Source organism: Serratia sp. NFX21 (genome assembly GCF_048517035.1).
GTDB lineage: Bacteria > Pseudomonadota > Gammaproteobacteria > Enterobacterales > Enterobacteriaceae > Serratia > Serratia quinivorans.
Genome location: NZ_CP183196.1, coordinates 743515 through 801185, shown reverse-complemented (window position 1 = coordinate 801185; position 57671 = coordinate 743515). Strand labels below are relative to the sequence as shown.

Annotated in this window: 41 protein-coding genes, 7 tRNA genes, 5 rRNA genes, 1 other RNA gene and 1 riboswitch (2 of these 55 only partly in view); of the genes, 13 read left to right on the top strand and 41 right to left on the bottom strand. The window is 53.9% G+C overall.

Annotation, left to right across the window (positions count from 1 at the left end):
- The 4 genes from ACNT1W_RS03725 to ACNT1W_RS03710 form a co-directional block, all read right to left on the bottom strand.
- A 23S ribosomal RNA gene (locus ACNT1W_RS03725) occupies nucleotides 1-2426 on the bottom strand (it extends 484 nt beyond the left edge of the window).
- 205 nt (nucleotides 2427-2631) lie between these two features.
- A tRNA-Ala gene (locus tag ACNT1W_RS03720) sits at nucleotides 2632-2707 on the bottom strand.
- 37 nt (nucleotides 2708-2744) lie between these two features.
- Nucleotides 2745-2821 (bottom strand) — tRNA-Ile (locus tag ACNT1W_RS03715).
- A 73-nt stretch (nucleotides 2822-2894) separates the two neighbouring features.
- Nucleotides 2895-4437: ribosomal RNA gene (locus tag ACNT1W_RS03710) — 16S ribosomal RNA — on the bottom strand.
- Together the 16S and 23S rRNA genes with 2 tRNA genes alongside form the textbook arrangement of a ribosomal RNA operon.
- A gap of 666 nt (nucleotides 4438-5103) precedes the next feature.
- Between ACNT1W_RS03710 and purH the strand changes: the two genes are divergently transcribed.
- Nucleotides 5104-6693, top strand: coding sequence for a bifunctional phosphoribosylaminoimidazolecarboxamide formyltransferase/IMP cyclohydrolase (gene purH / locus ACNT1W_RS03705; protein WP_419246423.1), 1590 nt, complete (start codon nucleotides 5104-5106; stop codon nucleotides 6691-6693).
- Nucleotides 6694-6743: 50 nt separating this feature from the next.
- Entirely contained in the window at nucleotides 6744-8027 is a 1284-nt protein-coding gene (purD, locus tag ACNT1W_RS03700) for a phosphoribosylamine--glycine ligase (protein WP_017891335.1), read from the top strand.
- Between the two features lie 45 nt (nucleotides 8028-8072).
- On the opposite strand, the gene ACNT1W_RS03695 is transcribed toward purD, so the two are convergent.
- From ACNT1W_RS03695 to nudC, 6 genes are all read right to left on the bottom strand, one after another.
- On the bottom strand, nucleotides 8073-8711 hold the full coding sequence (locus tag ACNT1W_RS03695; RefSeq protein WP_012004758.1) for a DUF1481 domain-containing protein: 639 nt from the start codon (nucleotides 8709-8711) through the stop codon (nucleotides 8073-8075).
- Nucleotides 8712-8780: 69 nt separating this feature from the next.
- On the bottom strand, nucleotides 8781-9053 hold the full coding sequence (gene hupA, locus ACNT1W_RS03690; protein ID WP_012004757.1) for a nucleoid-associated protein HU-alpha: 273 nt from the start codon (nucleotides 9051-9053) through the stop codon (nucleotides 8781-8783).
- Between the two features lie 188 nt (nucleotides 9054-9241).
- Entirely contained in the window at nucleotides 9242-9832 is a 591-nt protein-coding gene (locus ACNT1W_RS03685) for a YjaG family protein (RefSeq protein ID WP_012004756.1), read from the bottom strand.
- 48 nt (nucleotides 9833-9880) lie between these two features.
- Nucleotides 9881-10567 carry a deoxyribonuclease V gene (gene nfi, locus ACNT1W_RS03680; RefSeq protein ID WP_115183412.1) on the bottom strand — a complete coding sequence of 229 codons (687 nt, stop codon included), beginning with the start codon at nucleotides 10565-10567 and terminating at the stop codon, nucleotides 9881-9883.
- Between the two features lie 9 nt (nucleotides 10568-10576).
- Nucleotides 10577-11641 carry a uroporphyrinogen decarboxylase gene (hemE, locus tag ACNT1W_RS03675; RefSeq protein ID WP_261100580.1) on the bottom strand — a complete coding sequence of 355 codons (1065 nt, stop codon included), beginning with the start codon at nucleotides 11639-11641 and terminating at the stop codon, nucleotides 10577-10579.
- Between the two features lie 40 nt (nucleotides 11642-11681).
- Nucleotides 11682-12449: an NAD(+) diphosphatase gene (gene nudC, locus ACNT1W_RS03670; RefSeq protein ID WP_012004753.1), complete on the bottom strand. Its 768-nt coding sequence runs from the start codon at nucleotides 12447-12449 to the stop codon at nucleotides 11682-11684.
- 99 nt (nucleotides 12450-12548) lie between these two features.
- Here nudC and ACNT1W_RS03665 point away from each other — a divergent pair, with 99 nt between their 5' ends.
- From ACNT1W_RS03665 to thiH, 7 genes are all read left to right on the top strand, one after another.
- Nucleotides 12549-13052 carry an Rsd/AlgQ family anti-sigma factor gene (locus ACNT1W_RS03665; RefSeq protein ID WP_012004752.1) on the top strand — a complete coding sequence of 168 codons (504 nt, stop codon included), beginning with the start codon at nucleotides 12549-12551 and terminating at the stop codon, nucleotides 13050-13052.
- Between the two features lie 39 nt (nucleotides 13053-13091).
- A riboswitch (TPP riboswitch) is annotated at nucleotides 13092-13216 on the top strand.
- Between the two features lie 115 nt (nucleotides 13217-13331).
- Nucleotides 13332-15275, top strand: coding sequence for a phosphomethylpyrimidine synthase ThiC (thiC, locus tag ACNT1W_RS03660; RefSeq protein ID WP_259191906.1), 1944 nt, complete (start codon nucleotides 13332-13334; stop codon nucleotides 15273-15275).
- Nucleotides 15268-15906 carry a thiamine phosphate synthase gene (gene thiE / locus ACNT1W_RS03655; RefSeq protein ID WP_012004750.1) on the top strand — a complete coding sequence of 213 codons (639 nt, stop codon included), beginning with the start codon at nucleotides 15268-15270 and terminating at the stop codon, nucleotides 15904-15906. The genes thiC and thiE overlap by 8 nt, the downstream gene beginning before the upstream one ends.
- Nucleotides 15907-15910: 4 nt before the next feature.
- On the top strand, nucleotides 15911-16660 hold the full coding sequence (locus ACNT1W_RS03650; protein ID WP_411228372.1) for a HesA/MoeB/ThiF family protein: 750 nt from the start codon (nucleotides 15911-15913) through the stop codon (nucleotides 16658-16660).
- The gene (gene thiS, locus ACNT1W_RS03645; protein ID WP_419246422.1) at nucleotides 16657-16857 is read left to right on the top strand and encodes a sulfur carrier protein ThiS; all 201 of its coding nucleotides are present in this window, start codon (nucleotides 16657-16659) and stop codon (nucleotides 16855-16857) included. The genes ACNT1W_RS03650 and thiS overlap by 4 nt, the downstream gene beginning before the upstream one ends.
- Nucleotide 16858: 1 nt before the next feature.
- Nucleotides 16859-17638 (top strand): thiazole synthase, encoded by a 780-nt coding sequence (locus ACNT1W_RS03640; RefSeq protein ID WP_012004747.1) that lies wholly within the window; start codon nucleotides 16859-16861, stop codon nucleotides 17636-17638.
- Nucleotides 17638-18771, top strand: a complete 1134-nt coding sequence (gene thiH, locus ACNT1W_RS03635) for a 2-iminoacetate synthase ThiH (RefSeq protein WP_017891328.1) — start codon at nucleotides 17638-17640, stop codon at nucleotides 18769-18771. The genes ACNT1W_RS03640 and thiH overlap by 1 nt, the downstream gene beginning before the upstream one ends.
- 332 nt (nucleotides 18772-19103) lie before the next feature.
- On the opposite strand, the gene rpoC is transcribed toward thiH, so the two are convergent.
- The 14 genes from rpoC to ACNT1W_RS03565 all read right to left on the bottom strand — a co-directional run bounded on the left by rpoC (nucleotide 19104) and on the right by ACNT1W_RS03565 (nucleotide 33396).
- The gene (rpoC, locus tag ACNT1W_RS03630) at nucleotides 19104-23330 is read right to left on the bottom strand and encodes a DNA-directed RNA polymerase subunit beta' (protein WP_012004745.1); all 4227 of its coding nucleotides are present in this window, start codon (nucleotides 23328-23330) and stop codon (nucleotides 19104-19106) included.
- A gap of 118 nt (nucleotides 23331-23448) precedes the next feature.
- Entirely contained in the window at nucleotides 23449-27477 is a 4029-nt protein-coding gene (gene rpoB, locus ACNT1W_RS03625; protein ID WP_012004744.1) for a DNA-directed RNA polymerase subunit beta, read from the bottom strand.
- Between the two features lie 333 nt (nucleotides 27478-27810).
- Nucleotides 27811-28176, bottom strand: a complete 366-nt coding sequence (gene rplL / locus ACNT1W_RS03620; RefSeq protein ID WP_012004743.1) for a 50S ribosomal protein L7/L12 — start codon at nucleotides 28174-28176, stop codon at nucleotides 27811-27813.
- Nucleotides 28177-28238: 62 nt separating this feature from the next.
- Nucleotides 28239-28736 (bottom strand): 50S ribosomal protein L10, encoded by a 498-nt coding sequence (rplJ, locus tag ACNT1W_RS03615; RefSeq protein ID WP_004953935.1) that lies wholly within the window; start codon nucleotides 28734-28736, stop codon nucleotides 28239-28241.
- Nucleotides 28737-29078: 342 nt separating this feature from the next.
- The gene (gene rplA / locus ACNT1W_RS03610; RefSeq protein WP_012004742.1) at nucleotides 29079-29783 is read right to left on the bottom strand and encodes a 50S ribosomal protein L1; all 705 of its coding nucleotides are present in this window, start codon (nucleotides 29781-29783) and stop codon (nucleotides 29079-29081) included.
- Between the two features lie 3 nt (nucleotides 29784-29786).
- Nucleotides 29787-30215 (bottom strand): 50S ribosomal protein L11, encoded by a 429-nt coding sequence (gene rplK, locus ACNT1W_RS03605; RefSeq protein WP_006323135.1) that lies wholly within the window; start codon nucleotides 30213-30215, stop codon nucleotides 29787-29789.
- Nucleotides 30216-30373: 158 nt separating this feature from the next.
- Nucleotides 30374-30919 carry a transcription termination/antitermination protein NusG gene (gene nusG / locus ACNT1W_RS03600; protein ID WP_012004741.1) on the bottom strand — a complete coding sequence of 182 codons (546 nt, stop codon included), beginning with the start codon at nucleotides 30917-30919 and terminating at the stop codon, nucleotides 30374-30376.
- Between the two features lies 1 nt (nucleotide 30920).
- On the bottom strand, nucleotides 30921-31304 hold the full coding sequence (secE, locus tag ACNT1W_RS03595; protein WP_012004740.1) for a preprotein translocase subunit SecE: 384 nt from the start codon (nucleotides 31302-31304) through the stop codon (nucleotides 30921-30923).
- A gap of 257 nt (nucleotides 31305-31561) precedes the next feature.
- A complete protein-coding gene (gene tuf / locus ACNT1W_RS03590; RefSeq protein ID WP_017891327.1) occupies nucleotides 31562-32746 on the bottom strand; it encodes an elongation factor Tu in 1185 nt (394 codons plus the stop codon).
- A gap of 109 nt (nucleotides 32747-32855) precedes the next feature.
- Nucleotides 32856-32931: transfer RNA gene (locus ACNT1W_RS03585), tRNA-Thr, on the bottom strand.
- Nucleotides 32932-32937: 6 nt separating this feature from the next.
- Nucleotides 32938-33012: transfer RNA gene (locus tag ACNT1W_RS03580), tRNA-Gly, on the bottom strand.
- A gap of 37 nt (nucleotides 33013-33049) precedes the next feature.
- A non-coding RNA gene (locus ACNT1W_RS03575) (RtT sRNA) lies at nucleotides 33050-33165 on the bottom strand.
- A gap of 46 nt (nucleotides 33166-33211) precedes the next feature.
- Nucleotides 33212-33296 (bottom strand) — tRNA-Tyr (locus ACNT1W_RS03570).
- Nucleotides 33297-33320: 24 nt separating this feature from the next.
- Nucleotides 33321-33396, bottom strand: a tRNA-Thr gene (locus tag ACNT1W_RS03565).
- A 438-nt stretch (nucleotides 33397-33834) separates the two neighbouring features.
- Between ACNT1W_RS03565 and coaA the strand changes: the two genes are divergently transcribed.
- Complete coding sequence (gene coaA, locus ACNT1W_RS03560; protein WP_012004738.1) at nucleotides 33835-34785, top strand: type I pantothenate kinase; 951 nt, start codon at nucleotides 33835-33837, stop codon at nucleotides 34783-34785.
- A 46-nt stretch (nucleotides 34786-34831) separates the two neighbouring features.
- On the opposite strand, the gene birA is transcribed toward coaA, so the two are convergent.
- The 11 genes from birA to ACNT1W_RS03505 all read right to left on the bottom strand — a co-directional run bounded on the left by birA (nucleotide 34832) and on the right by ACNT1W_RS03505 (nucleotide 48143).
- Nucleotides 34832-35794 carry a bifunctional biotin--[acetyl-CoA-carboxylase] ligase/biotin operon repressor BirA gene (birA, locus tag ACNT1W_RS03555; RefSeq protein WP_012004737.1) on the bottom strand — a complete coding sequence of 321 codons (963 nt, stop codon included), beginning with the start codon at nucleotides 35792-35794 and terminating at the stop codon, nucleotides 34832-34834.
- The gene (gene murB / locus ACNT1W_RS03550) at nucleotides 35791-36828 is read right to left on the bottom strand and encodes a UDP-N-acetylmuramate dehydrogenase (protein WP_329911770.1); all 1038 of its coding nucleotides are present in this window, start codon (nucleotides 36826-36828) and stop codon (nucleotides 35791-35793) included. Before murB ends, birA begins: the two co-directional genes overlap by 4 nt.
- 453 nt (nucleotides 36829-37281) lie before the next feature.
- A 5S ribosomal RNA gene (gene rrf / locus ACNT1W_RS03545) occupies nucleotides 37282-37397 on the bottom strand.
- 97 nt (nucleotides 37398-37494) lie between these two features.
- Nucleotides 37495-40404 (bottom strand): 23S ribosomal RNA (locus tag ACNT1W_RS03540).
- A gap of 235 nt (nucleotides 40405-40639) precedes the next feature.
- Nucleotides 40640-40715, bottom strand: a tRNA-Glu gene (locus tag ACNT1W_RS03535).
- Nucleotides 40716-40858: 143 nt separating this feature from the next.
- Nucleotides 40859-42401 (bottom strand): 16S ribosomal RNA (locus ACNT1W_RS03530).
- Between the two features lie 440 nt (nucleotides 42402-42841).
- Nucleotides 42842-43375 carry a menaquinone-dependent protoporphyrinogen IX dehydrogenase gene (gene hemG / locus ACNT1W_RS03525; RefSeq protein WP_012004735.1) on the bottom strand — a complete coding sequence of 178 codons (534 nt, stop codon included), beginning with the start codon at nucleotides 43373-43375 and terminating at the stop codon, nucleotides 42842-42844.
- Nucleotides 43376-43397: 22 nt separating this feature from the next.
- Nucleotides 43398-44849, bottom strand: coding sequence for a Trk system potassium transporter TrkH (trkH, locus tag ACNT1W_RS03520; RefSeq protein WP_012004734.1), 1452 nt, complete (start codon nucleotides 44847-44849; stop codon nucleotides 43398-43400).
- A gap of 34 nt (nucleotides 44850-44883) precedes the next feature.
- Nucleotides 44884-45498, bottom strand: a complete 615-nt coding sequence (locus tag ACNT1W_RS03515) for an IMPACT family protein (protein WP_012004733.1) — start codon at nucleotides 45496-45498, stop codon at nucleotides 44884-44886.
- A complete protein-coding gene (gene pepQ / locus ACNT1W_RS03510) occupies nucleotides 45498-46829 on the bottom strand; it encodes a Xaa-Pro dipeptidase (RefSeq protein ID WP_017891323.1) in 1332 nt (443 codons plus the stop codon). Before pepQ ends, ACNT1W_RS03515 begins: the two co-directional genes overlap by 1 nt.
- Nucleotides 46830-46946: 117 nt before the next feature.
- On the bottom strand, nucleotides 46947-48143 hold the full coding sequence (locus ACNT1W_RS03505; protein WP_126501215.1) for an MFS transporter: 1197 nt from the start codon (nucleotides 48141-48143) through the stop codon (nucleotides 46947-46949).
- A 233-nt stretch (nucleotides 48144-48376) separates the two neighbouring features.
- On the opposite strand from ACNT1W_RS03505, the gene fadB reads away from it, so the two are divergent.
- Complete coding sequence (gene fadB / locus ACNT1W_RS03500) at nucleotides 48377-50566, top strand: fatty acid oxidation complex subunit alpha FadB (RefSeq protein WP_012004730.1); 2190 nt, start codon at nucleotides 48377-48379, stop codon at nucleotides 50564-50566.
- Between the two features lie 10 nt (nucleotides 50567-50576).
- On the top strand, nucleotides 50577-51740 hold the full coding sequence (gene fadA, locus ACNT1W_RS03495) for an acetyl-CoA C-acyltransferase FadA (RefSeq protein ID WP_012004729.1): 1164 nt from the start codon (nucleotides 50577-50579) through the stop codon (nucleotides 51738-51740).
- A gap of 170 nt (nucleotides 51741-51910) precedes the next feature.
- Here the strand turns inward: fadA and fre are convergent, their stop codons facing one another.
- From fre to pepE, 3 genes are all read right to left on the bottom strand, one after another.
- Nucleotides 51911-52612 (bottom strand): NAD(P)H-flavin reductase, encoded by a 702-nt coding sequence (fre, locus tag ACNT1W_RS03490; RefSeq protein WP_419246421.1) that lies wholly within the window; start codon nucleotides 52610-52612, stop codon nucleotides 51911-51913.
- 50 nt (nucleotides 52613-52662) lie between these two features.
- The gene (ubiD, locus tag ACNT1W_RS03485; protein WP_115184902.1) at nucleotides 52663-54159 is read right to left on the bottom strand and encodes a 4-hydroxy-3-polyprenylbenzoate decarboxylase; all 1497 of its coding nucleotides are present in this window, start codon (nucleotides 54157-54159) and stop codon (nucleotides 52663-52665) included.
- 88 nt (nucleotides 54160-54247) lie between these two features.
- Nucleotides 54248-54973: a dipeptidase PepE gene (pepE, locus tag ACNT1W_RS03480; protein ID WP_012004726.1), complete on the bottom strand. Its 726-nt coding sequence runs from the start codon at nucleotides 54971-54973 to the stop codon at nucleotides 54248-54250.
- 244 nt (nucleotides 54974-55217) lie between these two features.
- On the opposite strand from pepE, the gene rfaH reads away from it, so the two are divergent.
- Nucleotides 55218-55706 carry a transcription/translation regulatory transformer protein RfaH gene (gene rfaH / locus ACNT1W_RS03475; RefSeq protein ID WP_012004725.1) on the top strand — a complete coding sequence of 163 codons (489 nt, stop codon included), beginning with the start codon at nucleotides 55218-55220 and terminating at the stop codon, nucleotides 55704-55706.
- Between the two features lie 46 nt (nucleotides 55707-55752).
- Here the strand turns inward: rfaH and hemB are convergent, their stop codons facing one another.
- The 3 genes in view from hemB to tatC are tightly spaced (at most 52 nt apart) and all read right to left on the bottom strand, a layout consistent with a single transcriptional unit that may run on beyond the window.
- Nucleotides 55753-56775 (bottom strand): porphobilinogen synthase, encoded by a 1023-nt coding sequence (gene hemB, locus ACNT1W_RS03470; protein ID WP_012004724.1) that lies wholly within the window; start codon nucleotides 56773-56775, stop codon nucleotides 55753-55755.
- Between the two features lie 14 nt (nucleotides 56776-56789).
- Nucleotides 56790-57572 carry a 3'-5' ssDNA/RNA exonuclease TatD gene (gene tatD, locus ACNT1W_RS03465; protein WP_126501210.1) on the bottom strand — a complete coding sequence of 261 codons (783 nt, stop codon included), beginning with the start codon at nucleotides 57570-57572 and terminating at the stop codon, nucleotides 56790-56792.
- 52 nt (nucleotides 57573-57624) lie between these two features.
- Nucleotides 57625-57671, bottom strand: partial view of a Sec-independent protein translocase subunit TatC gene (tatC, locus tag ACNT1W_RS03460; RefSeq protein WP_012004722.1) — the final stretch only. It continues 724 nt past the right edge of the window; the window shows 47 of its 771 coding nt (coding positions 725-771); its start codon lies off the right edge, out of view — the gene reads right to left on this strand; its stop codon occupies nucleotides 57625-57627.

Here is a 57671-nt window from a genome sequence, read left to right as displayed (position 1 = left end):
GATGGCCCTTCCATTCAGAACCACCGGATCACTAAGACCTACTTTCGTACCTGCTCGAGCCGTCACTCTCGCAGTCAAGCTAGCTTATGCCTTTGCACTAACCTCACGATGTCCGACCGTGATTAGCTAACCTTCGTGCTCCTCCGTTACTCTTTGGGAGGAGACCGCCCCAGTCAAACTACCCACCAGACACTGTCCTCACCCCGGATTACGGGGCCGAGTTAGAACATCAAACATTAAAGGGTGGTATTTCAAGGTTGGCTCCACGCAGACTGGCGTCCACGCTTCAAAGCCTCCCACCTATCCTACACATCAAGGCTCAATGTTCAGTGTCAAGCTATAGTAAAGGTTCACGGGGTCTTTCCGTCTTGCCGCGGGTACACTGCATCTTCACAGCGAGTTCAATTTCACTGAGTCTCGGGTGGAGACAGCCTGGCCATCATTACGCCATTCGTGCAGGTCGGAACTTACCCGACAAGGAATTTCGCTACCTTAGGACCGTTATAGTTACGGCCGCCGTTTACTGGGGCTTCGATCAAGAGCTTCGCCTTGCGGCTGACCCCATCAATTAACCTTCCAGCACCGGGCAGGCGTCACACCGTATACGTCCACTTTCGTGTTTGCACAGTGCTGTGTTTTTATTAAACAGTTGCAGCCAGCTGGTATCTGCGACTGGCTTCGGCTCCGAGAGCAAGTCTCTTCACCTACGCGCCAGCGTGCCTTCTCCCGAAGTTACGGCACCATTTTGCCTAGTTCCTTCACCCGAGTTCTCTCAAGCGCCTTGGTATTCTCTACCTGACCACCTGTGTCGGTTTGGGGTACGATTCTGTGTTACCTGATGCTTAGAGGCTTTTCCTGGAAGCTTGGCATCAACTACTTCTGCACCGTAGTGCATCGTCATCACGCCTCAGGGTTAGATAAGTCACCGGATTTACCAGGTCACTCCCCCTACACGCTTAAACCGGGACAACCGTCGCCCGGCTAGCCTAGCCTTCTCCGTCCCCCCTTCGCAGTAACACCGAGTACAGGAATATTAACCTGTTTCCCATCGACTACGCCTTTCGGCCTCGCCTTAGGGGTCGACTCACCCTGCCCCGATTAACGTTGGACAGGAACCCTTGGTCTTCCGGCGAGCGGGTTTTTCACCCGCTTTATCGTTACTTATGTCAGCATTCGCACTTCTGATACCTCCAGCAACCCTCACAGGCCACCTTCAACGGCTTACAGAACGCTCCCCTACCCAACAACGCCTAAGCGTCGCTGCCGCAGCTTCGGTGCATGGTTTAGCCCCGTTACATCTTCCGCGCAGGCCGACTCGACCAGTGAGCTATTACGCTTTCTTTAAATGATGGCTGCTTCTAAGCCAACATCCTGGCTGTCTATGCCTTCCCACATCGTTTCCCACTTAACCATGACTTTGGGACCTTAGCTGGCGGTCTGGGTTGTTTCCCTCTTCACGACGGACGTTAGCACCCGCCGTGTGTCTCCCGTGATAACATTCTTCGGTATTCGGAGTTTGCATCGGTTTGGTAAGCCGGGATGGCCCCCTAGCCGAAACAGTGCTCTACCCCCGAAGATGAGTTCACGAGGCGCTACCTAAATAGCTTTCGGGGAGAACCAGCTATCTCCCGGTTTGATTGGCCTTTCACCCCCAGCCACAAGTCATCCGCTAATTTTTCAACATTAGTCGGTTCGGTCCTCCAGTTAGTGTTACCCAACCTTCAACCTGCCCATGGCTAGATCACCGGGTTTCGGGTCTATACCTTGCAACTATTCGCCCAGTTAAGACTCGGTTTCCCTACGGCTCCCCTATACGGTTAACCTTGCTACAAAATATAAGTCGCTGACCCATTATACAAAAGGTACGCAGTCACCCAACAAAGTAGGCTCCCACTGCTTGTACGTACACGGTTTCAGGTTCTATTTCACTCCCCTCGCCGGGGTTCTTTTCGCCTTTCCCTCACGGTACTGGTTCACTATCGGTCAGTCAGGAGTATTTAGCCTTGGAGGATGGTCCCCCCATATTCAGACAGGATGTCACGTGTCCCGCCCTACTCATCGAACTCACAATTAATGCATTTTAGTGTACGGGACTATCACCCTTTACTGTGCGACTTTCCAGACGCTTCCACTAACACAAGAACTGATTCAGGTTCTGGGCTCCTCCCCGTTCGCTCGCCGCTACTGGGGGAATCTCGGTTGATTTCTTTTCCTCGGGGTACTTAGATGTTTCAGTTCCCCCGGTTCGCCTCATACGACTATGTATTCATCGTATGATAGTGCAACGAATTGCACTGGGTTTCCCCATTCGGGTATCGCCGGTTATAACGGTTTATATCACCTTACCGACGCTTATCGCAGATTAACACGCCCTTCATCGCCTCTGACTGCCTAGGCATCCACCGTGTACGCTTAGTCACTTAACCTCACAACCCAAAAGTGTTTCCACTTTCATGCTGCTACATTTGAGAGACTCTATGACAGGGTACTCCTTACTCCAATACTTCTACGGAGGAGTAAGTTTCAGCTGTCATGTTTCAATTTTCAGCTTGTTCCAGATTGTTAAAGAGCAAAATACTTCGCAGCATACTGTTGCCAGTACACTCTGAAGTATTGAAATACAGGACTATATGGTGGAGCTAAGCGGGATCGAACCGCTGACCTCCTGCGTGCAAGGCAGGCGCTCTCCCAGCTGAGCTATAGCCCCATACAGTCACGTGCAGTACCTTTTCCACTTCGAGAAGTGGTAGGCCTGAGTGGACTTGAACCACCGACCTCACCCTTATCAGGGGTGCGCTCTAACCACCTGAGCTACAAGCCTATAAAGGTATTTCTGCTCGTTACTTTCTATCAGACAATCTGTGTGAGCACTTCACGCAATCAATATCATTAGGTAAGGAGGTGATCCAACCGCAGGTTCCCCTACGGTTACCTTGTTACGACTTCACCCCAGTCATGAATCACAAAGTGGTAAGCGCCCTCCCGAAGGTTAAGCTACCTACTTCTTTTGCAACCCACTCCCATGGTGTGACGGGCGGTGTGTACAAGGCCCGGGAACGTATTCACCGTAGCATTCTGATCTACGATTACTAGCGATTCCGACTTCACGGAGTCGAGTTGCAGACTCCGATCCGGACTACGACGTACTTTATGAGGTCCGCTGGCTCTCGCGAGTTCGCTTCTCTTTGTATACGCCATTGTAGCACGTGTGTAGCCCTACTCGTAAGGGCCATGATGACTTGACGTCATCCCCACCTTCCTCCGGTTTATCACCGGCAGTCTCCTTTGAGTTCCCACCATTACGTGCTGGCAACAAAGGATAAGGGTTGCGCTCGTTGCGGGACTTAACCCAACATTTCACAACACGAGCTGACGACAGCCATGCAGCACCTGTCTCAGAGTTCCCGAAGGCACTAAGCTATCTCTAGCGAATTCTCTGGATGTCAAGAGTAGGTAAGGTTCTTCGCGTTGCATCGAATTAAACCACATGCTCCACCGCTTGTGCGGGCCCCCGTCAATTCATTTGAGTTTTAACCTTGCGGCCGTACTCCCCAGGCGGTCGACTTAACGCGTTAGCTCCGGAAGCCACGCCTCAAGGGCACAACCTCCAAGTCGACATCGTTTACAGCGTGGACTACCAGGGTATCTAATCCTGTTTGCTCCCCACGCTTTCGCACCTGAGCGTCAGTCTTTGTCCAGGGGGCCGCCTTCGCCACCGGTATTCCTCCAGATCTCTACGCATTTCACCGCTACACCTGGAATTCTACCCCCCTCTACAAGACTCTAGCTTGCCAGTTTCAAATGCAGTTCCCACGTTAAGCGCGGGGATTTCACATCTGACTTAACAAACCGCCTGCGTGCGCTTTACGCCCAGTAATTCCGATTAACGCTTGCACCCTCCGTATTACCGCGGCTGCTGGCACGGAGTTAGCCGGTGCTTCTTCTGCGAGTAACGTCAATGCAATGTGCTATTAACACACTACCCTTCCTCCTCGCTGAAAGTGCTTTACAACCCGAAGGCCTTCTTCACACACGCGGCATGGCTGCATCAGGCTTGCGCCCATTGTGCAATATTCCCCACTGCTGCCTCCCGTAGGAGTCTGGACCGTGTCTCAGTTCCAGTGTGGCTGGTCATCCTCTCAGACCAGCTAGGGATCGTCGCCTAGGTGAGCCATTACCCCACCTACTAGCTAATCCCATCTGGGCACATCTGATGGCGTGAGGCCCGAAGGTCCCCCACTTTGGTCCGAAGACGTTATGCGGTATTAGCTACCGTTTCCAGTAGTTATCCCCCTCCATCAGGCAGTTTCCCAGACATTACTCACCCGTCCGCCGCTCGTCACCCAGAGAGCAAGCTCTCCTGTGCTACCGCTCGACTTGCATGTGTTAGGCCTGCCGCCAGCGTTCAATCTGAGCCATGATCAAACTCTTCAATTAAAAGCTTGATTTGCTTCAACTCGTGAAGCGATGCTCGAAAATAACTTTCGTAATAGTCGTTCAGTTGGACAAGCCAACGAAACAACTTATTGCTTGGTCACTCTTCAAGACTTGATATTTTTTCGAACCCGAAGGTTCTGGATATCGTCTTGTGGAGTGCCCACACAGATTGTCTGATAAATTGTTAAAGAGCAGTGAGTTAGCCGCCGTAGCTTGCTATCTCGAGGTGGCGTATATTACGCTTTCCTCTTTCAGAGTCAACCCCTAAATTTCAGGATTTTTTCTCTTCGAACCCCGGAGACTCTGTGAAGTTGTTCACATGTTCCGTGTCGATGGAGGCGCATTATAGGGAGTTCTCAGGAGGCCGCAATAGGTATTTTCGACAAAAACGATCGTTTGCTGCATTCCACAGCAAAACCCCGCTTTATACCCTGTTGTTAACAAACTTATCCACAGAAGTGATTTGCCCGGAAATTTTACGAGCGCCACGCAAACGTTTTCGCTACAATTCCCCGCGACGAAACGCTCCCCTTTTTACGGGGGCGTTACCTGAATCTGTGCCTGATTACCCCTTTATAGAGAGAAAAACCTTTCCTTATAAAGAGTAGAAGGTGGAAATTCACGTAACGCTCTTTTATTGCGACTCCAAAGCCAAGGGATAAAACCATGCAACAACCTCGTCCAATCCGCCGGGCCCTGCTCAGCGTCTCTGACAAAGCCGGTATCGTTGAATTCGCCGAAGCGCTGTCCCAGCGTGGCGTTGAACTGCTCTCCACCGGTGGCACCGCCCGCCTGCTGGCAGATGCCGGCCTGCCTGTTACCGAAGTTTCCGACTACACCGGCTTCCCGGAAATGATGGACGGACGAGTAAAGACCCTGCACCCCAAAGTACACGGCGGTATTCTCGGCCGCCGCGGCCAGGACGACGCCATCATGGGTCAGCATGACATCAAGCCGATCGACATGGTGGTGGTAAACCTCTATCCGTTCGCCCAGACCGTGGCGCGCCCGAACTGCTCACTGGAAGACGCGGTCGAGAACATCGACATCGGCGGCCCAACCATGGTGCGCTCCGCGGCCAAGAACCACAAAGACGTCGCCATCGTGGTAAAGAGCAGCGACTACGCCGCTATTATTACCGAGATGGATAACAACGACGGTTCACTGCAATACACCACCCGTTTCGATCTGGCCATCAAAGCCTTCGAGCACACCGCCGCTTACGACAGCATGATCGCCAACTACTTCGGCGCGCTGGTTCCGGCCTACCACGGCGATACCGAACAACCTGCCGGTCGTTTCCCTCGCACCCTGAACCTCAACTATATAAAGAAGCAGGATATGCGCTACGGTGAGAACAGCCACCAGCAAGCGGCCTTCTATATAGAAGAGAACGTTCAGGAAGCCTCTGTCGCCACCGCGGAACAACTGCAAGGCAAAGCGCTGTCCTACAACAACATCGCCGACACCGACGCCGCACTGGAATGTGTGAAGGAGTTCGCCGAGCCGGCCTGCGTGATCGTCAAGCACGCCAACCCATGCGGTGTGGCGATCGGCGATGATATTCTGGCTGCCTATGAGCACGCCTATCAAACCGACCCGACCTCTGCTTTCGGCGGCATCATCGCCTTTAACCGCGAACTGGACGCCGCTACCGCACAGGCCATTATCAGCCGTCAGTTTGTGGAAGTGATTATCGCGCCGAGCATCAGTCAGGAAGCTCGCTCCCTGTTGGCAGCCAAACAGAACGTGCGCGTACTGGCCTGCGGCCAATGGCAGCAACGTATTGCCGCTCTCGACTTCAAACGTGTCAACGGTGGCCTGCTGGTGCAAGACCGCGATCTGGGTATGGTGAGCGAAGGCGACCTGCGCGTGGTATCTGAACGTCAGCCGACCGCGCAGGAACTGCGTGATGCGCTGTTCTGTTGGAAGGTCGCCAAGTTCGTGAAGTCCAACGCTATCGTCTATGCACGTGACAACATGACCATCGGCATAGGCGCCGGCCAGATGAGCCGCGTTTACTCTGCCAAGATCGCCGGGATCAAAGCCGCGGACGAAGGCCTGGAAGTCAAAGGCTCCGCCATGGCGTCTGACGCTTTCTTCCCGTTCCGTGATGGCATCGATGCCGCCGCAGCGGTGGGCATCAGCTGCGTGATCCAGCCAGGCGGTTCGATCCGCGATGATGAAGTGATTGCCGCCGCCAATGAGCACGGTATCGCGATGATCTTCACCGACATGCGCCACTTCCGCCATTAATCCTTCTTTTGCCGCGTGCGCTACGGCGCACGCTCTGCGTGGAGCACCTGATGAATATTTTAATTATCGGCAACGGCGGGCGTGAACACGCGCTGGCCTGGAAAGCCGCTCAGTCACCGTTGGCAGATAAAGTCTATGTTGCGCCGGGCAATGCCGGTACCGCATTAGAAAGCAATCTCGAGAACGTCGCGATCTCCGCTACCGATATTCCGGCGCTGGTTGCCTTTGCCCAGAGTCATGACATTGGTCTCACCATCGTCGGGCCGGAAGCGCCGCTGGTGATTGGCGTGGTTGATGCCTTCCAGGCCGCCGGCCTGAAAATCTTTGGGCCATCTCAGGCAGCAGCCCAGCTAGAAGGCTCTAAAGCCTTTACCAAAGACTTCCTGGCGCGTCATAACATCCCAAGCGCCGAGTACCAAAACTTTACCGAGGTTGAACCGGCGCTGGCTTATCTGCGCAGCAAAGGCGCACCTATCGTCATCAAGGCCGACGGCCTGGCCGCAGGCAAGGGCGTAATCGTCGCCATGACGCTGCAGGAAGCCGAAGACGCGGTGCAGGACATGTTGGCCGGTAACGCTTTTGGCGATGCAGGTCACCGTATCGTGATAGAAGAGTTCCTTGAAGGTGAAGAAGCCAGCTTTATCGTGATGGTCGACGGCGAGAACGTGGTGCCGATGGCCACCAGCCAGGATCACAAACGCGTCGGCGACGGTGATACCGGCCCGAACACCGGTGGCATGGGTGCCTACTCCCCGGCACCGGTAGTCACCGATGAAATCCACCAGCGCGCCATGGATCAGGTCATCTGGCCAACCGTGCGTGGCATGGCTGCGGAAGGTAATACCTACGTCGGTTTCCTTTACGCCGGGTTGATGATCTCCGCCGACGGCCAGCCAAAGGTGATTGAGTTCAACTGCCGCTTTGGCGATCCGGAGACCCAACCGATCATGCTGCGCCTGCGTTCTGATCTGGTCGAGCTGTGTCTGGCAGGTGCGGAAGGCAAGCTGGGCGAGAAAACGTCCGAGTGGGATGAACGTCCTGCGCTAGGCGTAGTGTTGGCCGCCGGTGGTTATCCGGGTGATTACAACAACGGTGAAGTCATCCAAGGTCTGCCACAGCAGGAAAGTGCCGACGGTAAAGTGTTCCACGCCGGTACCCGCATGCAGGGCAATGACGTGGTCACCAGCGGTGGACGCGTGCTGTGCGTAACCGCACTGGGTGAGTCGGTGGCTCAAGCGCAACAACGCGCCTATCAATTAGCGGAAGGTATTCAGTGGCCGGGGAGTTTCAGCCGCAAAGACATTGGCTACCGTGCGATTGCGCGCGGCAAATGATCTGAACACCGCAACGCTCTTGGGCTCCGCAATGCGGGGCCTTTTTTATAGCTGGTCTTCTTTCGGTTCCCAGCGGCAAAAATCGTCGTTCGCTACCAGCAGCAGTTCACGCCCTTCCGGCGCATCCAACCAGGCTATATTCACCGGCTGGCTGCTATTACGGGCACGTCGCGCGATCCAGGCTTCGGCACTGCTATCCAGATCCGGTTTCAACGTTTGACCATCACAGGTTTGTACTACTCCCTGCTGCCAACGCCCCTGCAGCAGCTTCACCTTACCAGCGCGCAGCGCATTGCTTAGTTCCAGCACGCGTCGTGCCTGATATTGATACAGCGCGATTTCATCGGCGGTCAGTTGTTCACGCCGCGTGGCCAGTTGGCGCTGCATAAAGCTTACTCCGCCGTCATCGGCAAAGCGCAATTGAATGGAGTCTTGATCGCCATCGGCGTCAGTGCGTTTGATTTGGCGCAGCTTGCCGTCTTGATATTCGTACAGCGTGGTAACGGTGCCCGGACCACGATAGGGACTGTAGACGCTCATCAACACCAGCGGGCGGTGCCGCTCGTCATCTTTACGCCACAGGCGCATAACGCCCTGGTCGGCCACATAACCGCTGGCACTAAAGGAAGGAAGATCTGAATGACTGCTGCAGGCGCTCAGGCCAGCGGCAATGCCGATGACCATAAGCGCCTGTCGGATAAACAAAAGGGGCACAATTGCCCCTCTGTTTAATCTTTTCACCAACACGCAGTATTACTTAACTGCGTCTTTCAGTGCTTTACCAGAAACGAACGCAGGCACGTTAGCAGCTGCGATTTTGATTTCTTTACCAGTCTGCGGGTTGCGACCAGTGCGCTCGTTGCGGTGGTTTACCTTGAAAGTACCGAAACCAACCAATTGTACTGCATCACCTTCTTTCAGAGACTCAGTAATAGCAGCCAGGGTGGATTCCAGAGCCAGTTTAGCTTGTGCTTTGGAAAGGTCAGCCTTGTCCGCGATTACATCAATCAGTTGAGTCTTGTTCATAAGTTATCCTTACAGTGTGTTTATCGTTTGCAAAGCATCGAGTGCGACGGATATGCCGATGTACAGCACTCCCTGCATACACGCACCGATAGCCACTTTTTTTCCGCCCCCCAAATGTAGACCAGACAGGGTGCGGATGTGAAGCCTTAAGGCACGACAAATGAGGCGTTAAATCACGTTTTCTTGCCTTATTGCGTTAATTTTATCCCGATATTACTAACCGCGGCCTCGCGGAGGTCAGAACGCAACCCTTTGATCAGTTCTAAATCGCGCTCTTCGCAGTCAGCCAACAGGCGGAAAATTTCCCATTGGATGTCCCATTCTTCCTCTACCGCAGGCAGAACCTTGAGCTCATCGTCGGTCATTTCTTTACCGGCCTGAGTCATTTCCAACATCGCCACGGTGCGAATAGACGTTTCGCTGATGGCGATGGCGTGCTCTAGCGTCTCCCCGCTGAGTCGCGAATGGATCAGTTCCCCTAATGCGATACAGGCGTCAATCGCCGGGTAAACGCCGTAAAGATCGTAATCTTCTGCCGCGGGTATCGCCTCTTCCAACTTCTCCAGCTGGCTGTCAAAGTTGACCTTGGCGTCCTTGACCACCAGAGTTTCCCACACCAAATCCAGAATGCGGCGGTAAATTGCCGGTTCGCCGAACTCGGTTTGCAGGCAGAACATCTGGTAATTCGGATACATACGCTCGCACAAACTGGCCATAAAGGTCAAATGTTGCCAGCTTTCAAGCTTTTCCAGACGTAAATGAATCGGGTTACGTAGCATTATTCACTCTCTTACGCGTTATCTGCGCCGCAGTGTACCCGAAATCGGTCATTGCGACACCTCTGGATGCTGCTGCAGCCAGCGCTGGAAGGCCGGGCGGCGCGAGGCGATGGCATCGGCCCAGCGTGTAGGCTCCGGCAAACGGTAGCCCGCCATGCAACGTTGCACCCACGCCAGTGCACTGTCGGCACCAACGCGGTGGCCGGTGGAGATAAACAACGGATTACAGCGCGCCTTACTGCGCCATACCCAACCCAGTTGCTCGCCTTTGTCCTCCAGCGGTGCCAGCGCACCTGTAGCCTCGTCCAGCGGGGCGAACTTACCACACAGGCGCTTTTTGGCTACGCCAATGGTCGGCACGTTGACCAGCAGGCCAAAATGGCTGGCTACGCCCAGACGGCGCGGATGCGAAATGCCATGGCCGTCAACCAGCACCAGGTCCGGCTTTTGATGCAGTTGCTCCCAGGCCGCGAGCAACGCTGGGTATTCACGGAACGATAAGAAACCGGGGATATAGGGCATGGTGGTGGCCACTCGTGCCACCTGGTATTCCACCAGCTCCAGCGACGGATAGCGCAGGATGGCGATAGCGGCGCGAGTCACCGCGCCCTCCTGCTCAAAGCCCACGTCGGCACCGGCGATAAAGGCCGGTGGAACGACCAGGAAATCATCCTGGCGAATGACTTCGGAGGCGCGCAGCCGTTGTTCTGCACGCAGGGCTTGAGTATCTATCACATCCAATCCTTAACGATGGTATTTCCCCGACTGCGCGTGGACGGCTTCAACAAAGGCACCGGCGTTCTCCGGCGGCACGTCCTGATGAATACCGTGGCCCAGGTTGAACACATGCCCTTCGCCGTGGCCGAAACCGGCCAGAATGGTTTCCACTTCCTGGCCGATGCGCTCCGGTGACGCATACAGCATCGAAGGGTCCATGTTGCCCTGCAATGCCACTTTGTCGCCCACGCGGCGGCGTGCATCGGCAATATCGGTCGTCCAGTCAAGACCCAGTGCGTCACAACCGGTTGCCGCCATCGCCTCCAGCCACTGGCCGCCACCTTTGGTGAACAGCGTGACCGGCACACGGCGGCCGTCGTTTTCACGCAGCAGGCCGTCAACAATCTTGTGCATGTAATGCAGTGAGAACTCGCGGTAGTCACGACCGGTCAGCACGCCGCCCCAGGTATCGAACACCATCACCGACTGCGCGCCGGCTTTAATCTGGGCGTTAAGATACAGAATGACGCTGTCTGCCAGCTTATCCAACAGCAGGTGCAACGTCGCCGGCTCGGCGTACATCATTTTTTTCAGTTTGGTGAAGGCCTTGCTGCTACCGCCTTCCACCATATAGGTCGCCAGCGTCCACGGACTGCCTGAGAAACCGATCAGCGGCACTTCGCCCTTCAGCTCGCGACGGATGGTACGCACTGCGTTCATCACATAACCCAGCTCCACTTCCGGGTCGAACGCCGGTAGCTTGTCGACATCGGCACGACTGGTGATAGGCGAGGAGAAACGCGGACCTTCACCGGTTTCGAAATACAGGCCCAGCCCCATGGCATCGGGAATGGTGAGGATATCGGAGAACAGGATCGCCGCGTCCAGTGGGAAACGGCGCAGCGGCTGCAGCGTGACTTCACAAGCCAGCTCCGCGTTCTTGCATAGCGACATGAAATCCCCGGCCTGGGCGCGGGTGGCCTTGTACTCCGGCAAATAACGACCGGCCTGACGCATCATCCATACAGGGGTCACATCCACCGGCTGACGCAGCAGTGCGCGCAGGTAGCGATCGTTCTTCAACTCATTCATTTATGGGGCTCCCTTATTCATCTGCCGGTATTGTAGCGATTTATTGCTCACGGCATAAGGCTACGGTGTCCTCTATCAGGCGACGCGCTACCGTGCCGGGCGGCGGTAATAGCGGCAACCGATCGTAGCGGTACCAACCGGCGTTAAGCAGCTCTTTCGGATCGTGGCGGATCTCGCCGCGGTGGTAATCGGCCATAAAGGCCATCATCAACGAGTGCGGGAACGGCCAGGGTTGTGAGGTGACATAACGCAGGTTTTTGATTTCAATATTACTTTCTTCCATCACCTCGCGTGCGGCCGCCTGCTCCAGCGTTTCGCCAACCTCGACAAAGCCGGCCAGTACGGTATGAATACCGCCGCGATGGCGCACATGTTGTGCCAGCAGGATCTCATCGTCACGCCGAATGGCAACGATCACGCAGGGGGCGATCTGCGGGTAGTAGCGCTCCCGGCAGTGACCGCACAGGCAGGCACTTTCGGTGCGGCTGAGATGCATTTCATGGCCGCAGTAACCGCAGTAGCGATGGGAACGGTAAAACTCGGCCAGTTGTACGCCCCGTCCGGCAAGCTGGAACAGCCCGCGATCCAGTTCTAACAGTTGGCGTACCGATCCCATCTCCTGCGGCATTGCGTGGCGCACCAGCCAGACCGGCAATCCTTCCCATTCGCCAATAACACGAGCCATTCTTCCCAGCAGGGAAAATGACGCGGCCAAACCGCACGGCAATTCACCGTTCGGTAACCAAAGTTTGCTTTCATGGCTGACGATCCACCAGCCATTTTCATTACCCGTTAATGCAAGTTCCATATCGTTGTTGCACAACCTCAGCTTCACTGGCACTCTACAAATCGGCCTTGTTACATTTTAATAACTTACTGTTACGTTTTATTACTTACGGAGTCAAACATGCTCAACCGTTTGGAAAGCCTGACTCAGCGCGTTGGTGGTAGTAATGAATTAGTAGATCAATGGCTTCAGGCACGCAAGCAGTTGCTGGTCGCCTATTGTGCCCTGGTGGGCATTAAACCTAACAAAGAAAAGCATACGCCGCTGAATGAAAAAGCGCTGGAGAACTTTTGCCATAATCTGGTGGATTATCTCTCCGCCGGCCATTTTCATATCTATGACAGAATAATCAAGCAAGTGGAAGGCGCATCCAGTCCGAAAATGTCTCTGGCGGTCAACATCTATCCCAAGCTGTGGGCCAATACCGAGCAGATCATGGCTTTCCACGATCGCTATACCGAAGTGGATATCGATCAGGACCTGTGTCTGGAATTACATCAGGCGTTATCCGATATCGGTGAAACGCTGGCGGCTCGTTTTACCCTTGAAGACAGGCTGATCCAACTGGCGGCTGAAACCTGGCAGCAGGCTGAGCCGGACAAAACGCTGGATCCAGCCGGCTAAAATTTTGTAGTCTTTTTTATTATCCCTCCTATACTGGAGGGCATCTTGTCGGAGTGCCTAGCGCCTGATTTGTTCATCAAATTGGCCAGGCTGAGACCGTTAATTCGGGATCCGCGGAACCTGATCGGGTTAATACCCGCGAAGGGAACAAGAGTAATCTATCGCCACAGGCAGGTGACCCCGATTTGGGATAATCCTGCTTTGCCGGCCAGCATCATTACTCCCTCCGAGCTCCAGACAAGCAACTTTCCCAACCCAACACACTGGTAGGAACTTGCTATGTCTAACGTTAACAAACCCCGCGCTCGTAAAGAGCAACGCGAAGAAGCCCAGCAGTTTATCAACACCCTGCAAGGCGTTTCCTTCCCCAACTCACGCCGGATCTATCTGCAGGGCTCACGTAGTGACCTGCAGGTGCCAATGCGTGAAATTCAGCTCAGCCCGACGCTGATCGGTGGCGATAAGGACAACCCGAAGTACGAGCCAAACGAAGCGATTCCGGTGTACGACACTGCCGGCCCTTACGGTGATCCCCAATCAGAACTCAACGTGCATAGCGGCCTGGCGAAGCTACGCGCCGGTTGGATCGCTGAACGCGGTGATACCGAAGCGCTCAAGGGCGTCAGTTCAGGTTTCACCCAGCAGCGCCTGGCCGATGAAGGCCTGGATCACCTGCGCTTTGAACATCTGCCGTTGCCGCGCAAGGCACAACCGGGCAAACGCGTGACCCAGTTGCACTACGCGCGTGCCGGCACCGTCACCCCGGAAATGGAATTTATCGCCATTCGCGAAAACATGGGGCGCGAGCGCATCCGTGGCGAGGTATTACGCCACCAGCATCCTGGCCAAAGTTGGGGGGCCAACCTGCCGGAGAATATCACGCCGGAATTCGTTCGCCAGGAAGTCGCCGCAGGGCGCGCCATCATCCCCGCCAATATCAACCACCCGGAATCCGAACCGATGATCATCGGCCGTAACTTCCTGGTGAAGGTTAACGCCAACATCGGCAACTCGGCGGTGACCTCCTCGATCGAGGAAGAGGTCGAGAAACTGGTGTGGTCCACCCGCTGGGGCGCGGATACCGTGATGGATCTGTCTACCGGCCGCTATATCCACGAAACCCGCGAATGGATCCTGCGTAACAGCCCGGTGCCAATTGGCACGGTGCCTATCTATCAGGCGCTGGAAAAGGTGAACGGCGTGGCGGAAAACCTCACCTGGGAAATGTTCCGCGATACGCTGCTGGAGCAGGCGGAGCAAGGGGTTGACTACTTCACCATTCACGCCGGCGTGCTGCTGCGCTACGTGCCGATGACCGCCAAACGCCTGACCGGCATCGTTTCCCGCGGCGGTTCGATCATGGCCAAATGGTGCCTGTCACATCATCAGGAAAACTTCCTGTACCAGCACTTCCGCGAAATCTGTGAGATTTGCGCCGCCTATGACGTTTCTCTTTCCCTCGGCGACGGCCTGCGGCCGGGCTCAATTCAGGACGCCAACGACGAGGCACAGTTCGCCGAACTGCACACTTTGGGTGAGTTGACCAAAATTGCCTGGGAATATGATGTGCAGGTGATGATCGAAGGCCCTGGCCACGTGCCGATGCAGATGATCCGCCGCAACATGACCGAGGAGCTGGAGCACTGCCACGAAGCACCATTCTATACTCTTGGCCCACTGACCACCGATATCGCTCCGGGTTATGACCACTTTACCTCCGGCATCGGGGCCGCGATGATCGGCTGGTTCGGCTGCGCCATGCTGTGTTACGTCACGCCAAAGGAGCATCTCGGGCTGCCGAACAAAGAGGACGTCAAGCAGGGGCTGATCACCTACAAAATTGCCGCTCACGCCGCCGACCTGGCAAAAGGCCACCCCGGTGCGCAAATCCGCGATAACGCCATGTCCAAGGCGCGCTTCGAATTCCGCTGGGAAGATCAGTTCAATCTGGCGCTTGATCCAGCCACTGCTCGCGCTTATCACGACGAAACCCTGCCGCAGGAGTCCGGCAAAATCGCCCACTTCTGCTCTATGTGCGGGCCAAAATTCTGCTCGATGAAAATTTCGCAGGAAGTTCGCGACTATGCCGCCGCGCAAGAAGCGGCCAAACCGATAGCAGTGCAGCTAACCGGCATGGAAAAGATGTCGGCCGAGTTCCGCTCACGCGGCAGCGAGCTGTACCACAGCGCCGGTAACCTGCAAGAGGAATTGAGCAATGACTGATATCACCACGCCCTTCCCCGCCACGCCTCACAAGTTGGGGTTATACCCGGTAGTCGACAGCGTTGAATGGATTGCCCGTTTGCTGGACGCAGGCGTCACTACCCTTCAACTGCGGATTAAGGATCTGCCGGATGAACAGGTCGAGGACGACATTGCCGCCGCTATTGCCCTCGGCAAGCGCTACGACGCCCGATTGTTTATCAACGACTACTGGCAACTGGCGATTAAGCACGGTGCCTATGGCGTACATCTCGGCCAGGAGGATTTGGACACTACCGATCTGGCCGCCATTCACCGCGCCGGGCTACGTTTGGGGGTTTCCACTCATGACGATAGTGAACTGGCCCGCGCCATTGCGGTAAAACCTTCCTATATCGCACTGGGGCATATTTTTCCGACGCAAACCAAAGACATGCCTTCTGCCCCACAGGGTCTGGTGGAGCTGAAACGCCATATCGCCGGGCTGAGTGACTACCCAACGGTGGCGATCGGCGGGATCAGTATCGATCGCGTGGCGGCAGTGCTGGATTGTGGCGTCGGTAGCGTCGCCGTGGTCAGCGCCATTACCCAGGCCCCGGACTGGCGCGCAGCGACTGCACAACTGCTGCAACTGATCGAAGGCAAGGAGTGATGCCATGCTGAACGATCAAGAATTCCTGCGCTACAGCCGCCAGTTGCTGCTGGAAGACATCGGCCCCGCAGGCCAAGAGAAACTAAAACAGTCGACGGTACTGATCGTCGGGTTGGGGGGGTTAGGCTCCCCCGCCTCGCTTTATCTGGCCGCCGCCGGTGTCGGCACCCTGCTGCTGGCCGATGACGATAGGCTGCACGTCACCAATTTGCAGCGTCAGATCCTCTATCGCAGCAGCGACGTTTCCCAAAGCAAAGCCGCCCTGGCAAAGCACCAGCTACAGGCGCTGAACCCGATGGTCGAATCCATTGCGCTGGAACAGCGTCTGCAGGGGGAAGTGTTACAGCGCGCCGTACAACGCGCCGATTTAATTTTGGACTGTAGCGATAACATGGAAACCCGCCATGCGGTGAACGCCGCCTGCATCCAGGCCGGTAAACCGCTGATCAGCGGCAGTGCGGTGGGTTTCAGCGGTCAGCTGCTGGTGATAGAACCTCCCTATGCCCACGGCTGCTATGCCTGCCTGTATCCGGAACAAACTGAACCCCAACGCAACTGCCGTACCGCTGGCGTACTCGGCCCGGTGGTCGGCGTCATTGGCACCCTGCAAGCGCTGGAAGCGATAAAAATGCTGGCGGGCCTGCCTTCCGCCATCAGCGGCAAACTGCGGCTGTTCGACGGTAAACAACAAAGCTGGAGCACCTTGCAACTCAGTCAGGCCAGCACCTGTCCGGCGTGCGGAGGGACAGCATGAAAATTCGGCTTAATGACCAGCCGCTGGAACTGGCACAACCGCTGAGCGTCAGCGCCCTGCTCGAGCAACTGGAACGCCACCAGCCGGGCACGGCACTGGCTATCAACCAAATCATCATCCCGCGCACTGACTGGGCTAATCACCTGGTGCAAGACGGCGATGACATTCTGCTGTTTCAAGCGATCGCCGGAGGCTGACATGCTACAAATCGCCGATACCACTTTTACCTCACGCCTGTTTACCGGCACCGGTAAATTCGCCACCCCAACGCTGATGCTGGAGGCATTACAGGCCTCCGGCTCGCAGCTGGTCACCATGGCAATGAAGCGTGTTGACCTGCGCGGCGGTAATGACGCCATTCTGGCGCCGCTGCAACAACTGGGCGTACGCCTGTTGCCGAATACTTCCGGCGCCAAGACCGCGGCAGAAGCGGTGTTCGCCGCCCGGTTGGCCCGTGAGGCGCTTGGCACCCACTGGGTGAAACTGGAAATCCATCCCGATGTGAAATACCTGCTGCCGGACCCGATCGAAACCCTAAAGGCGGCAGAAATATTGGTGAAAGAAGGTTTTGTGGTGCTGCCTTACTGCGGTGCCGATCCGGTGTTGTGTAAACGCCTGGAGGAAGCGGGCTGTGCCGCGGTCATGCCGCTGGGCGCGCCTATTGGTTCCAACCGTGGGCTGCGCACCCGCGACTTCCTGGAGATCATTATCGAGCAGGCCAGGGTGCCGGTGGTGGTCGACGCCGGCATCGGTGCGCCAAGCCATGCGCTGGAAGCCATGGAACTGGGTGCCGATGCCGTGTTGGTGAATACTGCAATCGCCGTGGCGCGCGACCCGGTGCAGATGGCTCGGGCTTTTCGCCTGGCACTTGAGGCCGGCGAACTGGCACGTCAGGCGGGATTGGGCAGCAGTCAGCGTAATGCGGTTGCCTCCAGCCCGTTGACCGCTTTTCTCAGCCAGACAGGGGAGACATTGTGATGGCTGATGATTTCAGTAGCCGCTGGCAACAGTTGGATTGGGACGATATCTCGCTGCGTATTAACAGTAAAACGGCGCGTGATGTCGAGCATGCGCTGAATGCGGAAAAACTGTCGCGCGAAGACTTTATGGCACTGATTTCCCCTGCCGCCGCGTCCTACCTGGAGCCACTGGCGCAACGTGCGCAGCAGATGACGCGTCAACGTTTTGGCAACGTGGTTAGCTTCTACGTGCCGCTGTACCTGTCCAATCTGTGCGCCAACGACTGCACCTACTGCGGCTTTTCGATGAGCAACCGCATCAAGCGTAAAACCCTGGATGCCGCCGAGATCGAACGCGAGTGTCTGGCGATTAAGGCGTTGGGCTTTGAGCATTTGCTGTTGGTCACCGGGGAACACCAGACCAAGGTCGGCATGGACTATTTCCGCCAACACGTTCCCGCGATCCGCCGCCATTTCAGCTCGCTGATGATGGAAGTACAACCGCTGGAGCAGCAAGAGTACGCCGAATTAAAGGCTCTGGGGTTGGATGGCGTGCTGGTGTATCAGGAAACCTATCATCCCGCGACCTACCTGCAGCATCATCTGCGCGGTCAGAAACAGGACTTTCACTGGCGGTTGGCCACACCGGATCGCCTGGGCCGCGCCGGGATCGACAAGATCGGCCTCGGGGCCCTGATCGGGCTTTCCAACAGTTGGCGTACCGACTGCTACATGCTGGCTGAACACCTGTTCTACCTGCAACAGACTTACTGGCAGAGCCGCTACTCGATTTCATTCCCGCGCCTGCGCCCTTGTGCCGGAGGTATCGAACCGGCATCGATCATGAGTGAACCGCAATTGGTGCAGCTAATCTGTGCCTTCCGGCTGTTCGCCCCCGACGTGGAGCTGTCTTTGTCGACGCGTGAGTCACCGTTTTTCCGCGATCATATGATCCCGGTGGCGATCAACAGCGTCAGCGCCGGCTCCAAAACCCAGCCTGGCGGCTATGCCGACGATGTGCCACCGGAGCTGGAACAGTTTGAACCGCACGATGGCCGTACCCCACAGCAGGTGGCACAAGCCATCAGCGACGCTGGTTTACAGCCGGTGTGGAAAGACTGGGACGGCTACCTGGGGCGCAGCCCGCAGTAATCTGCAAGCCTTGCAACGCCGTTGAAAAAACGAGGGAAGCGTTGCGCAGAAGCTATCGACACCGCTGGCGGGGCAAATCAGCCCCGCTATAGTGGCGATGCTGGCTGCCAAACCCGGTGCCAGCCGGAGCCGTCACCTACCAGACGGTTTCGCCTTATCCTCTCCCGGATCACGTCGGATTACCCTCCCGCGTGACTCCGGGACCTCAGAATGTTGATGCCCCCTGTAACTCCTCACCCGGCCCGGTTCGCAGGCAAAAAAAAACCGCCCCCGAAGGAGCGGTTTATCTGGTCAGGGCCCGGCTATGCCGAACCCCAAGGCGCATTCAACGATTAATCGTTGTTGCCGCCACCCAGGTTGCCTGCATTGAGCAGTTCAGCCAGGTTAGCCGTTGCTTCTTCCGCGCTCACCTGCGGAACAACTGGCGTTTCACCCTGTGCTTTACGGCGCATGCGGTCCTGATGATAAGCGTAACCGGTACCGGCTGGGATCAGACGGCCCACGATGACGTTCTCTTTCAGGCCACGCAGTTCATCACGCTTACCGGCAACAGCCGCTTCGGTCAGAACGCGCGTCGTTTCCTGGAACGATGCTGCGGAGATGAAGGACTCGGTCGCCAAGGAAGCCTTGGTGATACCCAGCAGATCGCGTGAGAAGGTTGCCTCGATTTTGCCTTCAGCAGCAAGCTGACGGTTGGCAATCTTAACGCGAGACACTTCAGCCTGCTCGCCTTCCAGGAACTCGGTGCCACCAGCGCTAACGATGGTGCCTTTACGCAGCATCTGACGAACGATAACTTCAATGTGTTTATCGTTAATCTTAACGCCTTGCAGACGGTAAACTTCCTGCACTTCGTTGGTGATGTAGCGAGTAACCGCATGCACACCACGCAGACGCAGAATGTCGTGTGGAGATTCTGGGCCGTCAGAAACAACGTCACCACGTTCCACAACTTCACCTTCGAACACGTTGAGCTGACGCCATTTTGGAATCATCTCTTCGTACGCATCGCTGCCGTCCAGTGGAGAGATTACCAGGCGACGCTTGCCTTTGGTCTCTTTACCGAACGAGATAATCCCGCTGATTTCAGCCAGGATTGCCGGCTCTTTCGGACGACGTGCTTCGAACAGATCCGCAACGCGTGGCAGACCACCGGTAATATCCTTGGTACCGCCGGATTCCTGAGGAATACGCGCCAGGGTATCACCCGCACCGATCTGAATGCCGTCTTCCAGCTGTACAATCGCTTTACCTGGCAGGAAGTATTGAGCAGGCATATCAGTACCTGGGATCAATACGTCGTCGCCTTTGGCATCAACGATTTTCAGTGCCGGACGCAGGTCTTTACCGCTACCGGTACGCTCTGCGCTGTCCAGTACTACCAGAGAAGACAAACCGGTCAGTTCGTCGGTCTGGCGGGTAATGGTCTGGCCGTCAACCATATCAGCGAAGCGGATGAAACCACTCACTTCGGTGATAACTGGCATGGTGTGCGGATCCCAGTTAGCAACGGTTTCGCCGCCGTTAACTTCCATACCGTCGCCTTTGCCCATCACGGAACCGTAAGGCACTTTGTAGCGTTCTTTAGTACGGCCGAATTCGTCGATCAGCTTCAGTTCGGTGTTACGAGAGGTGATCACCAGCTTGCCTGCGGCGTTCATTACGAACTTCACATTGCTCAGCTTCAGAGTACCCTTGTTTTTCACCTGGATGCTGGATTCAGCAGCCGCACGAGATGCCGCACCACCGATGTGGAACGTACGCATCGTCAGCTGTGTACCCGGCTCACCGATTGACTGTGCCGCGATAACGCCGATAGCTTCGCCTTTGTTGATGATGTGACCACGTGCCAGGTCGCGACCATAGCAGTTTGCACACACACCAAAGTCGGTTTCACAGCTAACGACGGAACGGACTTTAACGCTGTCGACAGAGTTTTCTTCCAACAGGTCACAAGTCTTCTCGTGCAGCAGGGTGTTACGTGGCACCAGGATATCAGCCGTACCCGGCTTGATGATATCTTCTGCTGTCACACGACCCAGAACACGTTCGCGCAGTGGCTCTTTAACGTCACCACCTTCGATAACCGGAGTCATCATGATGCCGTTGTGAGTACCACAGTCGTCCTCGGTAACCACCAGATCCTGCGCCACGTCAACCAGACGACGGGTCAGATAACCGGAGTTAGCCGTTTTCAGTGCGGTATCCGCCAAACCTTTACGAGCACCGTGCGTGGAGATGAAGTACTGGAGTACGTTCAGACCTTCACGGAAGTTCGCGGTGATTGGCGTTTCAATGATGGAACCATCCGGCTTGGCCATCAGGCCACGCATACCGGCCAGCTGACGAATCTGTGCTGCAGAACCACGCGCACCGGAGTCGGCCATCATAAAGATACTGTTGAAGGAAACCTGCTGTTCAACAACACCGTCACGGTTGACGACGTCTTCAACAGACAAGTTTTCCATCATTGCCTTGGCAACACGTTCGTTCGCTGCGGCCCAGATATCGATCACTTTGTTGTAGCGTTCGCCGGCGGTAACCAAACCAGACTGGAACTGCTCCTGGATTTCGGCAACTTCGGTTTCTGCTTCTTCGATGATCTCTGCTTTCTTGGCAGGGATTACCATGTCATCGATACCTACTGACGCGCCTGAACGGGCAGCGTAAGCAAAACCGGTGTACATGATCTGGTCAGCAAAGATAACGGTCGGCTTCAGGCCCAGGATGCGGTAACAGGTGTTCAGCATCTTGGAGATAGCTTTCTTGCCCAAAGGCTGGTTAACGATCGAATACGGCAGACCGCGCGGTACGATCATCCACAGGATGGCGCGACCAACGGTAGTGTCGACGATCGAAGTCTGGTGTACAGACTCGCCTTCGGTGTTTTTGATCTCTTCGGTGATACGCACTTTGACACGCGCATGCAGAGAAGCCAGACCGGCGCGGTAAATACGCTCCGCTTCTTTCGGGCCACTCAACACCATGCCTTCGCCTTTGGCGTTAACACAGTCACGGGTCATGTAGTACAGACCCAATACAACGTCCTGAGAAGGAACGATGATTGGCTCGCCGTTCGCTGGTGACAGGATGTTGTTGGTAGACATCATCAGCGCACGCGCTTCCAGCTGAGCTTCAAGCGTCAGTGGAACGTGTACTGCCATTTGGTCACCATCGAAGTCGGCGTTGTATGCCGCACAAACCAGCGGGTGCAGCTGGATAGCCTTACCTTCGATCAGAACCGGTTCAAATGCCTGGATACCCAAACGGTGCAGGGTTGGTGCACGGTTCAGCAGTACCGGGTGTTCGCGGATAACTTCGTCCAGGATATCCCAAACGACAGCTTCTTCGCGCTCAACCATTTTCTTGGCGGCTTTGATGGTGGTGGCCAGGCCACGCAGCTCCAGCTTGCCGTAGATGAACGGTTTGAACAGCTCCAGTGCCATTTTCTTAGGCAGACCGCACTGATGCAGACGCAGGTATGGACCTACGGTGATTACAGAACGACCAGAGTAGTCAACACGTTTACCCAACAGGTTCTGACGGAAACGACCCTGCTTACCTTTGATCATATCGGCCAAAGATTTCAGAGGACGCTTGTTGGAACCGGTGATCGCACGACCGCGACGGCCGTTATCCAGCAGGGCATCTACCGCTTCTTGCAGCATACGCTTTTCGTTGCGCACGATGATGTCAGGCGCAGCCAGATCCAGCAGGCGTTTCAGACGGTTGTTACGGTTGATCACGCGGCGATACAGATCGTTCAGATCTGAAGTCGCAAAACGACCACCATCCAACGGCACCAGCGGACGCAGATCCGGTGGCAGTACCGGCAGCACGGTCAGGATCATCCACTCTGGCTTGTTGCCAGACTGTACGAACGCTTCCAGCAGCTTGATACGCTTGGTCAGCTTCTTACGCTTGGTTTCGGAGTTGGTTTCGTTCAGCTCTTCGCGCAGAGTTTCACACTCTTGCTCCAGATCCATGTTTTTCAACAGGGCCTGAATAGCTTCCGCACCCATCTTGGCGTCGAATTCATCACCGAACTCTTCCAGCGCATCCAGATACTGCTCTTCAGTCAGGATCTGACGACGCTCGAGGTTAGTCATACCGCCTTCGATAACCACATAGGATTCGAAGTACAGTACACGTTCGATGTCACGCAGCGGCATATCCAGCAGCAAACCGATGCGGGATGGCAGCGATTTCAGGAACCAGATGTGCGCAGTTGGTGAAGCCAGCTCGATGTGCCCCATACGCTCACGGCGTACTTTGGTCTGGGTCACTTCAACGCCGCACTTCTCACAAATCACGCCGCGGTGTTTTAAGCGCTTGTACTTACCGCACAGGCACTCATAGTCTTTTACCGGCCCAAAGATACGGGCACAGAAAAGGCCGTCACGTTCTGGTTTGAACGTACGGTAGTTAATGGTTTCCGGCTTCTTGACTTCGCCGAACGACCAGGAACGGATCATGTCTGGCGATGCCAGAGCAATCTTGATCGCGTCAAACTCTTCGGTCTTGGTTTGCGCTTTCAGAAACTTTAATAAGTCTTTCACGGATTGGCTCCTGTCGGAGTTAAACCTGTTGGGCGCTCGCTGACAAATCGCGCGCCCGTGTGACCTGAACAACCACCCTCAGGCTCCCTAAGGCCGGGAGCCTGAGCCGGAAAAACGATTACTCGCCTTCCAGTTCGATGTTGATACCGAGCGAGCGGATTTCTTTCAACAGTACGTTGAAGGACTCCGGCATGCCTGGTTCCATGCGGTGATCGCCATCCACGATGTTTTTGTACATCTTGGTACGGCCGTTAACGTCATCCGACTTAACGGTGAGCATTTCCTGCAGGGTATAAGCTGCGCCGTATGCTTCCAGTGCCCACACTTCCATCTCACCGAAGCGTTGACCACCGAACTGCGCCTTACCACCCAGCGGCTGCTGAGTAACCAAGCTGTAAGAACCGGTTGAACGGGCGTGCATTTTATCGTCAACCAAGTGGTTCAGTTTCAGCATGTACATATAGCCAACGGTAACCTGGCGCTCAAATTGCTCACCGGTACGGCCATCGAACAGCGTAATCTGACCCGAGGTTGGGATCCCGCCCATTTCCAGCAATTGCTTGATTTCACTCTCTTTCGCACCATCAAACACCGGCGTTGCGATTGGCATACCTTTTTTCAGGTTCTCTGCCAGACGCAGTACTTCGTCGTCGGTGAAGGTGTTCAGGTCAACTTTCTGGCAGACATCGTCGCCCAGATCGTAAGCCTTCTGAATGAACTCACGCAGCTTGGCCACTTCCTGATGCTGCTTCAGCATTTGGTTGATCTTCTCACCAATGCCTTTCGCAGCCATACCCAAGTGGGTTTCCAGGATCTGACCGATGTTCATACGTGATGGTACGCCCAACGGGTTCAGTACGATGTCAACCGGCGTGCCGTTTTCATCGTAAGGCATATCTTCGATCGGGTTGATCTTGGAGATAACACCCTTGTTACCGTGGCGGCCTGCCATCTTGTCACCCGGTTGGATCTGACGCTTAACAGCCAGATAAACCTTAACGATTTTCAGCACGCCTGGTGCCAGATCATCGCCCTGGGTGATCTTACGACGCTTGGCGTCCAGCTTCTTCTCGAAGTCGGATTTCAGCTCGTCGTACTGCTCTGCCAACTGTTCCAGCTGGTTTTGCTTTTCTTCGTCGGTCAGGCCCAGTTCCAGCCAGCGATCGCGTGGCAGTTTGCTCAGCTTTTCAGCTTCAACACCGCCGGCAACCAGCACCGCATGAATACGTGCGAACAGACCAGCTTCCAGGATCTGCAGTTCTTCAGTCAGGTCTTTTTTCGCCTGCTTCAGCTGCATCTCTTCGATTTCCAACGCACGCTTGTCTTTTTCCACGCCATCGCGGGTAAAGACCTGCACGTCGATAATCGTACCGGAAACGCCGTTTGGTACGCGCAGAGAGGAGTCTTTAACGTCAGACGCCTTCTCACCGAAGATCGCACGCAGCAGCTTCTCTTCTGGCGTCAGCTGGGTTTCACCTTTTGGTGTTACCTTACCAACCAGAATGTCGCCACCGGTCACTTCAGCACCGATATACACGATACCGGACTCATCCAGTTTGGAGAGCGCAGCTTCACCCACGTTAGGGATGTCGGCAGTGATCTCTTCAGGCCCCAACTTGGTGTCGCGAGACACACATGCCAGTTCCTGGATGTGGATGGTAGTGAAGCGATCTTCCTGAACGACACGCTCGGACACCAAGATGGAGTCTTCGAAGTTGTAGCCGTTCCATGGCATGAATGCCACGCGCATGTTCTGGCCCAGCGCCAGTTCACCCAGGTCAGTGGACGGGCCATCTGCCAGCACGTCGCCGCGCTCGATTGGCTCACCCAGATTCACACACGGCATCTGGTTGATACAGGTGTTCTGGTTAGAACGGGTGTACTTGGTCAGGTTATAAATATCGATACCTGCTTCGCCCGCGAGCATCTCGTCTTCGTTAACTTTAATAACGATACGGGAAGCATCCACGTACTGGATCACACCGCCACGTCGAGCTACGGCAGTAACACCGGAGTCAACAGCTACAGCACGTTCCATACCGGTACCTACCAGCGGCTTGTCAGCACGCAAGGTTGGAACCGCCTGACGTTGCATGTTCGCACCCATCAATGCACGGTTGGCGTCATCGTGTTCCAGGAATGGAATCAGTGAAGCGCCAACGGAGACAACCTGCTGGGTTGATACGTCCATATAGTCAACCTGGTCGCGGCTGAACAGGCTTGATTCGCCTTTGCTACGACAGGTGACCAGGTCTTCTACGAAGCGGCCGTCATCATCCAGGTTGGAGTTCGCCTGAGCGATAACGAAGTTGCCTTCTTCAATAGCAGACAGATAGTTGATTTCATCGGTAACCAGGCCGTCACGCACGCGGCGGTACGGAGTTTCCAGGAAGCCATACTCGTTGGTCTGTGCGTACACGGACAAGGAGTTGATCAGACCGATGTTTGGACCTTCCGGCGTTTCGATTGGGCACACGCGACCGTAGTGAGTCGGGTGTACGTCTCGAACTTCAAAGCCGGCACGTTCACGGGTCAGACCGCCTGGGCCCAATGCAGAGATACGACGTTTGTGCGTAATCTCGGACAACGGGTTGTTCTGGTCCATAAACTGAGACAGCTGGCTGGAGCCGAAGAACTCTTTCACCGCCGCCGAAATCGGCTTGGCGTTGATCATGTCCTGTGGCATCAGGGTGTCCAGATCGCCCAGGGACAGACGTTCTTTAACCGCACGCTCAACACGCACCAGACCTACACGGAACTGGTTCTCAGCCATTTCGCCGACGGAACGGATACGACGGTTGCCCAAGTGGTCGATATCGTCCACTTCGCCTTTACCGTTACGGATACCGATGAGCTTCTTCATCACTTCGATGATGTCGTCTTTGCTCAGGATGCCCGAACCTTCGATCTCGTCACGCAGCAGAGAACGGTTGAACTTCATACGACCAACCGCAGACAGATCGTAGCGGTCTTCAGAGAAGAACAAGTTCTCAAACAGGTTTTCAGCAGCTTCGCGCGTTGGCGGCTCACCAGGACGCATCATGCGGTAGATTTCTACCAGTGCGCTCAAACGATCGCTGGTTGGATCGACACGTACAGTCTCAGAGATGTACGCACCGTGGTCCAGATCGTTGGTGAACAGCGTTTCGATACGCTTGTGGCCTGACTGGCTCAGTTTGGCCAGCAGATCCAGCGACAGCTCCATGTTGGCTGCGCAGATCAGCTCACCGGTATTGGTATCGATATAGTCCTTCGCGACCACTTTGCCCGCGATGTACTCAACCGGTACTTCAATACTCTGAATTTCGTCTTTTTCGAGCTGACGGATATGACGAGCGGTGATACGACGGCCTTTCTCAATGTAGATCTTGCCGTTGGCTTCGATATCAAACGAAGCAGTCTCACCACGCAGACGTTCTGGAACCAGCTCCATCTGCAGCTTGTTATCACGGATCTCGTAAACTACTTTCGCAAAGAACAGGTCAAGGATCTGCTCAGTGGTGTAGTTCAATGCACGCAGAATGATGGTCGCAGGCAATTTACGGCGACGGTCAATACGCACAAACAGGTTGTCTTTCGGGTCAAACTCGAAATCCAGCCATGAACCGCGGTAAGGGATGATACGTGCGTTATACAGCACTTTACCCGAAGAGTGGGTTTTACCCTTATCGCTGTCAAAGAATACGCCAGGACTACGGTGAAGCTGAGATACGATAACCCTCTCAGTACCGTTGATCACAAAGGTGCCGTTTTCGGTCATGAGCGGAATTTCGCCCATATAGACTTCTTGTTCCTTGATGTCTTTGACCGTGCCTTCCGGAGCTTCGCGCTCATAGATTACCAGGCGCAGTTTTACGCGCAGCGGTGCAGAGAACGTCACACCACGGATCTGGCACTCTTTGACGTCGAAGACCGGCTCACCAAGACGGTAGCTAACGTATTGCAGCTCCGAATTGCCACTGTAGCTCTGGATAGGGAAAACAGAACGGAAGGCGGCTTCTAGGCCGTGCTGCCCTTCTGGATCTTGCTCGATAAACTTCTGGAACGAATCAAGCTGGATAGAAAGGAGATATGGTATGTCCAAAACTTGTGGACGCTTACCAAAATCCTTACGAATACGTTTTTTCTCGGTATAGGAGTAAACCATAGGGTTCCTCAGCTCGCTGGAAAGTCGAACCTATTGTCCGTCCGGATATAGGACGGTTCACGCAACACCATTTTGTCGACCGGAAAGCGGGAACACTCTCCGCAATACTCGTTTCTATCACGCTTAAATCATTTCGTTGCGTTGTGCGGCAGATTTTGCTGCGGCAGGGAAGGCAATATATTAAGTCGTCGATAGAAAGAAATATTGGGGTTAGCCAGTAGCCAAACAGTGTGAAACTCTACTGACGCCCTACAGCGCAAAAAGGCTGGTGACCAAAAAGTCACCAGCCATCAGTCTGTTAGTTAAAACAGACTGCACTCAGAAAGCAGTGGCTTATTTAACTTCAACTTCAGCGCCAGCTTCTTCCAGAGCTTTTTTCAGTGCTTCAGCGTCGTCTTTGCTGATGCCTTCTTTCAGTGCTGCTGGTGCAGACTCAACCAGGTCTTTAGCTTCTTTCAGACCCAGGCCAGTTGCGCCACGTACTGCTTTGATTACTGCAACTTTGTTCGCGCCGATACCTTTCAGTACAACGTCGAATTCAGTTTTTTCTTCAACAGCTTCAGCAGCAGCAGCAGGACCTGCAGCTACAGCAGCAGCAGAAACACCGAACTTCTCTTCCATAGCGGCGATCAGTTCAACGATTTCCATTACAGACAGAGCTGCAACGCCTTCGATAATTTGGTCTTTAGTGATAGACATAACAAATGTTCCTAAAATTCAGAAATAGTTTAAATACGTAAGCAACGGATAAGAAAAAGGGCTTATGCCGCTTCTTTCTGATCGCGCAGTGCAGCCAGAGTGCGAACCAATTTGCCGGCAGCGGCTTCTTTCATGGTTGCCATCAGGCGTGCGATTGCTTCATCGTAAGTAGGCAGAGTTGCCAAGCGGTCAATTTGTGCCGCAGGGATCATCTCACCTTCAAAGGCCGCAGCTTTAATCTCGAACTTTGCATTCGCTTTCGCGAAATCTTTGAACAGACGAGCAGCAGCGCCCGGGTGTTCATGAGAAAATGCAATCAAGGTAGGACCGACGAACGTGTCTTTCAGGCATTCGAATGGAGTGCCTTCAACTACGCGACGCATCAGGGTGTTACGAACAACACGCATGTAAACGCCAGCTTCACGACCTGCTTTACGCAGTTCAGTCATTTTATCAACGGTAACGCCACGGGAATCCGCAACAACCGCAGACAGCGCGCCTTTGGCTACTTCGTTGACTTCAGCAACAATCGCTTGTTTGTCTTGAAGATTTAATGCCATTAGCTCTTTGCTCCTGGATTTAGCCGGGGGAAATCCCCGGCACTCACATCACTCAACACCTTGTGATAAATCACGCAGTGAGAGCGTTCAAACACGGTGAGCAGAATCCAGCAAAGACTATTCTTTTATAAAAAGAAAAAATTTCTTTAGGCTCTGTCACCGTCTACGCAGGAAGGATTAAGTACCTTTCGATACACCTGCGGTCTTGGACGGAGGCCTGGATAGGCCAGGCTCCAACCGAAAAATCTTTGTTTCGCTGTGGCTATGGCCAATAGCAAAACCTTGGGGCATAAGATTCTAGACAAATCTTCGCCCCAAGTCAAAGCGATAATCGCAGGGCGATTAGTTCGCTACAGCAGTCAGGCCGCTTTGATCGATAGCAACGCCAGCACCCATGGTGGTGGAGAGGCTAACTTTCTTGATGTACACGCCTTTAGCCTGAGATGGTTTTGCTTTTTTCAGCGCAACCAGCAGAGCTTCCAGGTTTTCTTTCAGCTTGTCTGACTCGAAATCAACCTTACCGATAGTGGTATGGATGATGCCGTTTTTGTCGTTACGATAACGAACCTGACCTGCTTTAGCGTTTTTCACAGCTTCAGCAACGTTCGGAGTAACGGTACCCACTTTCGGGTTTGGCATCAGGCCACGTGGACCCAGGATCTGGCCCAGTTGACCAACAACGCGCATTGCATCAGGAGAAGCAATAACAACGTCGAAGTTCATTTCGCCTTTCTTGATCTGGTCTGCCAGATCTTCCATACCTACCAGCTCTGCGCCAGCAGCTTTAGCTGCTTCAGCGTTAGGGCCCTGGGCAAATACGGCAACGCGAACGGAACGACCGGTGCCGTTTGGCAGAACGGTAGCGCCACGAACGTTTTGGTCAGATTTACGAGCGTCGATGCCGAGGTTAACAGCAACGTCAACGCTTTCTACGAATTTAGCGGTGGCCAGCTCTTTCAGCAGAGCAACAGCTTCGGTGATGTCATACTGTTTAGTAGCATCAACTTTGTCACGGATCACGCGCATGCGCTTGGTCAGCTTAGCCATTTCTTAATCCTCCACTACCAGGCCCATGGAACGAGCAGTACCTTCGATGGAGCGAGTCATCGCTTCAACGTTGGAACCAGTCATGTCCGCAGCTTTGGTTTCTGCGATTTCACGTACCTGAGCACTTGTCACTTTACCTACTTTGTCTTTGTTCGGCTTGCCTGAACCAGACTTGATACCAGCCGCTTTTTTCAGCAGAACTGCTGCTGGCGGGGTTTTGGTAACGAAAGTGAAAGAACGGTCAGAATAAACAGTAATAACAACCGGAATCGGCAGACCTTTCTCAACGCTGTCAGTCTTAGCATTGAACGCCTTACAGAATTCCATGATGTTAACACCTTGCTGACCCAGAGCTGGACCAACTGGCGGACTTGGGTTCGCCATACCGGCTGCAACTTGCAGCTTAACGTAGGCTTGTACTTTCTTGGCCATTTACAATTCCTCGGTTTGGGTAATAACGCCTCGCAAAAGGCTCCCCGTGTATCACCTCACTCTAAAGAGCAAGGCCTATAAAAACAAAAGGCGCGAAATTATAGTTCAATTTCGCGCCTCTGACAAGCGGCAAAAGCCACTTATTGCTGATTAATTGATCAGCCCTTCTCAACCTGAGCGAAGTCCAGTTCCACCGGCGTTGCACGGCCAAAGATGGAAACGGAAACTTTCAGGCGACTCTTCTCGTAATCCACTTCTTCAACAACACCGTTGAAGTCAGCGAACGGACCATCGCTAACGCGGACCAATTCACCCGGTTCGAACAGCGTTTTCGGACGCGGCTTATCACCAACCTGCTGCAGGCGGTTCATAATCGCATCGACTTCTTTGTCGCTAATCGGCGCCGGACGGTCAGAAGTCCCGCCGATGAAACCCATTACGCGTGGAACGCTGCGTACCAAGTGCCAGCTGGCATCGTTCATCACCATCTGAACCAGTACATAGCCAGGGAAGAATTTACGTTCACTTTTACGACGTTGGCCGCCACGGATTTCAACAACTTCTTCCGTAGGAACCATGACTTCGCCGAACAGTTCTTCCATATCATGCAGTTTGATGTATTCACGCAGCGATTGCGCTACGCGACCTTCAAAACCGGAAAACGCCTGAACGACGTACCAACGTTTTTTTGGAGCTTCAGACATTTTAGAACCTCAGGCCAGTAATAAACGATACCAGACGGACCAGAATACCATCCAGCCCCCACAGAATCAGTGACATCACGGCAGTTACCGCGGCAACGATCAACGTGGTATGTAGCGTTTCCTGACGAGTTGGCCAGATCACTTTACGTACTTCAGTACGCGCTTCGCGTGCAAACGCAACGGTGGCTTTGCCTTTGGTCGTCATCAGCGCCACAGCGCCTGCAACAGCGATAACCACTACAACGGCCAGCGCGCGTAATGGCAGGCTGAAATCACGGTAGAAATAGTTACCGACAATCGCTACAACCAACAGAACAGCGACGATAAGCCATTTAGCCGTTTCCAGGCCGCGCCCGCTCCCTTGAGCCTCGGTATTCGCACTCATAAACCAACCTGTCACAATGAATTCAGAACAGACAACTTTGCCTCGCACTGCAAGGCAAACCAAACCGATCAGATGCTGCTCGGCAGCATTTCGGTGTTTTACGCTATGACGTATTTCAGTCAATACGCTTTAAGAGCCCATCTCACCAATGATTATGACTGCAAAATCGCTGATGAGATAGGTTCTAGTTCACAGCGTAGAAAAAGGGCATCAAATGATGCCCTTTTACCGCGTGTCGCGTCAAACGTTATCAGCGATTAAGCGATAACTTTGGCAACAACACCAGCGCCAACAGTACGGCCGCCTTCACGGATTGCGAAACGCAGACCGTCGTCCATCGCGATAGGGTGGATCAAGGTGACTTTCATGTTCACGTTGTCACCAGGCATTACCATCTCAACGCCTTCTGGCAGTTCGATGGTACCGGTCACGTCAGTGGTACGGAAGTAGAACTGTGGACGGTAGCCTTTGAAGAATGGAGTATGACGACCACCTTCATCTTTGCTCAGGATGTACACTTCTGAATCGAACTGAGTGTGCGGCTTGATAGAACCTGGTTTAGCCAGTACCTGACCACGTTCGATGTCTTCACGCTTGATACCACGCAGCAGAACACCAACGTTCTCACCAGCACGGCCTTCGTCCAGCAGTTTGCGGAACATTTCAACGCCAGTACAGGTAGACTTAACGGTGTCTTTGATACCAACGATTTCAACTTCTTCGCCAACTTTAACGATACCGCGCTCTACACGACCGGTAACAACAGTACCACGGCCGGAGATGGAGAATACGTCTTCGATTGGCAGCAGGAACGGCTTGTCGATAGCACGCTCTGGTTCTGGGATGTAAGAATCCAGGTAGCCAGCCAGCTCGATGATTTTAGCTTCCCACTCAGCTTCGCCTTCCAGTGCTTTCAGCGCTGAACCACGAACAACCGGCAGGTCATCACCAGGGAAGTCATAAGCAGACAGAAGTTCACGAACTTCCATTTCTACCAGTTCCAGCAGCTCTTCATCATCAACCATGTCGCATTTGTTCATGAATACGATGATGTAAGGAACGCCAACCTGACGACCCAGCAGGATGTGCTCACGGGTCTGAGGCATAGGGCCGTCAGTCGCAGCAACAACCAGGATAGCGCCGTCCATCTGAGCAGCACCGGTGATCATGTTTTTAACGTAGTCGGCGTGCCCTGGGCAGTCAACGTGCGCGTAGTGACGAGTCGGGGTGTCATATTCAACGTGAGAAGTGTTGATGGTGATACCACGAGCTTTTTCTTCTGGCGCGTTATCGATCTGGTCGAAAGCACGTGCAGAACCACCGTAGGTTTTAGCCAGAACGGTAGTGATTGCTGCAGTCAGGGTAGTTTTACCGTGGTCAACGTGGCCGATAGTACCGACGTTAACGTGCGGTTTTGTACGTTCAAACTTTTCTTTAGACATCGATTGTCCCTCTAAGACACGGATAAATCGGTGGTATCACCACATCAACCAAGCATTTGCCTGTTGAATCCAGAACAGAAAGAAAATCAGGGGGCGAGATTATAAGAAGTGGTGCTGATAGGCAGATTCGAACTGCCGACCTCACCCTTACCAAGGGTGCGCTCTACCAACTGAGCTATATCAGCACATCTTGGAGCGGGCAGTGGGAATCGAACCCACATCATCAGCTTGGAAGGCTGAGGTAATAGCCATTATACGATGCCCGCATCCTGGAACTCGGCTACCTGACTTTTCTGTAGAATTTTTAGGTGGGAGAAGGATTGTTCGTCGCTTAACTCTCACCCTTCGGGCCGGCTGCGCGATGCGCTGCACAACTCGAACCTTGCTGAAGACTTTCGCCTTCCCCTTCCGCAATTTAACCGTTGCGAGTTTATCGCTGGCCAGTTAACTGCCGAAGGCAAGATATGGTGGTGGGGGAAGGATTCGAACCTTCGAAGTCTGTGACGGCAGATTTACAGTCTGCTCCCTTTGGCCGCTCGGGAACCCCACCAGATTTTAACTATTGTGACTTGATTGGTGCCGGCTACCGGAATCGAACTGGTGACCTACTGATTACAAGTCAGTTGCTCTACCAACTGAGCTAAGCCGGCATCAAGTGCAGCGCATTCTAGGTAGACCGGACGGGCTATGCAACAAAAAAATTGCGTTAACTGCACTTTCGCTCACAAATCGCCCAATTTTGCCCACTACCTGGCAATTCACACTGTAAGGCGTGCAAAAATTCATCAATCACAGTCAGCACTCCCTACACTGTAATTGTTCTTTTGCCAGTGTCGCCCACATATTTTACCTAAACAGCAGTTTCACCCCATTCGGCAAGCTGTGAATTGAAGTAAAAATACGCCGAAAGCGACTTCCGCCTACTGCGCGCCGCTTCGCACAATTGAGATAAACTCATACTAATCGCCAACTTTTGCGAAAAAAGTCTACGTCAAAAACGAAGCTGTCTATAATATGCAGCTTGATTATTATCTGGAGTTGGCGTCCGGCGCCTTTCCCAACCTGCGTTAACAGGCAGAATTTGGCTTATGATAAAAAGAGATCAATCTTTAGCGACGCCCTATCTTCAGTTCGATCGTACCCAGTGGGCTGCGTTACGGGATTCGGTGCCGCTGACACTGTCAGAAGAAGAGATTGTTAAACTGAAAGGGATTAACGAAGATCTCTCTTTGGAAGAGGTAGCACAGATTTATCTGCCGCTATCCCGATTGTTGAACTTCTATATCAGTTCGAACCTGCGCCGTCAGGCCGTACTTGAGCAATTTCTCGGTACCGATGGACAAAAAATCCCCTACGTTATCGGCATTGCCGGCAGCGTTGCCGTAGGTAAAAGTACCACGGCACGTTTGCTACAGGCATTGCTTAGCAGTTGGCCGGAACATCGTAGCGTTGAGTTGATCACCACCGACGGTTTCCTGCATCCGAATAAGGTGTTGAACGAACGCGGGCTGATGAAGAAAAAAGGCTTCCCACAGTCTTATGATATGCACAGCCTGGTGAAATTTGTTTCTGAAGTGAAATCAGGCGCTAAGCGCGTGACCGCTCCGGTCTATTCCCATCTGATTTACGATGTTGTTCCCGAAGGGAATAAAGTCATCGAGCAGCCAGATATTCTTATTCTTGAAGGGCTGAACGTATTACAGAGCGGAATGGATTACCCTCACGATCCGCATCGTGTATTTGTTTCTGACTTTGTTGATTTTTCAATATATGTCGACGCACCTGAAGAACTGCTGCAATCCTGGTATATCAATAGATTCCTTAAGTTCCGTCAGGGTGCATTTTCCAATCCTGACTCTTATTTCCATAACTATTCCAAGTTACCTGAACCAGAAGCTATAAATATAGCATCTCAACTATGGAATGAGATTAATGGATTGAATTTACAAGAAAATATCTTACCCACACGCGAACGCGCCAGTCTGATCATGACGAAGAGTGCTAATCACGCGGTTGAAAACGTACGTTTAAGAAAGTAATTTAATTATAAGCAGGGGCCTACCGGCCCCTTATATTTAATGATAATTACTCGGCGCTGCGTAGAGAGATTTCCCCACCAATGAACGGTTTAATCACACCGTCCTGATCGAGCAATAATGCCCCTTGTTGATCAATGCCTCGTGCTATACCAAAAATTTGTTGTTCACCAATTAACAGTTTAACCGGCCGATCGATAAAGTTGTCCAAAGCACGCCAGCGCGCAATAAATGGCGCTAAACCATCAATCTCAAATTGCCGCAGCGATTGACGCAATTCATTGAGTAAGGTGGCGGCCAATTCATTACGATCGATATTAATCCCCGCTTCTTGCAGGTTTATCCAGCCTTGATTAATCGCATTGGCATTGGTTTCACGCATTGCCAAATTGATACCGGCACCAATGACCAGTTGCGCCGCATCACCGGTTTTTCCTGTTAATTCGACCAAGATACCAGCTAACTTGCGATCGTTAAGGTATAAGTCGTTTGGCCATTTAACCCTGACATCTTGTGCCCCAAGGTCTTTGAGCACCTCGGCCATCACGATGCCAATCACCAGACTCAGCCCCATTGCGGCTGCAGGCCCCTGATCCAGACGCCAAAACATGGAGAGATACAGATTGGCGCCAAATGGTGAGATCCATTGACGACCGCGACGGCCACGACCGGCCTGCTGGTACTCAGCAACACAGGCATCGCCAGATTGCAGTTCGGTAATACGATCCAGCAAATATTGGTTTGTGGAGTCCACAACCGGCAGCACAGTGACACGTTTATCAACCAGTTGGTCAAGAATACATTCAACATCCAGTAACTGGATCGGGCTCGGCAGGCTATAGCCCTTCCCAGGCACGGTAAACACATCCAAACCCCATTCCCGGATGGTCTGGATATGTTTATTAATAGCGGCACGACTCATGCCCAGCAACTCGCCAAGATGCTCACCAGAATGGAAATCGCCATCAGCCAGTATAGAAATGAGCTTAAGGGGAACTTTGGTGTCCTTCATGAAAGAACCTCTACAGCATTCAACTCACCAACCGCACCGATAAAGCGAACTTCCGGCTCAAGCCATACGTCGAATTTTTTCGCTACGGTATTACGTACATGCCGTGCCAGCGCCACCACATCCTGACTGGTGGCATTATCCGTATTAACCAGCACAAGCGCCTGTTGATTATGTACCGCCGCACCGCCAATTTGGTGTCCTTTCAGCCCACACTGATCGATCAGCCAGCCTGCAGCCAGCTTCACCTGACCATCCTGCTGCGGATAATGCGGTATGCCAGGATATTCGGTGGTCAACTCAGCGGCTTTTTCACTGCCAACCAGTGGGTTTTTGAAGAAGCTGCCTGCATTACCCGTCACTTTAGGGTCGGGCAATTTGCTGCGGCGCATTGCACATACAGAGTCAAATACCTGACGTGGTGTCACCGTTTCAGGGTCCAGCTTTGTCAGATCGCCATAATTCAGCATCGGATCCCATTGCTTGCTAAGACGCAGGCCCACACCAACAATGATATGCCCCTTCTGAAAATGATGTTTAAAAATACTTTCTCGGTAACCAAAGCCACAGTCAGATGCGGCAATGCGATCGATAGCACCCGTAGTCAGATCCAATAGATCAACGTAGTCACATACGCTCTTGAGTTCGATACCATAGGCACCGATGTTCTGAATAGGTGCAGAGCCGACCAGGCCGGGGATTAACGCCAGGTTTTCCAGCCCGGGAATGCCGATTTCCAGAGTGCGGCAAACCAAACCATGCCAATTCTCACCAGAGCTAACGTGAAGAAACCAGGCATCTTTCTCTTCTCGGATGTCGATACCTTTTAATTGATTGATCATTACCGTACCGGAAAAATCATCAAGAAACAGGACGTTACTCCCTTCCCCAAGTACCAGTAGCGGCTCTTGACGCTTCTGTGTTTTCTGCCAAACCTTGATCATTAATTCGATTGTTTCTGCAATGACCAGATGCGCTGCGTTGACCGGGAGCGCAAAAGTATTGTGTTTTTTTAATGACGCGCTTTCAGTAGACATAACGATAAATACCTATACGGAAATGAACCTTCACCTAGTCTACTCGATTCGGCACGCCAGGCTAATATTTGTTTTCATTGATAGGGTTTTTATCTGGAGAACATCCATCGAGGGAATGTTTTCGATTGTTTTATAAGGTATTTTCTATATAAATTAATTAAGTAATAAGTTATAGATAGAAACCAGAATGATTAATACCGGCATTTCCTCATAACTGAGTCTTATTAGCAAAAATCAAAACACTCCTCCTAAATTTTATTATATATATTTGAAGTTATTTATCATTTTTAAACATTATTGATATTTATATATTAAAGATAGCCAGCTGGCTTTTATTCGGAGGATATTGTGATGTGGAGTCTGCTCTCAAGACGCAGCGTAGCTGCGTCTGTTTTTGTCTTTCGCACACAGCAAAAAGGCCATCCTTGCGGATGGCCTCTTGGCTTAATTGATGCCTGGCAGTGTCCTACTCTCGCATGGGGAGACCCCACACTACCATCGGCGCTACGGCGTTTCACTTCTGAGTTCGGCATGGGATCAGGTGGGACCACCGCGCTATTGCCGCCAGGCAAATTCTGTTTCATTCCGGCCGTTACCTCAGTAACCACCAGAACCAATCTCGGAACGCGCTGAAAATCTCTCAAATCAAAACACTTTTGGTGTTGTAAGGTTAAGTCTCACGGATCATTAGTACTGGTTAGCTCAATGCATCGCTGCACTTACACACCCAGCCTATCAACGTCTTAGTCTTAAACGTTCCTTCAGGGGAATCAAGTTCCCAGGGAAGACTCATCTCGAGGCAAGTTTCGCGCTTAGATGCTTTCAGCGCTTATCTTTTCCGCACTTAGCTACCGGGCAATGCCATTGGCATGACAACCCGAACACCAGTGGTGCGTTCACTCCGGTCCTCTCGTACTAGGAGCAACCCCTCTCAATCTTCCAACGCCCACGGCAGATAGGGACCGAACTGTCTCACGACGTTCTAAACCCAGCTCGCGTACCACTTTAAATGGCGAACAGCCATACCCTTGGGACCTACTTCAGCCCCAGGATGTGATGAGCCGACATCGAGGTGCCAAACACCGCCGTCGATATGAACTCTTGGGCGGTATCAGCCTGTTATCCCCGGAGTACCTTTTATCCGTTGAGCGATGGCCCTTCCATTCAGAACCACCGGATCACTAAGACCTACTTTCGTACCTGCTCGAGCCGTCACTCTCGCAGTCAAGCTAGCTTATGCCTTTGCACTAACCTCACGATGTCCGACCGTGATTAGCTAACCTTCGTGCTCCTCCGTTACTCTTTGGGAGGAGACCGCCCCAGTCAAACTACCCACCAGACACTGTCCTCACCCCGGATTACGGGGCCGAGTTAGAACATCAAACATTAAAGGGTGGTATTTCAAGGTTGGCTCCACGCAGACTGGCGTCCACGCTTCAAAGCCTCCCACCTATCCTACACATCAAGGCTCAATGTTCAGTGTCAAGCTATAGTAAAGGTTCACGGGGTCTTTCCGTCTTGCCGCGGGTACACTGCATCTTCACAGCGAGTTCAATTTCACTGAGTCTCGGGTGGAGACAGCCTGGCCATCATTACGCCATTCGTGCAGGTCGGAACTTACCCGACAAGGAATTTCGCTACCTTAGGACCGTTATAGTTACGGCCGCCGTTTACTGGGGCTTCGATCAAGAGCTTCGCCTTGCGGCTGACCCCATCAATTAACCTTCCAGCACCGGGCAGGCGTCACACCGTATACGTCCACTTTCGTGTTTGCACAGTGCTGTGTTTTTATTAAACAGTTGCAGCCAGCTGGTATCTGCGACTGGCTTCGGCTCCGAGAGCAAGTCTCTTCACCTACGCGCCAGCGTGCCTTCTCCCGAAGTTACGGCACCATTTTGCCTAGTTCCTTCACCCGAGTTCTCTCAAGCGCCTTGGTATTCTCTACCTGACCACCTGTGTCGGTTTGGGGTACGATTCTGTGTTACCTGATGCTTAGAGGCTTTTCCTGGAAGCTTGGCATCAACTACTTCTGCACCGTAGTGCATCGTCATCACGCCTCAGGGTTGAATAAGTCACCGGATTTACCAGGTCACTCCCCCTACACGCTTAAACCGGGACAACCGTCGCCCGGCTAGCCTAGCCTTCTCCGTCCCCCCTTCGCAGTAACACCGAGTACAGGAATATTAACCTGTTTCCCATCGACTACGCCTTTCGGCCTCGCCTTAGGGGTCGACTCACCCTGCCCCGATTAACGTTGGACAGGAACCCTTGGTCTTCCGGCGAGCGGGTTTTTCACCCGCTTTATCGTTACTTATGTCAGCATTCGCACTTCTGATACCTCCAGCAACCCTCACAGGCCACCTTCAACGGCTTACAGAACGCTCCCCTACCCAACAACGCCTAAGCGTCGCTGCCGCAGCTTCGGTGCATGGTTTAGCCCCGTTACATCTTCCGCGCAGGCCGACTCGACCAGTGAGCTATTACGCTTTCTTTAAATGATGGCTGCTTCTAAGCCAACATCCTGGCTGTCTATGCCTTCCCACATCGTTTCCCACTTAACCATGACTTTGGGACCTTAGCTGGCGGTCTGGGTTGTTTCCCTCTTCACGACGGACGTTAGCACCCGCCGTGTGTCTCCCGTGATAACATTCTTCGGTATTCGGAGTTTGCATCGGTTTGGTAAGCCGGGATGGCCCCCTAGCCGAAACAGTGCTCTACCCCCGAAGATGAGTTCACGAGGCGCTACCTAAATAGCTTTCGGGGAGAACCAGCTATCTCCCGGTTTGATTGGCCTTTCACCCCCAGCCACAAGTCATCCGCTAATTTTTCAACATTAGTCGGTTCGGTCCTCCAGTTAGTGTTACCCAACCTTCAACCTGCCCATGGCTAGATCACCGGGTTTCGGGTCTATACCTTGCAACTATTCGCCCAGTTAAGACTCGGTTTCCCTACGGCTCCCCTATACGGTTAACCTTGCTACAAAATATAAGTCGCTGACCCATTATACAAAAGGTACGCAGTCACCCAACAAAGTAGGCTCCCACTGCTTGTACGTACACGGTTTCAGGTTCTATTTCACTCCCCTCGCCGGGGTTCTTTTCGCCTTTCCCTCACGGTACTGGTTCACTATCGGTCAGTCAGGAGTATTTAGCCTTGGAGGATGGTCCCCCCATATTCAGACAGGATGTCACGTGTCCCGCCCTACTCATCGAACTCACAATTAATGCATTTTAGTGTACGGGACTATCACCCTTTACTGTGCGACTTTCCAGACGCTTCCACTAACACAAGAACTGATTCAGGTTCTGGGCTCCTCCCCGTTCGCTCGCCGCTACTGGGGGAATCTCGGTTGATTTCTTTTCCTCGGGGTACTTAGATGTTTCAGTTCCCCCGGTTCGCCTCATACGACTATGTATTCATCGTATGATAGTGCAACGAATTGCACTGGGTTTCCCCATTCGGGTATCGCCGGTTATAACGGTTTATATCACCTTACCGACGCTTATCGCAGATTAACACGCCCTTCATCGCCTCTGACTGCCTAGGCATCCACCGTGTACGCTTAGTCACTTAACCTCACAACCCAAAAGTGTTTCCACTTTCATGCTGCTACATTTGAGAGACTCTATGACAGGGTACTCCTTACTCCAATACTTCTACGGAGGAGTAAGTTTCAGCTGTCATGTTTCAATTTTCAGCTTGTTCCAGATTGTTAAAGAGCAATATCTTAAACACGACTCGTTAAAGTCATCTTTAAGATGTTTTCGGTGCAGCAAGCACCGGTGATAATGTCTTTCACTCATTATCGGAATGGCGTCCCCAAGGGGATTCGAACCCCTGTTACAGCCGTGAAAGGGCAGTGTCCTAGGCCTCTAGACGATGGGGACACGAAATTCCGATTGGACTCTCGTCTTAATCGGTTCGTATCAGCATGAGTCAGAGACTCATTACATCAACAGGTAGCGCTTTTGCTCATTACTTTTCTATCAGACAATCTGTGTGAGCACTTCACGCAATCAATATCATTAGGTAAGGAGGTGATCCAACCGCAGGTTCCCCTACGGTTACCTTGTTACGACTTCACCCCAGTCATGAATCACAAAGTGGTAAGCGCCCTCCCGAAGGTTAAGCTACCTACTTCTTTTGCAACCCACTCCCATGGTGTGACGGGCGGTGTGTACAAGGCCCGGGAACGTATTCACCGTAGCATTCTGATCTACGATTACTAGCGATTCCGACTTCACGGAGTCGAGTTGCAGACTCCGATCCGGACTACGACGTACTTTATGAGGTCCGCTGGCTCTCGCGAGTTCGCTTCTCTTTGTATACGCCATTGTAGCACGTGTGTAGCCCTACTCGTAAGGGCCATGATGACTTGACGTCATCCCCACCTTCCTCCGGTTTATCACCGGCAGTCTCCTTTGAGTTCCCACCATTACGTGCTGGCAACAAAGGATAAGGGTTGCGCTCGTTGCGGGACTTAACCCAACATTTCACAACACGAGCTGACGACAGCCATGCAGCACCTGTCTCAGAGTTCCCGAAGGCACTAAGCTATCTCTAGCGAATTCTCTGGATGTCAAGAGTAGGTAAGGTTCTTCGCGTTGCATCGAATTAAACCACATGCTCCACCGCTTGTGCGGGCCCCCGTCAATTCATTTGAGTTTTAACCTTGCGGCCGTACTCCCCAGGCGGTCGACTTAACGCGTTAGCTCCGGAAGCCACGCCTCAAGGGCACAACCTCCAAGTCGACATCGTTTACAGCGTGGACTACCAGGGTATCTAATCCTGTTTGCTCCCCACGCTTTCGCACCTGAGCGTCAGTCTTTGTCCAGGGGGCCGCCTTCGCCACCGGTATTCCTCCAGATCTCTACGCATTTCACCGCTACACCTGGAATTCTACCCCCCTCTACAAGACTCTAGCTTGCCAGTTTCAAATGCAGTTCCCACGTTAAGCGCGGGGATTTCACATCTGACTTAACAAACCGCCTGCGTGCGCTTTACGCCCAGTAATTCCGATTAACGCTTGCACCCTCCGTATTACCGCGGCTGCTGGCACGGAGTTAGCCGGTGCTTCTTCTGCGAGTAACGTCAATGCAATGTGCTATTAACACACTACCCTTCCTCCTCGCTGAAAGTGCTTTACAACCCGAAGGCCTTCTTCACACACGCGGCATGGCTGCATCAGGCTTGCGCCCATTGTGCAATATTCCCCACTGCTGCCTCCCGTAGGAGTCTGGACCGTGTCTCAGTTCCAGTGTGGCTGGTCATCCTCTCAGACCAGCTAGGGATCGTCGCCTAGGTGAGCCATTACCCCACCTACTAGCTAATCCCATCTGGGCACATCTGATGGCGTGAGGCCCGAAGGTCCCCCACTTTGGTCCGAAGACGTTATGCGGTATTAGCTACCGTTTCCAGTAGTTATCCCCCTCCATCAGGCAGTTTCCCAGACATTACTCACCCGTCCGCCGCTCGTCACCCAGAGAGCAAGCTCTCTTGTGCTACCGCTCGACTTGCATGTGTTAGGCCTGCCGCCAGCGTTCAATCTGAGCCATGATCAAACTCTTCAATTAAAAGCTTGATTTGCTTCAACTCGTGAAGCGATGCTCGAAAATTAACTTTCGTAATAGTCATTCAGTTGGACAAGCCAACAAAACAACTTATTGCTTGGTCACTCTTCAAGACTTGATATTTTTTCGAACCCGAAGGTTCTGGATATCGTCTTGTGGAGTGCCCACACAGATTGTCTGATAAATTGTTAAAGAGCAGTGAGTTAGCCGCCGTAGCTTGCTATCTCGAGGTGGCGTATATTACGCTTTCCTCTTTCAGAGTCAACCCCTAAATTTCAGGATTTTTTCTCTTCGAACCCCGGAGACTCTGTGAAGTTGTTCACATGTTCCGTGTCGATGGAGGCGCATTATAGGGAGTTCTCAGAAGGCCGCAACCCCTAAATGCAAAAAACTTTTCAAGCGCGGATTATTTCAACAAAGCGCTGCACAAGTCAGCGTTTTCGTCACTTTTCATACTGAATATGACCAAACTCCTGGGCAAAACGGTCCACCTGCTGCCAGTCTGTGTACTCCACTTCTTTACTGGTATCTGTTTCGCCCCCCGTCATACGCATAATAAGTTGGATCATGACTCGATCGAACCAGCGATAACGTGGATAGCGAAGCGCGCCGGCAAACACGGCACACTGTTTGGGCTGCCAGGGAGAGGACAACAGGAACTTGCGGGTATAAGCGTTGGTCTGTGGCGAACGCTTGTCTGCCTTACGGGCGGTCAGGTTAACGCTAAAAAACGCGCTCGGCATCTGGTTCAACTGCTCAGCATGGCGCTTAACAAACTTTTCCAACGTCGGATGGAAATGGCCATAGCGTATTGAGGCACCTATCAGCACCTGCTGATACTGGCTGAGGTCGACATTGTCCGCCTGTAGTAAATCGATCACGTCACAACGCAGCGTATCCTGCAATTTGTTTGCTATATAAGAAGCAATAGAACGTGTTTGCCCATCACGGCTAGAATAAAGAATCAGTGCCTTCACGGCGTTACTCCTTCTATCAGGATCATTCACGCCAGAACGTCGGCGTAAACAAAACCAGCAGTGTAAAGACCTCAAGGCGCCCGAACAGCATCGTCAGAACCAGGATCCACTTCGCCGGTGCAGGCATAGTAGTGAAGTTATCCGCAACCACTCCCAGCCCTGGTCCAAGGTTGTTCAGCGTCGCCGTTACGGCAGCAAAGGCAGAGAAATCATCAACGCCGGTGGCGATAATTGCCAGCATGCTGACGATAAACACCAGCGCATAAGCAGAGAAGAACCCCCATACCGCTTCCAGGATACGTTCCGGCAGCGCGCGGTTACCCAACTTGATAGTGTAAACCGCATTAGGGTGCACCAGCCTTTTTAGCTCACGCGAGCCCTGTAAATACAGCAGCAGAATGCGAATCACCTTCAGGCCGCCACCGGTCGAGCCGGCACAGCCACCAATAAATGCAGAACACAGCAACAGCATCGGCAGGAATAACGGCCATTTGGCAATGCTGTCAGTGGTAAAGCCCGCCGTTGTCGCCATCGACACCACCTGGAAGAACGCCTGATTGACCGTTTCCATACCGGTTTTGTAGACACCATGCCCCCACAGCACGGCGGTACACACCACTACCAGCGTCAACTGCACGGCAATAAACATGCGAAACTCAGGATCACGCCAATACACTTTTAGACTGCGGCCGCTCAGCAAGGCGAAGTGCAAGCCATAGTTACAACCGGAAATCAGCAGGAAAATCGCAATGATGGTGTTGATGGTCGGACTGGCGTAATAACCGATGCTGGCGTCATGGGTAGAGAAACCGCCAATAGCGATAGTCGAGAAACTGTGGCCGATGGCGTCAAACACCGACATGCCGGCCCCCCAAAGCGCCAGCGCACAGGCAATGGTCAACAAGACATAAATCAGCCACAGGGTTTTGGCCGTTTCGGCAATGCGTGGGCGCATTTTGTTATCTTTCAGCGGGCCTGGCATTTCTGCGCGGTACAGCTGCATGCCGCCGACGCCGAGGATCGGCAGTATCGCCACTGCCAACACAATGATCCCCATCCCGCCCATCCATTGCAGCATCTGCCGATAGAACAAAATCGCTTTGGGTAGTGAGTCCAGCCCCACCAGCGTGGTAGCCCCGGTGGTGGTTAAACCGGAAAACGATTCGAAGAAGGCATCGGTCAACGAAAGATTAGGCCGCTCCGAAAATAAAAACGGTAATGCCCCGACGCTGCCCAGCACCGTCCAGAACAGCACCACAATCAGAAAACCTTCTCGTGGCTTCAGCTCATGCTTTTGTTTACGGTTAGGCCACCACAGCATCAGGCCGATGGTTACCGCCACAAAGAAGGTCTGGCTGAATGCCCGCCCCGCCCCATCGCGGTATATCAATGCCACCAGACCAGGAATAAACATCGTCCCGGAGAACAGGATGACCAGCAAACCAACGATACGGGTTATAGCGCGAAAATGCATTTCAGCACGATCCTTAGCAATTCAGTTGGGGGAATTATTGCGAAATGGGGGTTAATTGCAAATTACCGCGACTAAGATCACGTAATTTATTCCCAAACGCTTCAACGCCGGTGACCGGTAAAGCCAAATGCAGCATGACGGAAGCACCATATTCCCCCTGTACTATCCGCCCTTCAGTTTGCTGCAATAAATTCTCTACCAATGCCAACTGAGCATAGTCACATTGCAAAGTATATTCGGCCTGCGGGATTTTGTAGCTCACGGCCAATTGCTTTAATGCCTGCTGCACGCCACTGCCGTAGGCTCTCACCAAACCACCGGTGCCCAACTTGATACCGCCGTAGTAACGCACTACCACGGCGGTGATTTCGCCGATTCCACTGCCCATCAGTTGTGCCAGAATGGGTTTACCAGCCGTGCCGGAAGGTTCGCCGTCGTCGGAAAAGCCCAACTGTTGTGAGTCAGTCGGTGATCCTGCGACAAATGCCCAGCAATGGTGCCTGGCCGCAGGGTGTTCATCACGAACCTGCTGAATAAACGCCTTTGCAACATCAACCCCACTGGTCGGTGCCAGCAGGGTGATGAAACGGCTTTTCTTTATTTCTTCGCTGACACTGACGGGGCCTGCCGGGATCGGGTAAGGCTGCATCAGGCAAGGTTCAGATCGCGCGTCATGTTCTCGATACGCTTTTCGTGGATCACGATATTGTCTTCAATACGGATACCACCATAAGGTTTCAGCGCATCGATGCGATCCCAGGCAAAATGTTGACTGAATTCGCCGCTGCGCCATGGCGCCAACAAGGAATCAATAAAATACATGCCGGGCTCAATGGTTAACACCATGCCAGGTTGCAACACGCGGGTGCAGCGCAGGTACGGGTATTTGGAAGGGGCGGCCAGATGGGTGCCCTGTTCATCTTGCATAAAGCCGGCAGAGTCATGCACCTGCAAACCTAGCGGATGGCCCAGACCGTGTGGCAGGAATGGCGTGGTCAGCCCCTGCTCAACCATGGCCTCTTCACTGATGCCGGTCACCAGCTTGTGACTCTTGAGCAATTTGGCGACGCGTTGATGCATTTGCACATGGTAATCGGTGTAACGCACACCGGCTTTGATGGTATCCATCAGTGCCAGTTGTTCACCGTTAAGATCTTTTATCAGGTGCGCGAAATCACTGCCGCTCTGGCCAGCATAGGTGCGAGTCAGGTCGGCGGCGTAACCGTTATATTCGGCACCGGCGTCAAGCAGGAAGCTTAGCATTTCGGACGGAGGCTGATGATCCAGCGTGGTGTAATGCAGCACCGACGCATGCTCATTCAGCGCAACAATGTTGTCATAAGGTACATCGGTGTCGCGATGCCCCGTGGCGGTGAGGTAAGCCTGGTTGATATCAAACTCACTCATGCCGGACAGGAAGGCCTCATGAGCGGCACGGTGCCCCATAACAGCAGTTTTCTGCGCTTCGCGCATGCAGGCCAGCTCGTAGCCCGTTTTGATAGAGCGATGGAAATCGAGGTAATTCAACACCGCTTTCGGGTTGACGTTTTCTGCCAGGATACCGAGATCGCGGGCACGTTGCTGCGCATAACCGATATAGCCCACACGCTCACGCTGGGCAGGAAGCTGCTGCGCGATATCATCAGCATTGGCCAGCGGCATCAGTTCAACGGACCTGGTCCAGAAACTCTCCGGCAGTGGCTCAACGCTATGCCAGTAATCGACCGGCGAATAGAACCACAGCTTCGGTTTGTTAACGCCATCCACCCACAGCCAGCAGTTTGGCACCGAGGTAACCGGCACCCAGGCCTTAAAGTGCGCATTCACTTTGAACGGGTAGCTGCGATCGTCCTGGAATATCCGTTGCAGTTCCCCAGAGTGAATCAGCAGCGCATCCAGTTTGTTGCGCGTTAACACTTCACGCGCCCGTTTTTGCAGTTCTGCCAGGTGGTCGTTATACAAAGAAGCCAGCGTTTCCATCACAATACCCTTATACATACCATTAGAACGGAATGAGTCATCTTAGCACACCGTTCAGGTGCACCAACCCCATCAGCTCTGGCATGCGGAGCGGTTCGCAAATCGCTGTAAACGCCGTTACATCCTTAGCTTAACAATTAACCAGGCGATCAGACCAAGCAACGCGATAGCAGCCGCCCACAGGCCATGATGTTCGAGTAGAACCGCACCGGCTGCAGCTATGCCTGCCAGACACTGTTGCAGAAAGCCGCATAACGCCATGGCGTAGGCGCCCTGCTGTTTAACATCGCTGACCGCCATCGCCATGCTATTGGGAAACAACACCGCCTGGCCAAAAATCGTCAAACAATACAAAGCGATGAAGACTGTCATACCGGAAAGCCCCACCAGTACACCGCTCCACCACAGCACCATTATCGCAGCAGTGGCAACGGCGACGATACTCGTCCCCGCCTGCATCAGCCGCTTACCGCCAAAGCGCGCAACCGTCCGGTTTACCGCCATTGCTCCAGTAAAGTAAGCCACGCCGATCACCAGCCCCAGAGCCCCAAAGGCGGTAACGTTCAGGCCAAACCCCTGCTGCATGATAAACGGACTCACTTCCTGCAGAGTGACGGTGGTAGCAAACCCCAATCCGCCGACAACTGCCGGCCAGAAGAACCCCGGACGACGCAGAATGTGCCAATAGGTTGCCGCCATGGCCGGCCGCCTGCCTGCTCCGCGGCCCGCTTCCAGTGGCAACGTCAGCATCAGTAACCATATCGCCAGCCCGGTCAGCCCCATCACCACAAACCCCATTTGCCAGTGCGAATACTGACTGAGCAGCCCACCGATAAACTGCCCACCGCCCAACGCGGCGATAAAGGCTATCGACAGCACCGAAAGGCGCCTTGCCAGCTCGTCACCGCTCCAGTTATCACGAACAATAATGCGCGCGATGATTGCAGCACCACCGGCTGCAACCCCCTGCAGTGCCCGCAGCACTAATAACTGAGTACCGTTACTGCAAAATGCCAGCAGAGCACTGCAACTGATAAACAACGCCAGAGACAATGTCAGCGGCAGGCGACGGCCAAAACGATCGGCCGCAGCCCCCCAGAACAACACCGGCAAGGCGGCGCCTATCACGAATATCGATATAGAAAGCTCGGTGGCGCGGCGCGTCATTGCCAGTTCCTGCATCACCGTCGGTAATGAAGGCAAATACACCGTCGTCGCCATCTGAGCCATAAACACCAGCAGACAAGCCAGCGTCATGGTTCTGGCGGGAATACTCCAGAAACCACTGTGTTTTACACATACCGCTTTACTCATTTCACACCTCTGCGTGGGCAGCGCTCTGCTCTGGCAAGTGTATGAGTGCTTTTACACGCCGACAAATCACCATAAAGCATAAAATATAACTTCGTTTTAAATCAAAACACTAACTCAGAGCCATGTGATCAGACCAGCAAAAATGCAATCTCTTATTTGCATATTGTTAACATAAAAACCACACTCCTCATCATCTGGTCATACCAGATCAAACGCTGATTCAGGAGATAGACATGCTCTACCAAGGCGAAACATTACAACTGCACTGGCTCGACAACGGCATCGCCGAGCTGGTGTTCAATGCCCCAGGCTCGGTAAACAAGCTCGATACCCGCACCGTTGCCAGCCTGGGCGAAGCGCTCGCGGTGCTGGAAAAGCAGACCGAGTTGAAAGGCCTGCTGCTGCGTTCTACCAAGGCCGCCTTTATTGTCGGCGCCGACATCACCGAATTCCTTTCGCTGTTTGCTGCCCCGGCTGAAAAGCTGCAGGAGTGGCTGAACTTCGCCAATGCGATCTTTAACCGGCTGGAAGATCTGCCGGTGCCGACCATTTCGGCCATTAACGGCTATGCGCTCGGCGGCGGCTGCGAATGTATTCTGGCGACCGACTTCCGCGTCGCATCCCCGGATGCGCGTATCGGCCTGCCGGAAACCAAACTGGGTATTATGCCGGGCTTCGGCGGTTCCGTTCGCTTGCCACGCCTTTTGGGTAACGACAGCGCACTGGAAATTATTGCCGCCGGTAAAGACGTCAGTGCCAAAGATGCACTGAAGGTCGGCCTGGTGGATGCGGTAGTTGCACCGGAGAAGTTGGTGGAAGCCGCGTTGAAAATGCTGCAACAGGCGATTGAGGGCAAACTGGACTGGCGCGCCTATCGCCAACCAAAGCTCGAGCCGTTGAAACTCAGCCCAATCGAAGCGGCCATGAGCTTCACCACCGCCAAAGGCATGGTGATGCAAACCGCTGGCAAACATTATCCGGCGCCGATGACCGCGGTCAAAACCATTGAGGCCGCCGCCAGGCTGGGCCGTGATGAAGCACTGAAATTGGAAACCGCCAGCTTTGTGCCATTGGCCCGCTCCAAAGAGGCGCGCGCGCTGGTCGGCATCTTCCTCAATGACCAGTTTGTGAAAGGCCAGGCGAAGAAGCTGGCGAAGGGTATTGAAGCACCGAAGCAGGCTGCGGTGTTGGGCGCCGGCATCATGGGTGGCGGTATCGCCTACCAGTCGGCGCTGAAAGGCGTGCCGGTTGTCATGAAAGACATCAGCGACAAATCCCTGACGCTCGGTATGAATGAAGCCGCCAAACTGCTGAACAAGCAGTTGGAACGTGGCAAGCTCGATGGCATGAAAATGGCCCAGGTGCTATCGACCATTCAACCGACGCTGGATTACGCCGGTATCGAACGCGCGCAGGTGATCGTCGAAGCCGTGGTCGAGAATCCAAAGATTAAGGCGGCAGTATTGTCCGAAGTGGAAGGCCTGATCGGTGAAAATACCGTACTGGCGTCCAATACCTCGACCATTCCGATTAATCACCTGGCGAAATCGCTGAAGCGCCCACAGAACTTCTGCGGCATGCACTTCTTTAATCCGGTACACCGCATGCCACTGGTGGAAATTATCCGTGGGGAGCAGACCAGCGACAGCACCATCGCGGCCGTGGTGGCCTATGCCAGCCGTATGGGCAAAACGCCGATTGTGGTTAACGACTGCCCAGGGTTCTTCGTCAACCGTGTACTGTTCCCGTATTTTGCCGGTTTCAGCATGTTGCTGCGCGACGGTGCGGACTTCCGCCAGATCGACAAAGTGATGGAAAAACAGTTTGGCTGGCCAATGGGCCCGGCTTATCTGCTCGACGTCGTGGGGATTGATACCGCGCACCACGCCCAGGCGGTGATGGCGGCCGGTTTCCCTGAGCGCATGGGTAAAGATTACCGCGACGCCATCGACGTGATGTTCGATAACCAGCGTTTTGGTCAGAAAAACCAGTTGGGCTTCTATCGCTACAGCCAGGACAACAAAGGCAAGCCGCGTAAAGACAACGATGAGCAGACCGATGTGCTGCTGGCCGAAGTCAGCCAACCGCGTCAGACCATCAGCGACGAAGAAATTATCGCCCGCATGATGATCCCGATGATTAACGAAGTGGTGCGCTGTCTGGAAGAAAACATTATTGCCAGCCCGGCCGAAGCCGATATGGCGCTGGTCTACGGCATCGGTTTCCCTCCGTTCCACGGCGGGGCGTTCCGTTACCTGGATACGCTTGGTACCGCCAATTATGTCGAACTGGCCCAGCGTTATGCGCATCTCGGTGCTTTGTATCAGGTGCCTGCCGGCCTGCGCGCCAAAGCTGAACATAATGAAAGCTACTACCCGGTGGCAGCGCCGCTGTCTGATGTCTCCACTGGCCAACCGGCATGAGGTCATAAAGATGGAAAACGTAGTTATTGTTGATGCCGTACGCACGCCGATGGGCCGCTCCAAGGGCGGCGCCTTCCGCCAGGTACGTGCTGAAGATCTTTCCGCTCACCTGATGCGCGCCGTACTGAGCCGTAATCCGTCGCTGGATGCCGCCGAAATTGACGACATTTATTGGGGTTGCGTGCAGCAGACGCTGGAGCAGGGCTTTAACATTGCCCGTAACGCTTCGCTGCTGGCCGAGATCCCGCACAGTGTCCCGGCGGTCACCGTCAACCGGCTGTGCGGCTCCTCCATGCAGGCACTGCACGATGCCGCACGCGCCATTATGGTCGGCGATGCACACGTCAGCCTGATTGGTGGCGTAGAACATATGGGCCACGTACCGATGAATCACGGTGTGGATTTCCACCCGGGTCTGAGTCGCAGCGTGGCAAAAGCAGCCGGAATGATGGGGCTGACCGCCGAGATGCTGGCCAAGATGCACAATATCAGCCGCCAGATGCAGGATGAGTTCGCAGCACGCTCGCACCAACGCGCACATGCTGCCACCCTGGCCGGCTATTTCAAGAATGAAATCATCCCAACCACCGGCCACGACGCCGACGGTGTGCTGACCCGCTATGACTTCGACGAGGTCATCCGCCCGGAAACCACCGTTGCCAGCCTGGCAGCGCTGCGTCCGGCCTTCGATCCGGTCAACGGTACCGTGACCGCCGGGACTTCTTCGGCATTGTCCGACGGTGCCTCTGCCATGCTGTTGATGAGTGAATCACGCGCCAAAGCGCTTGGCCTGAAAGCCCGTGCCCGCATTCGTTCAATGGCCGTTGTCGGTTGTGACCCTTCCATCATGGGTTACGGCCCTGTGCCTGCCAGCAAGTTGGCGCTCAAACGTGCCGGCCTGAGCGTACAGGACATCGACCTGTTTGAACTGAATGAAGCCTTTGCCGCCCAGTCACTGCCGTGCATCAAGGATTTGGGACTGCTGGACAGCATCGACGACAAAATCAACCTGAACGGCGGCGCCATTGCTCTGGGCCACCCATTAGGCTGCTCGGGCTCACGTATCTCGACTACCCTGCTGAACAATATGGAACGCCGCGACGTACAGTTTGGTTTGGCGACCATGTGTATCGGTTTGGGTCAGGGGATTGCTACCGTTTTTGAACGCGTTTAGCTGTGTCTATTAGGGATGACTGCGTCAACACTTCAAACCGCAGCATTCCACCAAGTTTAGTTGCCGTACTTCCCGCCTGTCAGGGGCGGGTTTTTTTATGCCTGAATTCTACTGACGCCCCAATAAAAAGGGGCAGCCATTGGCCACCCCGTTTGCTACTGCTTCGCGCCTCAGATAAACGAGAAGGCGTCGCCAAACATATGCGCTTCCAGCGCGCCACGTTCGGCGCAGAAACGTTCGCGAGCGATTTTGGCCATCTCGAAGCGGCCGGCAATATAAATGTCGTGCTCTGCCAGCGTGCCGAAGTCCTGCAGCACCGCGCTGAGCACCGTGCCGCTGCGGCCGCGCCACTCATCTTCCGGCTGTTCAACCACCGGAATGACTTTCAGATTAGGATGCCGTAACGACAGCGCTTCCAGCTCGCTCAAGTCATACAGGTGCTTCAGTTCGCGTCCGCCCCAGTAGATGGAAATATCGCGTTCCGGCTGCTGCTCCAGCGCGGCCAACAGAATCGAGCGCGCGTAGGAGAAACCAGTACCGCCGGCGATCAACACCAGCGGACGGCTGCCTTCTTCACGTAGCCAGGCGTCACCGTGTGGGATATCAACGGTAATCGCCTGCTCTTTCAGAATGCGATCCATTACCGCCATGGCGTACAGATTCAGCTCCGAAGCGCCAATATGCAGCTCAATGTAATCCTGGTCTGACGGAATGGAGGCCAGTGAGAACGGACGCTTGTCGCGCTCATCCATCACCACCATCAGATACTGTCCAGCCTTGAAAGAAAACGGTGCCTCAGGCACCAAGCGTACCCGATAAACCGTATCGGTAATGGCCTCTACGGAGGTCACTTTACAGCTCAATATTGTCATGCGTTCCCTCTGTCGGGTCATCAATGCAAAACTGAGAACAAAGCCTGGCGCTAAAGCGTCGGTTCTCTGTCACTGAAAATTGCGAGCTCATCCCAGATTTCATCGACGCGCGCACGCACCTTTTCATCCATCTGAATCGGACGGCCCCATTCGCGCTGGGTTTCACCCGGCCATTTATTGGTGGCATCCAGCCCCATCTTCGATCCCAAACCGGAAACCGGTGAGGCGAAGTCCAAATAATCGATCGGCGTATTCTCCACCAAAACGGTATCCCTTGCCGGATCCATTCGGGTGGTGATCGCCCAAATCACATCATTCCAGTCGCGTGCGTTGACGTCATCATCGCAGACGATCACAAACTTGGTGTACATAAACTGACGCAGGAATGACCAGACCCCCATCATTACGCGCTTGGCATGACCGGCATACTGTTTCTTGATAGTCACCACTGCCAGGCGATATGAGCAACCCTCAGGCGGCAGATAGAAATCGACAATTTCCGGGAACTGCTTTTGCAGGATAGGAACGAAGACTTCATTGAGCGCCACGCCCAACACCGCCGGCTCATCCGGCGGACGGCCGGTATAGGTCGAGTGATAAATGGCGTCACGACGCTGGGTGATGTGGGTGATGGTGAATACCGGGAAGTGGTCAATTTCGTTGTAGTAACCGGTGTGATCGCCATACGGGCCTTCAGGCGCCATTTCTCCCGGTTCGATATAGCCTTCCAACACGATTTCCGCGCTGGCGGGCACTTCCAGGTCGCAGGAAATGCACTTGACCACTTCGGTTTTGTTGCCGCGCAGCAGCCCGGCAAAGGCATATTCAGACAGGGTATCCGGCACTGGCGTGACCGCGCCGAGAATGGTGGCGGGATCTGCGCCCAGCGCAACCGCAACCGGGAAACGCTCACCGGGATGCGCCTGGCACCATTCCTGGTAATCCAGCGCGCCGCCGCGGTGCGACAGCCAACGCATGATGACTTTATTCTTGCTCAGCACCTGTTGGCGATAAATACCCAGGTTCTGCCGCTCTTTTTGCGGCCCGCGGGTCACGGTCAGGCCCCAGGTGATCAAGGGTGCGGCGTCTTCCGGCCAGCAGTGCATCACCGGGATACGGCTGAGATCGACGTCATCCCCCTGCCATACCTGCTCCTGACAAGGCGCTGAACCCAACACCTTGGTCGGCATGTTCAGCACTTGCTTGAACTTCGGCAGTTTATCGAACAGATCGCGAAAGCCCTTTGGCGGCTCCGGCTCTTTAAGGAACGCCAGCAACTTGCCGACCTCGCGCAACGAGCTGACGTCTTCCTGGCCCATCCCCATCGCTACGCGACCAGGAGTACCGAACAGATTGCACAGCACCGGCATGTCGTACCCTTTCGGGTTTTCGAACAGCAACGCCGGGCCGCCCGCACGTAAAGTACGATCGGCAATTTCTGTCATTTCCAGATAGGGATCAATCGGCTGGCTGATGCGTTTTAGTTCCCCTCTCTTTTCCAGCAACGAGAGGAAATCGCGTAAGTCACGGTATTTCATGCTGATCATTATAACGGCCAGTGAGAAGGGCATTATAAGCCCTCTTCACGGTTGTTGCTGCACTTTTGTTAAACACCGGTAAAGACCTTACCGGCACTCAGTGGCACGTGAACGGCACCAGCGGGCGTAATGCCTGCGTATCCTGATACTCTTGGGTCTCTACGCCGTGGCGGAACACCTTGAAGCCTTGGTCTCTGGCACTGAAATAACGCAAGTCATTGCCCTCAACGTGCAACAGACTGCCCTCGCGCAGCGCCACTACAGATTCGCTCGGATTGACTGCACAGAATTCCGCCAGGCGCTCATCACGGGTTTCGCCCATGTGGCCACTGATATGGGCGTCAATGTAATGCGGGTTAATCTGCACCGGGAACAGGCTCAACGCCGGCAACACTACGCTGTTGCGTACCGGCATATCATTGGTGGTACGGATACTTGGCGTAGCCACGTTACAACCGGCGCTCCAGCCAACATAGGGGACGCTACGTTCACGAACAGCCCGCTGGATCGGAACAATCAGGCCCTTCTCATGCAGCATTTGGTTCAGCATCCAGGTATTGCCGCCGCTGACCAGGATACATTCCGCCTGTTCAATCGCCGCAGCTGGGGACTCGGCATGGTGAATGCTGGTGACCTTGATGCCCAGAGTTTGCGCCAGCTCCTGCGCGCGCTGATCGTAATCACTACGGATCATGGCATAGGGGATAAAGACGGCGGATGTGATGCCACGGCGGGCGATCATCGCCAACAGATGGCTCTTGGCATAGCCCAGCAGTTCACTCTCACCGGACAGTTTGCCGTTGCTCAACAGAAATAACTCCATTTCTCCCCCTCAATCAAAAACGATGAATACCGTCACATCAGGCGACAGCGCCCCAAGGCATACTGCGACGGTAGCAAATTTTTAGCCCTCTGTTATACCCAAGCCGTGCGGATAAGTGTGTGACCCCTCGCTAATTGCCAAAGATTCATGCAGATAGCGGCTGTTACATGCTGAAACTTGCATCACTATGTATCCGTAATGGCTTTTGATATGCTTACCGGCTGACAGAAAGGCATGTGAAATTATGGAATCCTGGTATCTATTGTATTGCAAACGCGGCCAGCTCTTACGGGCGCAGGAACATCTCGAGCGGCAGGAAGTGAACTGCCTTAGCCCGATCATTACGCTGGAAAAGATCGTTCGCGGCAAACGCATCGCGGTCAGCGAGCCTCTGTTCCCCAACTATTTGTTTGTGGAATTCGATCCGGAGCGTATCCATACCACCACCATCAGTGCAACACGTGGTGTCAGCCACTTCGTGCGCTTTGGTTCGACGCCGACCACTATCCCGCAGAAGGTAATCGAAGAGTTGCAGACACACACCTGCGAAACCTATGTCGACCCGGAAACGCCGCAACCCGGCGATAGTGTGTTGATCGTCGATGGGGTGTTCGAAGGGCTGCAGGCGATTTACACCGAGCCGGACGGCGAAGCGCGCTCAATGCTGTTGCTCAACCTGATCAACAAACAGGTCAGCCAAAGCGTGGACAACCGACAGTTCCAAAAACTGTAATGTAAAAAAGGCGCCCAAGGCGCCTTTATCATTGGATACTCGCGCCTTAGCGCTGCATCGCGTCGTCATGCATCCACTGAGCTACCCGCTTGGCGAAGTAGGTCAGCACACCATCGGCACCGGCACGCTTGAAGCACATCAACGACTCCATCACCGCCGGTTGTTCCTGCAACCAACCGTTTTGAATCGCCGCCATGTGCATCGCATATTCGCCGGACACCTGATAGGCGAAAGTCGGCACACCAAAGGTGTCTTTCACCCGGCGTACCACGTCCAGATACGGCATGCCCGGCTTCACCATTACCATATCTGCGCCTTCCTGCAGATCCTGCGCAATTTCCTGCAGCGCTTCGTCGCTGTTGGCAGGGTCCATCTGGTAGGTTTTCTTGTTGCCACCTTTCAGATTGCCGCTGGAACCAAGCGCATCACGGAACGGGCCATAGTAGCAAGACGCATATTTGGCAGAGTAAGCCATGATCTGAGTGTTAATCAGGCCCTGATGCTCCAGTTGATCGCGGATCGCACCAATACGGCCATCCATCATGTCGCTTGGCGCCACGATTTCCGCACCGGCTTCAGCATGGGACAGTGCCTGACGCACCAAAATCTCTTTGGTGATGTCGTTAATAACATAACCTTGCTCGTCAATGATGCCGTCCTGACCGTGGGTGGTGTAAGGATCGAGCGCCACATCAGTCAAAATCCCCAGCTCTGGCACCGCGTCTTTCAACGCACGTACCGTACGCTGCACCAGACCGTCCGGGTTATAAGCTTCTTCTGCGTGCAGTGACTTCAGGCCAGGCTCAATCACCGGGAACAGGGAGATCACCGGCACGCCCAGCTTGGCGATGGCTTCCGCTTCTTTAACCAGCAGGTCGATGCTCATGCGCGATACGCCAGGCATGGATGCCACGGCTTCCTGACGGTTACTACCTTCCATGACAAATACCGGGTAGATCAGGTCGTTAACCGTCAGTTGGTTCTCCGCCACCAGGCGACGACTGAAATCATGACGGCGCACGCGGCGCATACGGCGACCTGGGAAGGTGCCCGGAAATGCATAGCTCATAGTTTTCTCCTAACTCATTCCAGCCGGAATAGCCGGCGGGCGTTCTCATCGATTTTTTGCCCCAGCCATTCGGGATCTTCTTGTCGCCAGGCGGCCACCTGCCGGACGATATGAGGCAAAAAACAGGGTTCGTTGCGGCGAGATGTGGGTTTCGGAAGTAAATCCCGGGGCAACAGATAGGGGGCGTCGGTCTCCAGCAACAGACGGTCCGCCGGGATCTGCGGCAGCAACGCGCGCAGTTCCAGGCCACGCCGCTCATCGCAGACCCAACCGGTAATACCCACCGACAGGCCTAACGACAGGCAGCTTTCCAATTCTTCGGCGGTGCCGGTAAAACAGTGCACCACGGCCGCGGGCAGTTTATCCAACCACGGCGCCAGCAGCGCTGCAAAACGTGCGTGTGCATCACGACAATGAAGAAAAACCGGCATCGACAACTCTGCCGCCAGCGCCAGTTGTGCGCTGAATGCCGCCTCCTGCTGCTCTGGAGTAGAGAAGTTGCGGTTGAAATCCAGCCCACACTCACCAATAGCTGCAACCTGTGGCCGGGCGGCTAACTCGCAGATTTGTTCTGAGACTCGCTCGTCCCAACTGCTGGCATGGTGAGGATGCACGCCGGCGGTGGACCAGCAAAAACCCGCATGCTGTTGCGCCAGTTCACTGGCAGCCAGGCTTTCCTGCAAATCGGTACCGGTAATCAGCAGCCCTGTTACTCCTGCAGCACGGGCGCGCTCCACCACCGCCGGGCGGTCTTTGGCAAATTGTGAGCTGGTGAGGTTTACGCCGATATCAAACATGATGTTCCCAAAGTAAAAGCCGCCCATCGGGCGGCTTAGAAACAAACAGAAATTAAGGTGCCGGGGGTTCGTCACCCTCGTCTTCTTCTTCTGGCTGCG

Bases quoted from the DNA above. Each gene is read 5' to 3' on its own strand.
- purH (WP_419246423.1), top strand. From the start codon at position 5,104: ATGCAACAACCTCGTCCAATCCGCCGGGCCCTGCTCAGCGTCTCTGAC.
- purD (WP_017891335.1), top strand. From the start codon at position 6,744: ATGAATATTTTAATTATCGGCAACGGCGGGCGTGAACACGCGCTGGCC.
- ACNT1W_RS03695 (WP_012004758.1), bottom strand. From the start codon at position 8,711: ATGGTCATCGGCATTGCCGCTGGCCTGAGCGCCTGCAGCAGTCATTCA.
- hupA (WP_012004757.1), bottom strand. From the start codon at position 9,053: ATGAACAAGACTCAACTGATTGATGTAATCGCGGACAAGGCTGACCTT.
- ACNT1W_RS03685 (WP_012004756.1), bottom strand. From the start codon at position 9,832: ATGCTACGTAACCCGATTCATTTACGTCTGGAAAAGCTTGAAAGCTGG.
- hemE (WP_261100580.1), bottom strand. From the start codon at position 11,641: ATGAATGAGTTGAAGAACGATCGCTACCTGCGCGCACTGCTGCGTCAG.
- nudC (WP_012004753.1), bottom strand. From the start codon at position 12,449: ATGGAACTTGCATTAACGGGTAATGAAAATGGCTGGTGGATCGTCAGC.
- ACNT1W_RS03665 (WP_012004752.1), top strand. From the start codon at position 12,549: ATGCTCAACCGTTTGGAAAGCCTGACTCAGCGCGTTGGTGGTAGTAAT.
- thiC (WP_259191906.1), top strand. From the start codon at position 13,332: ATGTCTAACGTTAACAAACCCCGCGCTCGTAAAGAGCAACGCGAAGAA.
- thiE (WP_012004750.1), top strand. From the start codon at position 15,268: ATGACTGATATCACCACGCCCTTCCCCGCCACGCCTCACAAGTTGGGG.
- ACNT1W_RS03650 (WP_411228372.1), top strand. From the start codon at position 15,911: ATGCTGAACGATCAAGAATTCCTGCGCTACAGCCGCCAGTTGCTGCTG.
- thiS (WP_419246422.1), top strand. From the start codon at position 16,657: ATGAAAATTCGGCTTAATGACCAGCCGCTGGAACTGGCACAACCGCTG.
- ACNT1W_RS03640 (WP_012004747.1), top strand. From the start codon at position 16,859: ATGCTACAAATCGCCGATACCACTTTTACCTCACGCCTGTTTACCGGC.
- thiH (WP_017891328.1), top strand. From the start codon at position 17,638: ATGGCTGATGATTTCAGTAGCCGCTGGCAACAGTTGGATTGGGACGAT.
- rpoB (WP_012004744.1), bottom strand. From the start codon at position 27,477: ATGGTTTACTCCTATACCGAGAAAAAACGTATTCGTAAGGATTTTGGT.
- rplL (WP_012004743.1), bottom strand. From the start codon at position 28,176: ATGTCTATCACTAAAGACCAAATTATCGAAGGCGTTGCAGCTCTGTCT.
- rplJ (WP_004953935.1), bottom strand. From the start codon at position 28,736: ATGGCATTAAATCTTCAAGACAAACAAGCGATTGTTGCTGAAGTCAAC.
- rplA (WP_012004742.1), bottom strand. From the start codon at position 29,783: ATGGCTAAGCTGACCAAGCGCATGCGCGTGATCCGTGACAAAGTTGAT.
- rplK (WP_006323135.1), bottom strand. From the start codon at position 30,215: ATGGCCAAGAAAGTACAAGCCTACGTTAAGCTGCAAGTTGCAGCCGGT.
- nusG (WP_012004741.1), bottom strand. From the start codon at position 30,919: ATGTCTGAAGCTCCAAAAAAACGTTGGTACGTCGTTCAGGCGTTTTCC.
- secE (WP_012004740.1), bottom strand. From the start codon at position 31,304: ATGAGTGCGAATACCGAGGCTCAAGGGAGCGGGCGCGGCCTGGAAACG.
- tuf (WP_017891327.1), bottom strand. From the start codon at position 32,746: ATGTCTAAAGAAAAGTTTGAACGTACAAAACCGCACGTTAACGTCGGT.
- coaA (WP_012004738.1), top strand. From the start codon at position 33,835: ATGATAAAAAGAGATCAATCTTTAGCGACGCCCTATCTTCAGTTCGAT.
- birA (WP_012004737.1), bottom strand. From the start codon at position 35,794: ATGAAGGACACCAAAGTTCCCCTTAAGCTCATTTCTATACTGGCTGAT.
- murB (WP_329911770.1), bottom strand. From the start codon at position 36,828: ATGTCTACTGAAAGCGCGTCATTAAAAAAACACAATACTTTTGCGCTC.
- trkH (WP_012004734.1), bottom strand. From the start codon at position 44,849: ATGCATTTTCGCGCTATAACCCGTATCGTTGGTTTGCTGGTCATCCTG.
- ACNT1W_RS03515 (WP_012004733.1), bottom strand. From the start codon at position 45,498: ATGCAGCCTTACCCGATCCCGGCAGGCCCCGTCAGTGTCAGCGAAGAA.
- pepQ (WP_017891323.1), bottom strand. From the start codon at position 46,829: ATGGAAACGCTGGCTTCTTTGTATAACGACCACCTGGCAGAACTGCAA.
- ACNT1W_RS03505 (WP_126501215.1), bottom strand. From the start codon at position 48,143: ATGAGTAAAGCGGTATGTGTAAAACACAGTGGTTTCTGGAGTATTCCC.
- fadB (WP_012004730.1), top strand. From the start codon at position 48,377: ATGCTCTACCAAGGCGAAACATTACAACTGCACTGGCTCGACAACGGC.
- fadA (WP_012004729.1), top strand. From the start codon at position 50,577: ATGGAAAACGTAGTTATTGTTGATGCCGTACGCACGCCGATGGGCCGC.
- fre (WP_419246421.1), bottom strand. From the start codon at position 52,612: ATGACAATATTGAGCTGTAAAGTGACCTCCGTAGAGGCCATTACCGAT.
- ubiD (WP_115184902.1), bottom strand. From the start codon at position 54,159: ATGATCAGCATGAAATACCGTGACTTACGCGATTTCCTCTCGTTGCTG.
- pepE (WP_012004726.1), bottom strand. From the start codon at position 54,973: ATGGAGTTATTTCTGTTGAGCAACGGCAAACTGTCCGGTGAGAGTGAA.
- rfaH (WP_012004725.1), top strand. From the start codon at position 55,218: ATGGAATCCTGGTATCTATTGTATTGCAAACGCGGCCAGCTCTTACGG.
- hemB (WP_012004724.1), bottom strand. From the start codon at position 56,775: ATGAGCTATGCATTTCCGGGCACCTTCCCAGGTCGCCGTATGCGCCGC.
- tatD (WP_126501210.1), bottom strand. From the start codon at position 57,572: ATGTTTGATATCGGCGTAAACCTCACCAGCTCACAATTTGCCAAAGAC.